The organism is Pontibacter russatus, from assembly GCF_009931655.1.
GTDB lineage: Bacteria > Bacteroidota > Bacteroidia > Cytophagales > Hymenobacteraceae > Pontibacter > Pontibacter russatus.
The window spans coordinates 1,440,340-1,498,010 of record NZ_CP047984.1; the positions used below are offsets into that span (position 1 = coordinate 1,440,340).

Annotated in this window: 33 protein-coding genes and 1 pseudogene (2 of these 34 only partly in view); 1 reads left to right on the forward strand and 33 read right to left on the reverse strand. The window is 56.7% G+C overall.

The features are described 5' to 3' along the window. From GSQ62_RS05870 to GSQ62_RS06015, 30 genes and pseudogenes are all read right to left on the reverse strand, one after another. Positions 1 to 981: the 5' portion of an MFS transporter gene (locus tag GSQ62_RS05870; RefSeq protein WP_161888647.1), read on the reverse strand. 258 nt of this gene lie to the left of the window's left edge; 981 of the gene's 1,239 nt are visible here — the first part of the coding sequence; it begins with the start codon at positions 979 to 981; its stop codon lies off the left edge, out of view. 490 nt (positions 982 to 1,471) lie between these two features. Next, positions 1,472 to 2,275 (reverse strand): alpha/beta fold hydrolase, encoded by an 804-nt coding sequence (locus GSQ62_RS05875; protein ID WP_161888648.1) that lies wholly within the window; start codon positions 2,273 to 2,275, stop codon positions 1,472 to 1,474. 9 nt (positions 2,276 to 2,284) lie between these two features. Further along, on the reverse strand, positions 2,285 to 3,112 hold the full coding sequence (locus GSQ62_RS05880) for a sugar phosphate isomerase/epimerase family protein (protein WP_161888649.1): 828 nt from the start codon (positions 3,110 to 3,112) through the stop codon (positions 2,285 to 2,287). A 32-nt stretch (positions 3,113 to 3,144) separates the two neighbouring features. Beyond that, the gene (locus tag GSQ62_RS05885; RefSeq protein ID WP_161891330.1) at positions 3,145 to 4,026 is read right to left on the reverse strand and encodes a sugar phosphate isomerase/epimerase family protein; all 882 of its coding nucleotides are present in this window, start codon (positions 4,024 to 4,026) and stop codon (positions 3,145 to 3,147) included. Positions 4,027 to 4,078: 52 nt separating this feature from the next. Further along, positions 4,079 to 5,002 carry a ThuA domain-containing protein gene (locus GSQ62_RS05890; RefSeq protein WP_161888650.1) on the reverse strand — a complete coding sequence of 308 codons (924 nt, stop codon included), beginning with the start codon at positions 5,000 to 5,002 and terminating at the stop codon, positions 4,079 to 4,081. Positions 5,003 to 5,055: 53 nt separating this feature from the next. After that, the gene (locus GSQ62_RS05895; protein ID WP_161888651.1) at positions 5,056 to 8,214 is read right to left on the reverse strand and encodes a PVC-type heme-binding CxxCH protein; all 3,159 of its coding nucleotides are present in this window, start codon (positions 8,212 to 8,214) and stop codon (positions 5,056 to 5,058) included. 368 nt (positions 8,215 to 8,582) lie between these two features. Beyond that, positions 8,583 to 10,091 (reverse strand): RagB/SusD family nutrient uptake outer membrane protein, encoded by a 1,509-nt coding sequence (locus tag GSQ62_RS05900; protein WP_161888652.1) that lies wholly within the window; start codon positions 10,089 to 10,091, stop codon positions 8,583 to 8,585. A gap of 27 nt (positions 10,092 to 10,118) precedes the next feature. Next, positions 10,119 to 13,208, reverse strand: coding sequence for a SusC/RagA family TonB-linked outer membrane protein (locus tag GSQ62_RS05905; RefSeq protein ID WP_161888653.1), 3,090 nt, complete (start codon positions 13,206 to 13,208; stop codon positions 10,119 to 10,121). 793 nt (positions 13,209 to 14,001) lie between these two features. After that, the gene (locus tag GSQ62_RS05910) at positions 14,002 to 15,072 is read right to left on the reverse strand and encodes a twin-arginine translocation signal domain-containing protein (RefSeq protein ID WP_161888654.1); all 1,071 of its coding nucleotides are present in this window, start codon (positions 15,070 to 15,072) and stop codon (positions 14,002 to 14,004) included. A gap of 59 nt (positions 15,073 to 15,131) precedes the next feature. Continuing rightward, on the reverse strand, positions 15,132 to 16,598 hold the full coding sequence (locus GSQ62_RS05915; protein ID WP_161888655.1) for a DUF1501 domain-containing protein: 1,467 nt from the start codon (positions 16,596 to 16,598) through the stop codon (positions 15,132 to 15,134). A gap of 29 nt (positions 16,599 to 16,627) precedes the next feature. After that, on the reverse strand, positions 16,628 to 19,132 hold the full coding sequence (locus GSQ62_RS05920; RefSeq protein WP_161888656.1) for a DUF1549 domain-containing protein: 2,505 nt from the start codon (positions 19,130 to 19,132) through the stop codon (positions 16,628 to 16,630). A 284-nt stretch (positions 19,133 to 19,416) separates the two neighbouring features. Continuing rightward, positions 19,417 to 20,907, reverse strand: coding sequence for a RagB/SusD family nutrient uptake outer membrane protein (locus GSQ62_RS05925; RefSeq protein ID WP_161888657.1), 1,491 nt, complete (start codon positions 20,905 to 20,907; stop codon positions 19,417 to 19,419). 11 nt (positions 20,908 to 20,918) lie between these two features. Then, positions 20,919 to 23,978, reverse strand: coding sequence for a SusC/RagA family TonB-linked outer membrane protein (locus GSQ62_RS05930; RefSeq protein WP_237587016.1), 3,060 nt, complete (start codon positions 23,976 to 23,978; stop codon positions 20,919 to 20,921). Positions 23,979 to 24,406: 428 nt separating this feature from the next. Further along, positions 24,407 to 27,841, reverse strand: a complete 3,435-nt coding sequence (locus GSQ62_RS05935) for a PVC-type heme-binding CxxCH protein (RefSeq protein WP_237587017.1) — start codon at positions 27,839 to 27,841, stop codon at positions 24,407 to 24,409. 121 nt (positions 27,842 to 27,962) lie between these two features. After that, the gene (locus GSQ62_RS05940) at positions 27,963 to 29,129 is read right to left on the reverse strand and encodes a GDSL-type esterase/lipase family protein (protein WP_237587018.1); all 1,167 of its coding nucleotides are present in this window, start codon (positions 29,127 to 29,129) and stop codon (positions 27,963 to 27,965) included. Positions 29,130 to 29,418: 289 nt separating this feature from the next. Next, a complete protein-coding gene (locus GSQ62_RS05945; RefSeq protein ID WP_161891332.1) occupies positions 29,419 to 30,618 on the reverse strand; it encodes an alpha/beta hydrolase family protein in 1,200 nt (399 codons plus the stop codon). A 44-nt stretch (positions 30,619 to 30,662) separates the two neighbouring features. After that, positions 30,663 to 31,826, reverse strand: coding sequence for an FG-GAP repeat domain-containing protein (locus GSQ62_RS05950; protein ID WP_161888660.1), 1,164 nt, complete (start codon positions 31,824 to 31,826; stop codon positions 30,663 to 30,665). A 109-nt stretch (positions 31,827 to 31,935) separates the two neighbouring features. After that, positions 31,936 to 33,135 (reverse strand): Gfo/Idh/MocA family protein, encoded by a 1,200-nt coding sequence (locus GSQ62_RS05955; RefSeq protein ID WP_161888661.1) that lies wholly within the window; start codon positions 33,133 to 33,135, stop codon positions 31,936 to 31,938. Between the two features lie 18 nt (positions 33,136 to 33,153). Then, the gene (locus GSQ62_RS05960) at positions 33,154 to 34,218 is read right to left on the reverse strand and encodes a sugar phosphate isomerase/epimerase family protein (RefSeq protein ID WP_161888662.1); all 1,065 of its coding nucleotides are present in this window, start codon (positions 34,216 to 34,218) and stop codon (positions 33,154 to 33,156) included. Positions 34,219 to 34,381: 163 nt separating this feature from the next. Then, positions 34,382 to 35,605 (reverse strand): cupin domain-containing protein, encoded by a 1,224-nt coding sequence (locus tag GSQ62_RS05965; protein ID WP_161888663.1) that lies wholly within the window; start codon positions 35,603 to 35,605, stop codon positions 34,382 to 34,384. A gap of 19 nt (positions 35,606 to 35,624) precedes the next feature. Further along, a complete protein-coding gene (locus GSQ62_RS05970) occupies positions 35,625 to 36,683 on the reverse strand; it encodes an aldose 1-epimerase family protein (protein WP_161888664.1) in 1,059 nt (352 codons plus the stop codon). A gap of 135 nt (positions 36,684 to 36,818) precedes the next feature. Next, a complete protein-coding gene (locus tag GSQ62_RS05975; RefSeq protein ID WP_161888665.1) occupies positions 36,819 to 38,321 on the reverse strand; it encodes a RagB/SusD family nutrient uptake outer membrane protein in 1,503 nt (500 codons plus the stop codon). A 49-nt stretch (positions 38,322 to 38,370) separates the two neighbouring features. Beyond that, positions 38,371 to 41,423, reverse strand: a pseudogene (locus GSQ62_RS05980) (SusC/RagA family TonB-linked outer membrane protein). Between the two features lie 482 nt (positions 41,424 to 41,905). Further along, positions 41,906 to 42,724, reverse strand: a complete 819-nt coding sequence (locus GSQ62_RS05985) for a 3-keto-disaccharide hydrolase (protein WP_161888666.1) — start codon at positions 42,722 to 42,724, stop codon at positions 41,906 to 41,908. A 789-nt stretch (positions 42,725 to 43,513) separates the two neighbouring features. Then, positions 43,514 to 44,524: a GntR family transcriptional regulator gene (locus GSQ62_RS05990; protein ID WP_161888667.1), complete on the reverse strand. Its 1,011-nt coding sequence runs from the start codon at positions 44,522 to 44,524 to the stop codon at positions 43,514 to 43,516. 719 nt (positions 44,525 to 45,243) lie between these two features. Beyond that, positions 45,244 to 45,834: a LutC/YkgG family protein gene (locus GSQ62_RS05995; RefSeq protein WP_161888668.1), complete on the reverse strand. Its 591-nt coding sequence runs from the start codon at positions 45,832 to 45,834 to the stop codon at positions 45,244 to 45,246. Then, on the reverse strand, positions 45,827 to 47,209 hold the full coding sequence (locus GSQ62_RS06000; protein ID WP_161888669.1) for a lactate utilization protein B: 1,383 nt from the start codon (positions 47,207 to 47,209) through the stop codon (positions 45,827 to 45,829). Before GSQ62_RS06000 ends, GSQ62_RS05995 begins: the two co-directional genes overlap by 8 nt. Further along, the gene (locus tag GSQ62_RS06005; protein WP_161888670.1) at positions 47,206 to 47,946 is read right to left on the reverse strand and encodes a (Fe-S)-binding protein; all 741 of its coding nucleotides are present in this window, start codon (positions 47,944 to 47,946) and stop codon (positions 47,206 to 47,208) included. Before GSQ62_RS06005 ends, GSQ62_RS06000 begins: the two co-directional genes overlap by 4 nt. Beyond that, a complete protein-coding gene (locus GSQ62_RS06010) occupies positions 47,943 to 49,337 on the reverse strand; it encodes an FGGY-family carbohydrate kinase (RefSeq protein WP_161888671.1) in 1,395 nt (464 codons plus the stop codon). Before GSQ62_RS06010 ends, GSQ62_RS06005 begins: the two co-directional genes overlap by 4 nt. Before the next feature lie 165 nt (positions 49,338 to 49,502). Next, the gene (locus GSQ62_RS06015; RefSeq protein ID WP_161888672.1) at positions 49,503 to 51,629 is read right to left on the reverse strand and encodes a bifunctional aldolase/short-chain dehydrogenase; all 2,127 of its coding nucleotides are present in this window, start codon (positions 51,627 to 51,629) and stop codon (positions 49,503 to 49,505) included. A gap of 602 nt (positions 51,630 to 52,231) precedes the next feature. On the opposite strand from GSQ62_RS06015, the gene GSQ62_RS06020 reads away from it, so the two are divergent. Continuing rightward, the gene (locus tag GSQ62_RS06020) at positions 52,232 to 53,311 is read left to right on the forward strand and encodes a phosphotransferase enzyme family protein (RefSeq protein WP_161888673.1); all 1,080 of its coding nucleotides are present in this window, start codon (positions 52,232 to 52,234) and stop codon (positions 53,309 to 53,311) included. Between the two features lie 200 nt (positions 53,312 to 53,511). On the opposite strand, the gene cysI is transcribed toward GSQ62_RS06020, so the two are convergent. The 3 genes from cysI to GSQ62_RS06035 form a co-directional block, all read right to left on the reverse strand. After that, positions 53,512 to 55,212: an assimilatory sulfite reductase (NADPH) hemoprotein subunit gene (gene cysI, locus GSQ62_RS06025; protein WP_161888674.1), complete on the reverse strand. Its 1,701-nt coding sequence runs from the start codon at positions 55,210 to 55,212 to the stop codon at positions 53,512 to 53,514. Positions 55,213 to 55,365: 153 nt separating this feature from the next. Then, complete coding sequence (locus GSQ62_RS06030) at positions 55,366 to 57,174, reverse strand: assimilatory sulfite reductase (NADPH) flavoprotein subunit (protein ID WP_161888675.1); 1,809 nt, start codon at positions 57,172 to 57,174, stop codon at positions 55,366 to 55,368. 6 nt (positions 57,175 to 57,180) lie between these two features. After that, on the reverse strand, positions 57,181 to 57,671 hold the 3' portion of the coding sequence (locus GSQ62_RS06035; protein ID WP_161888676.1) for a peroxiredoxin. The gene runs 145 nt beyond the window's last position; the window shows 491 of its 636 coding nt (coding positions 146-636); its start codon lies off the right edge, out of view; it ends in the stop codon at positions 57,181 to 57,183.

A 57,671-nucleotide genomic window follows, 5' to 3' on the forward strand; every position in this document is an offset into this window, starting at 1 on the left:
CCCAAGGGCACTGCTCAACGGAACCCGCTGCGCCACAGAACCTACCATCACAGGCCAGAAATAGGCCACGCCCAGGGCAAAAATGATGGCTGCCACGTACGCCATAGGGCCGGTAACAGTGCTAAACAAATAGATACCTATCGCTGTCAGGACTGCACCTCCGAGTAAAACACCGGTTTGGCCTAATGTGGCAACAACCGGACCTGCAAAAAAGCGGGCCACTGCCATAAGGCCGGAGGTAAGGGCGAGGATGATCATGGCGTCTGCGCCGCTGCTACCCAGGATAATGCTCACCCACTGGTTAGGACCGAATTCTGAGATAGCCGTAAGGGCCATACAAACAATCAGGAATATGTATAGCGGGCTAAACATGGCCTTCAGGTTCTGAAGAATAGAGGTAGCCCCCTCCACTTGTGGTTTCGGGAAGGTTTTTCCGAAGAACAGGAAAGCATAAATAACAGTTGGAACCATAGTAATCCACATTTGCGCTTCCCAAGGCAAGCCCAGGTCTGTCATAAACTTTGAGATGAGGGCACCGAGAAGGATACCGCCGGGAAACCACATATGGAACCTGTTCAGCATCTTGTTCATCGTTACTCCAGAATACATATCCGCAATCATAGGGTTACAGGCAGCCTCTGTACACCCGTTACCGAAACCGATAAACAGGGTGGAAATAAGCAGACTTGTATATCCTCCGGCATAAATGGTCATTATAATCCCTATTGTGTGGGCTACAAAAGCCACTAACATGATGTTTTTGGCACCAAAAGTATGATAAACCAAGCCTCCGATAACCATCGAAATGGGGAAGCCCAGGAACCACATGGCGTTGATGAATCCGAGTTGTTCGGCAGTAAGGCCAAACTCAGCCCCTAACTGCGGAAGGATACCCGCCCTGATAGAGAAAGTAAAGGCGGTGGTGATGAGGGCGAAGCAGCTCCCCAGGAACAAGGCTTTTTTGTTAAGGTTTTGGTCCATTGAATTTGTGTTTAGTTGTTTTAAATGCGGAAGTAAAAAGGTGAATCAAAGTAAAAACGATATATGGCTCAAATTCTCATCACTTTCCCGGCTACCGGGGGCCAGGACGCTTTCCAGGCGGGGCAACGGGCATTTTATCTATATCTGTCAGTACAGATGCCTACTCTATTCTGAGAATTCCTGCTCCGAAGCTTTACCTGCTTCTATTAGCGCTATATCTCCAGCCTGTGTTTTGCCCTGTCCTACGTAGGACTGCCGCTTCCCACGAAATCGCAGCATCAGCAATCAGATATGCCACCAAGCAGGTTACCAAACGACAGAAGCCACTGTGCGCTTTGCCTTTACAGGTGTTATGACATCTTTCCTGGCTTAACCAGGCCTGCTGCAGCGGCGCTCACATTCCCGGCAAAGCGCTTTTCTGATGGTAATATAGCAAATTAGGCAAGAAACACATAAATTTTATCTACATTATATCAAACCTATATACAGGCTAATTAGCCAGCAGCCAGTTTCTGACCCTGGGGTTGAAATCCTCCAGGTTTTCCCAGTGGAAGGCATGCCCGGACTTTTCGTAGAGGTGCAGCGCTGCACCCGGTATGGCCCCGGCCACCTCTTCCGCCATCCAGGGCGGGGTAAACGCATCTTCCTGGCCGCCAATCACCAATGCCGGGGCGCCGATTTCCCTCAGTCCGTTGAGCGCGTTGTGGTCCATGCAGGCGGCTGCCTGCGCTTCCAGGGCATGCAGGGGCTGCGGCTGCGGATCGGTGGCCGCCTGCAGGCGCCCTTCCTCCAGTTCCGCGTTCATCGCCTGATTGTCCCAGGAGGATTTGGCGTAGATGAGCAGCTGTATATATAAACTGAACTCCTCGGGACGGAGCCGGGCCTTGCAGTGCATCATATGCTGGAACACGGTTCTGGCCATATTATCGCAGCGGGCCCAGGTACACATCAGCACCAGCGATTTCACTTTCTCAGGGTACCGAATCGCCAGTTGCTGGGCAATGGTGCTGCCCATGGAGCAGCCCACCACCCGTGCCTGCGGTATCTGGAGCGCCTCCAGCAGACCGGCGTAGTCGTCGGCCATCTGCGCGGTGGTATAGGGTCCGGCAGGCTTGTCTGAAAAGCCTACTCCCCGGTTATCGGCAATGATGCACCTGAAGTCCTTTTCCCAGTACGCCGCATGCTTCTCCCATACTGATCCGGGGGCCGTAATTCCCATTATCAGCAGGAGCGGTTCTCCGGCGCCGCGCTCCTCGTAGTACAGGTTTATTCCGTTCGTATATATATGGGGCATAGGAAAGAATTATTTTAATTGTGGCACCAACGTTTCCCTGATCCACCGGCCATCGTGCAGCGTTACGGCGTCGGGGTCCTGCAGGGCTTCCTTCCCCTCGTCTTCGCACACAATCCAGCCACTGTAGTTAATGTCTTTCAGCCACTGGGTTATCGAAAGCAGATCTACTTTGCCATTCCCCATCAGGGCAAACTCCGGGTCTCCGTCCCAGTCCTTGTAATGCATGTGGTTGATGAGGGAGGCGTATTCCTTCATCTTTCCGAGCGGGTCCATGCCGCCGTTGATGATATGGCCCACGTCGGGCGTCCAGCCGGTGGCGGCGCTGTCCAGGGCCTCCAGTATCACGCTGTAGTCTTCCTCGGTGCGGGTGATGGACGTGTGGGGCGAATTGGGGTGAAAGCTGCAGGGCACCCCTTTTTCCATTGCCCTGCGCGATATGCTGTTCACGATGTTTACCAGGTTGCGGCGGCGGACCGTTAAATCGTGCCGCCCGCTTGGCTTCTGCACCGTGCAGAGGATGGCGCCCGGAAAGCGCTGCAGCAAACGGATAGCCTGGTCTGCCTCCTCCCGCTCCTTCTCCGACTCTTCCGCTCCGTTCCAGTCCATCGCCAGGGAAAGGGCCGCGAGTTCTACCCCCTGCTCCTTCAGCTTTGCCTCCAGCCGGTCCGCATCCTGTAAATCCCCCATCCAGGAGTATATAGGCTGGATGCCGGTAAATCCGGCTTCGGCTATCACCTCTATCATGTGCCCCAACTGGTTATCGTAGGTTTGCCCGTCGTTGTTCATGAACCAGGTATATACCTCTGACCCAAAACGAAATGGAAGCTGCTGTGCCATATAGGAATGTTTCTATTTATACTATATATACATTAAAGTGCCTGGTTTGCCGTCGTGGGCGTGGCGAGGCCGTGCTGCTGGCACATTCGCCGGATGAGTTTCAGGCCGTTTTCGGCAATGTCCCACGGATTTGAGAACTCGCGCCACACGCCTATGGAGTTGGCAAAGTCCGGATCGTTCCGCGAGAAAGCCTCGATGGTGAGCCAGCCATTATAGCCTATCCCGGCTAACGCCGCGAACACTTCATCGAAGTTTACATGGCCGTCGCCGGGGGTGCCGCGGTCGTTCTCGCTGATGTGGACGTGCGCCAGCACAGGCGCAATGGTCTGGATGGCGGCCGGGAGTTTCTTTTCCTCGATGTTGGCGTGGTGCGTATCAAACATGGCCCGCACGTTCGGGTGGTCTGCCTCCCTCACCAGCCTTGTCAGCTGGACCATGGTGTTGCACAGGTAGCATTCGAAACGGTTCAGTGCCTCCAGTGCCAGCACAATGTCTGCCTGCGCGGCGTACTCCCCGGCCGCATGCAGCACTTCGGCTCCCCAGCCATACTCCCGGTCCTCCGGGGCGCGATGGGCAAACACCGCGTGGGCCGAGTGGAAGGGGCCGCACAGCACCCTGGCCTGCAGGTCGTGGGCGCGGTCTATCGCCCACTTGATGCGCTCCAGCGCTTTCGCCCTCACAGCCGCTACCTCACTGATGGGGCTTTCGTCTTTGCCAACCACAAAAACACTGGTTGCCTCCAGGCCGATATCGCGCACATGGCCGCCGAAGCGTTTGTAGGCCGATGCATCCGGAGAACCGATAAAACACTCCACCCCATCATAGCCGATTGCTTTTAACCTGTCCGCAATTGGCATCAACTCATCCGACACCACAGCCGTCCATGCCAGTACGTTAAACCCAATTTTGTTCATCACGCTATTTATAGTTACAGTTAAACCAACGCATCAATCTTCCACAGCCGGCTTACATGCCTCTGTACGGAACGTTCATCTCTATTTTGCCTGCCCATTCCTTCGGAACGGGCTTTCCTACAGCCCAGTGGATTCCATTGATTACCAGGCGCTGGAAAGGCTCCTCGTCAAAATCGCCCGGGTGCCCCAGTGTGGTCATGAACACCTTGCCGCCGTAAGAGTTTGTGCCCGTCCAGGCCACCGGGTGGTCTATCGCATCTGCCTTGTTGGGGTTGATGGAGTGCCCCATCAGTAAGAGCGTGGAGCCGTCGATCGGGTAATCGGGCAGGGTGGTATAGAGCCAGGATTTGGCATTGAAGTTTTTGTCGACACCGGTCAGGACAGGATTATCGGCGGCCTCCGGGATGACGGACACCTCGGTGGTGGACTCATGCCCGTAGTGGGTATGGTTTGCCTCGCCCCCCCAGCCGGGAGGCGCGTTCAGGGCAAGCTCGCCAAAGGCGTTCCATTTCTCCAGCGGGTGGCCCTTGGGGTAGTTGAAGGCGTGGGTCGAGGTCCGGAAACCGACCACAGGCTTTCCTGTCTTCAGGTAATCCTCAATGTACTTCACCTGGTCTTCGGGCAGGCGCCGCCACCTCAGGAAAAACACCGCCAGGTCTGCCTCTTTCAGCGCCTCCAGCCCCGGAATGTTCTCTTCCGAGGTATGGTCCGGCGACGACTTCAGCACGATGGTGCGCATCCCGTAGTTCTTTTCCAGTTCAGCCGCCAGCAGCGGCATCGTGGACTCGCTGCTGTATTCGTGGTCACCGGTCACAAAGACCACCAGCGGCTTTTCAGTTTCAGTTTCAGTTTCAGTTTCAGCTTCACTCTGAGCTTCAGCCTCCGCTTTCACGTTGGGCTGGGCACAGGAACTGAGCAGGTTTATCAGGAAAAGGGATAATACAAACAGGTAGGATATGCCTTTCAGATTTTTCATTGACTTTATATATAGTTCATGTTTAGCCGCACCGCTTGCAACGGCCTGCAAAATTAATTCTCCATCGGATGCTGCTTCAGCAACTCCTCAGGCGAGTAGAAGCCCGTCTTGCCTTTTGTGGCCTCGCGCACTTCTTTTACTTTGTCCGGAGAGATGGCAGCGGCCTTGTTTCCGAAGGAGTTCCGGACGTAAGTCAGCACGGCGGCCACCTCCTCGTCGTTCAGCATCCCCCCGAAAGGCGTCATGGGCACCTGCCCCGGATAGTCTTTGCCGAGCACTTCGATAGGGCCGTGAAGCCCTTTCAGCACTATTTTTATCAGGCGCTCGTCGCTGCCCTGCACCCACTGGGTGCCGGTGAGCGGCGGGAAACCGGAACTGGTGAGCCCTTTGCCGTCGGGCTGGTGGCAGGTGCCGCAGAAACCTTCCCGGGCATATATGGCCTTGCCCTTCACGAACAGCTCCTGCTCGGCTCCCTTCAAATCAGTCTTGACAACTGCCTCCTCCTTCTCTTTCACGGATTTTCCGTTGAGGTGCGCCAGCGCTGTCTCGTGGGCGTGGACCATCCATTCGTCGAGCGGCATCTTGCCAGCTTCCAGCACGATAGGCAGGCCTTTTTCCTTGTCCAGCCATGAGGCTGCCACTATCGCCTCCAGGCGCACGCGGCCATGTTCATCCCTGGCGGCCTGCATCAGCAAATCTGCCTGGTCCTCCACCTGGTGGCCGGTGTAGCGCAGCACGCGCACGGCGGCGGCGCGGGTATGGTAATCCTTCGCCTGCAGCAACTGCCGGAGCAGGTCCTCGTCCACCTGATTCAGGCCCCAGCTTACCCACAAAGCCTCCAGCATGTTGTGCTCGTACTTGGGGTCGTTCTTGTCCAGGCTGGCAACCCAGGTTTTGAGCTGGGGGAGCACCTCGGACGCCTCGCGGCCACGCAGTTCGCGGCGGGTGCGGTAGCGGGTCCTGAACTCAGGCAGCTTCAGGTTGTCGAGAAGCTGGGGAACAGTGGCCCCGGCCACCTTAGCGGGCTTCACCAGCGGGCGAGAGGGGTAGGTGATGCGGTAGATGCGGCCGTGTACGTGATCGCGGAGCGGGTCGCGGGCGTTGTGCTGCATATGGCCGATCAGCACGTTGTGCCAGTCCACCAGGTAAAGCGAGCCGTCCGGAGCGAACTCCATGTCCACCGGCCGGAAGTTCCGGTCCTCGGACCACACCAGGTCCTGGCGATGCCTGCTTTTGAAGCCCGTGCCGTCGTCGACCATCGTGTGCTGCTTGGTGCCCAGAAAGCCGATGGTGTTGTTGATGAGCATGTCGCCCTGCACCTCATCCGGAAAATGGCGGCTATATATGAACTCCAGGCCAGAGGTGGGGCGCACCCTGTGCTTCTCTTCAATCAGCTGGATAGATTTGTGGGTGGCTTCGCCATACCTCGGCTTCACCGTTCCCGGCATCATCCAGCGAACGTCCGGGCTGGAGGTCTCCGCGAAGAAGTTCTGGCCCCACGCATCGAAGGCAATGCCCCACGGGTTCGGGATGGCCAGTTGGGCGATGCGCTGCAGCTGGCGGCGCTGCGGGTTGTAGCGGTAAAAGCCCCCGTTGGTGCCGCGAACCGGGCCGTAGGACGTCTCGACGTTGGTGTGCAGAAAAGTGCCCTCGCCCATATAGATGGCACCGGACGGGTCGGCGGCGTAGGCACTGTGCGCGTGGTGCGTGTCATGGTCGTCAAACCCGCTCAGGATGATCTCTTTTTTATCCGCCTTATCGTCGCCGTTTGTGTCGGTAAAGAGCACCAGGTTGGTACCCTGCGATACATAAACGCCCTCCGGTGCCAGCTCAAAACCGACCGGGAGGTGCAAATTTTCGGCAAATATCGTCTGCTTGTCGGCCTTGCCATCGTTGTTGGTGTCTTCGAGGATGATGATCTTGTCGTTTGGCCTCGGATCACCCGGTTTCCAGTGGGGGTACGTTGGCATGGTGGCCACCCAGAGGCGCCCTTTGTTATCGAAGGACAGCTGAACGGGGTTCGCCAGGTCGTCAAACTCCCGCTCAGAGGCGAAGAGCTCTATCTTGTAACCGTCGGGTACGTGCAGTTTGTCCAGCGCATCCTGCCCGTAGAGGTACTCGGTGCTGCCGTTTTCTTCCGGATCATAGTTGGTCTTTACCGGCGGCAGCTTGCTGGTTTTCGCATCGGCCGCGGCAATGTCCATCTTCTCCCCTTTCGCCGCGCGCCATATAGCCTCATCCCGTATGGCGGTCATCTCCCGTATCTTCGCGATTTCGGCGGGGTAGTTGTCCGGGCCGAAAGGGTTGTAGCGCCTGCCGTACACATGCACGCCATTGGGGATCTTGTAGTCGTTGTGCCACATCCAGTTCTTCTCCTGCACGGCGTCGTGCACCAGCTCCCGGTGCTTTCCGGCTTTTACCTCGGCCCCGCCGAAAGCCTTATTGGCCAGCAGGACAGAGAACTTTTTGTAGCCTTCCTCATTCAGCTGCGAGCCATCGATTGTCAGCGGCTCGACGTCCACATCAAACCACTCTTTCGTGGGCGTGTACGCGTCTATGAAATGCACGCTGTTTTTGGCGGCAACCTCCCGCATGGCCTCGGTGTACATGGCCAGGTTCACGTTTTCCTTCTTGCCGTCCGGCAGGTCGTGCTGCCCCGAAAGGTCTTCGAAAGCGATGGGCGACACAATCGCGAGCTGGGGAGGCGACTCGCCGTTGTAGTTCTGGCTCAGCGTGTGCTTGATGAAAGCATCCAGCTCGGCCTTGTAGTTCTCAAGGCCTGCCTCTCCCTCAAAAGACTCGTTGTAGCCAAAGAAGGCGATGATGATGTCGGCTTCGAGCTGTGTGAGCCACTCGTCGGGGGTAGGGAAATGGCCCTGGCTGCCTGAGGGCGTGGCAAGCTCGGTCTGGAATTTCTCAGCGCCCGGAAACGCCCAGGGCGAGACACGCGATGCATGCGGCCTGAAGCCGGGGGTGTCTCCGCCGTCGCTCATGTTGCGGATATACAGCAGGCTGTCGGGGTAACGGAGGTGCATCTCGGTCTCGAAGTGGCCGAAGTTCATCATCCTGGAGCCAAGGTTGTTCCCTATCAGCACGATATGGGAGCCCTTCTCAATCTTCAATGCGGCCTCGTCCGGCTCCTTGCTTGTCCCCGGGACGTTGCAGCCCGCCAGGGAGAAGACGCATAAAGTAAAAAATATCAGGTAGCGCATATAGTTGAAAATTAGAAATCAAACGGTTATTATCAATTCGTGGTACTTGCGATATATGGCAATGCCGGTTCAGCGGCGCAAGGCCAACCCAGACGAGCAGGGTGCCGTGCTGCCTGCTACGTGTGTCGTTCTCCCCATTCCGGACCGCTGCAGCTGCTATCAATCCATAATTTACAGAAATAAGCGTTATTACAACAATTCATTTTAACTATTCTCTATATATAGCCCCTATAGGCTCCCCCGGCATTTGGTGCCGGGGCCTGCTATTACAGGCCTGTATACAAAGGTGGCCGCCCCACCAATGGCTGCCGCGCCCACTACCTGCTTGGTAATGAGCGCGCTGCAGCCATCGCTGATGCGGATCGTGTTTAATAGCCGGGATTTTGGGTGAGCTTGTCGTTGTTCCTGATCTCTGCCGTCGGAATCGGGAACAGCAACTCCCGCTCCTTCAGTGTCGGACCGTAGGAGAACTGGTGCCCCACGTAGTCCTCGAACCCGCCGGTGTTCACGTTGAATGCTTTCCGGAGCCGGACCATATCGAACCAGGTCTTGTTCTCATAGCTCAGCTCATGAAACTTCTCTTTCCAGACGGCCTCTCTGAACTCCTGCTGGCTTAAGCCGCTTAGATCGGGAAGCCCGGCCCTTCTCCTGATTTCGTTGACGGCCTCGTAGGCCTCCGGCGTCGGGCCGGACACCTCGTTCATCGCCTCGGCATATATAAGCAGCACCTCGGCGTAGCGTATCAGGGTCCAGTTAAGGCCGCTGCTCGTCGTCTGGAGGTGGGCAATCGGATCGAAAAGCTTGTAGATGTAGTGCCCGCCCAGGTCCACGACAACGGACCTGTCGCTGCTCAGGGAATACTCGGTGTAGTAGAACGCCTTCTCCTCTGTCCGCTTGTCACCGGGCTCGTACGACTCCACAAAATCGGTGTTGGCATAGATGGCCCCGGTCTCGTCCGAGTATTCGGAGATGCCCTTGTTATAGGGGATGATCGAGGTCTGCCAGTTAGAAGGCATGATGAACGGCTCGAACTGCACCATGAAGATGTTCTCGCCCAGGTTCTCCGTCGCCTCGCTGTGCAGATCGTCGTATGAGTCGAACAGCCTGAACTCGCCGGACGCGATCACCTCCCCCGCTTTGTCTGCGGCTTTCTGGTAATACTCGCTGCCTTTCTGCAAGGGATATCCCGCCATGGTCAGGTACACGTCGGACAACAGCGACTTTACCGCGCCCAGCGATACTCTCCCGGTCTCGTCTGTATAGGGAAGCCCGGCGGCCTCCGCCGCAGTCAGGTCCTCCACAATCACCGCATATATGGCATCCACAGAAGCCTCTGCCGGGTAAAGGTCCGGGGAGGTCAGGTCCACCGGCTCCGTAATCAGGGGCACCTCCCCGAAGATCCGCACCAGGTTGTAGTAATAATAGGCGCGCAGGAACCTTGCCTCGCCCAGCAATTGCTGTTTCCGGCTCTCGTCCATGGTAATCTCCGGGATTTTGGCAATCGCGAGGTTCGCGTTCGCGATGCCACGGTAGCTGCTGGTCCAGTACGTGGCGCCATAGGAGTTGTCGGAGTTGTTGACCAGGTTCCGGATGTTGATGCTGTTCTGCGCCTGCCCCAGGTCAGTGTTGGCAAGCCCGGTCGCGAACTCCAGCATCATCCAGGGCGCGCCGCCGAAACCGCCGCCGGTGGTAGACCGCAAACTTTCATATATGGAGTTCACCACACTCTCCGCGTGCTCGGGCTTCGTGAAGTAGTTCTCCAAAGTGAAGTTGGAGCGGTCCGGCTCCACCAGGAAATCTTCGCAGCCCGACCCGAAGAGCACGAGCGCTCCCCAGATCAGTGAATGGCTGAAGGTCTTCTTTATATTGGTTTTCATGATTTCTATCCTTTTAGACTGAGTGAATTAAAAGCCAACATTCAGGCCCACCATAAATACTTTCGGCTTCGGGTAGTCGTACAGCGCCAGCCCCTGGTCGAAAGGCCCGCCGGACGTGGAAACCTCCGGATCGTACCCCTCATACTTCGTGATCAGGAAGAAATTCTGCATGGAGGCATATAGCCTCAGTCTGTTCAAGTGCAGCCTTTCTGTGATTCCGGAGGAGAAGTTGTAGCCCAGCAGCAGGTTTCTGCCCCTGATAAAATCGCCGTCCTGCACCCGGTGGCTGTCGTCGAAAGTGTCGTACCCGGCGGGTATGGGCCTCCACTGCGCAATGGGCGTGTTCTGGTTTTCCGGCGTCCAGGCGTTCAGCACCGTCGCGAAGCTGTTGGCTATGCCCTGGCGGTCTTCGGCGGAGTGCTGGCTGGCGAACGAGACATCGTTGCCGTACATGAACTGCAGGTCGAAGGTCAGGTCGAAGTTTCTGTAGCCAAAGGTGTTGATGAGCGACCCGAACCCGTCCGGGATGCCCTTGCCGATGATCACCCGGTCCCGGTCGTTGATCTGGCCGTCGTTGTTCACATCCTGGTACTTCACGTCGCCAGGCAGCCGCAGGTATTTGGCGGCTTCATCGGCCTCATCGCTTCCCCAGGTGCCCTGCCGCACATAGCCGAAGAACGACCCGACCGGCTCGCCCTCGCGGATCACGCCGCGCCCGGAGAAGATATCGGCGCCGCCTGTCAGGGCGATGACTTCATTTTTATTCACGGAAATGTTGAAAGCGGTGTTCCAGGTGAAGTCGTCCGAAGCGATGTTCACGGTGTTCAGCGCAAACTCAAAGCCCCGGTTCTCCATGCTGCCGACGTTCCGGGTCACGGTGGTGTAGCCGCTGCTTGAGGGCACCGGCGCGCTCAGCAGCATGTCGGTGGTCAGCTTGCGGTAAACATCAAACTCCATGGAAACCCTGTTGTTAAACAGCCCTAATTCAAGGCCGGCGTCTACCTGGTGCGTTTTCTCCCACCGCAGATCCGGGTTGGCCAGCCTGCTGATGCCCACGCCGATGGTTCGGGCGCCGTCAAAAATAACCGAGTAGTTGCCCAATCCTGCCAGGGCCTGGTAGGCGGTGATCTCTGAGTTGCCCGTTACGCCGTAGCTGGTGCGCAGCTTCAGGTTAGATATAGCCGAGATGTTTTTGATGAAGTCCTCTTCCGACGCCCGCCACGCCACGGCCGCGGAGGGGAAGAAGGCATACCTGTTCTCCGAGCCGAACTTGGAGGAGCCGTCGGCGCGGCCGGTGAGCGTGAACAGGTACTTCTCTTTCAGGTTGTAGTTTATCCTGCCGAAGTAAGAGTTCAGGCCATAGGCGCTGGTTCCCGAGCTCGGGGCCACCGGGTTGGCTCCGGCACCCAGGTTGTTGAACTGGAAATAATCGTCCTGGAACCGCTGGGCTCTGGCAACGGCCGAAAAACGGTCTACGTGCTGCCACGAAAGCCCCAGCATACCCGTGAAGGAATGATCGTCGGATATTTCTTTGTTGTAGGTGAGGTAATTCTCGAACTGCCAGGAGTTGTGCCGCTGGTTCTCCACAGAGGCGTCTCCGCCCTGGTTCCGGGATATATAGTTCAGCGTGCGGCCACCGTAATAGTCGATGCGCTGGTTGATGATGTTGGTGCCGAGCGTCGTCCGCAGGTCCAGGCCCTCCATCAGCCGGATGCTGGAGTACAGGTTGCCGAGCATGGTCTGCGTCCTGAGGAAGTAAAGCCGGTCTTCGGCGATGTTCACCGGGTTGCCGCCGCCTTCCATACCAGGGTAGTCCTCGTTTCCAGCCCATCTGCCGTCCGGGTATTTCACCGGTATGATCGGAAGCGCCTCCAGCACCTGCCGCATGGTGGTGATGCCCCCGGCGCCCAGCGGGTCAATCTGCTTCTCGTTCTGGTCGTTGTAGCTGAGTGTGCCCCCCACCTTCAGCCAGCTCTTGATCTCGCTGTCGAAAACGAAGCGGCCGGAGTAGCGCTTCAGCCACGATTCTTTTATCAGGCCTTCTTCGTTCCTGTAGCCCAGGTAGGCCCCGTAGCTGTCCTTTGCGTTTCCGCCGGTAAAAGACAGCTGGTGACTTTGGGTAAGGGCGTCCTGTGTCGCCTCTTCCTGCCAGTCCGTATCATAGAGCGGTCTGCCGTTCGCGTCGAAGAGCAGGGGGTTGGTCCTTTTCGTCTTGGGGTCTACGTACTTGCCGGCGGCCCAGCCCTCCGGATCGTATTTCTCCGCATTCTCGTAGGCTACCTCCTCCACGTGCAGGAACTCCTCGGAATTCAGCAAGTCTAATTTCCGGGTAAGCTTGCCTACGCTGAAGTAGGTGTCGTAATTGACCTGGCCGCCGTCCTGGCTTCCCCGCTTGGTGGTAACCATGATAACGCCGTTGGCGCCCCTCGCCCCATATATGGCCGTGGCAGAAGCGTCTTTCAGCACCTCAATCGAGGCGATGTCGTTGGGGTTCAGGTAATCGATGGGCGTGCTGCCGTTTGCCAGGTCCGTCACGTTCAGGATAACGCCGTCAATGACGTAGAGCGGGTTGTTGGTCACGCTCACAGACGTGTTTCCCCGTATCCGGATATTCGCCCTGCCGCCGGGCCTGCCGGAGTTCACCGACACGTTGGCCCCGGGCACCCTGCCCGCCAACGCCTGTGTGAGCGACGCCGCCGGTCGGTTCTGGAGTTCCTCGGCTTTCACGGAAGTCACGGCCCCGGTCAGGTCCGATTTCTTCTGGGTGCCGTATCCCACCACCACTACTTCCTCCAGCGCCCTGGTGTCGGTTTCCAGTGTTATATTCACCGTGCTTCTGTTGTTGACGGGCACTTCCTGCGTTCTGAAGCCTATATAGGAAACGACGAGGGTGCCGTCGCCGCCCGGCACGTTCAGGGAGAAACTGCCAGTGGCGTCTGTGGCCGTACCGTTGGTGGTGCCCTTCAGCAGCACGGTAACGCCGGGCAGGCCCACTCCTGCCTCATCCGTCACTTTGCCCGACACCGAAGTACTTTGGGCCTGCGCCCCCACCATCGAGATTAGGAGAAGATAAAGTACAAGGCTGTACCTCATCCTGCCATGTAAAAAGTTCTTCATGGTTTTTAGTTTAAGTTTAAAATGAGATTGACGAAAGCTGGTGTGTTTTCACTGGGGCGGTTTATACCGCCAGGTTTCCGGTTGCAGGTGGCAGCTGCCCCCTTGCCAGGCTAAAAGCTGTATGGCATGTACTAATCTACTATGTCCCTCAAGGTAAACTATCCTGAACTGTCCTGAGAATGAGGAAGAAATAACCACCAATCGTCTACCATGAAGCTCCGGCCTTCATACTGCAGCCTGTGCAGCATGGCTGCTTTTTGCATCTTCTAAGGATGCATTTCATATATACACCTGTCATTCAGTTATCTATGGAAAAAAATTAAGTCCTGGGATTAATTATAACATGAGCTTACATTGAGTAACTCCTCACTTAGTGGCACGGCAAATAAACAGAGCCTGCGCTTCTATGCTGCGTTCTTCCCTGTGGTCAGGATATTTCTATCAAGTGGGCAGGACGGTCACAACTCGCTTTGACAAACCCGGGGAAACCGGCCTCTGCATTGTCGGGAATAAGTATATGTAGCGTGCATGTTGGAAAACTGCTGCACAGGGGGCGCAGCATGCACAGAAGAGAAACACGCCAATGAATCCCGGTTCAGGCTGCTGGTCCGGGATTCATTGGCGTCCTCTTTGCTGCTTGATTGGAAATAAGCGCCTGTTTAAGCTTGTGCTTTGAGCTGCAAATGTGTGGCTTCAGAAGCTGAAACCACCTGATTTCACCCTATATAATTGAACTTTTGCGCTGATACCCGCTGAGGGCAGGTTTCTGATGCAGCTTCACGCTGCCGTCCAATCAGACTCTCTCTAATTTTAGCGGGTACGTTTTCTTGGACGCCCACTGGGGCACATATATGTTTTCATCAGCGTCCACGCACACGTCGTGCGGGTGCATGAAGCCCAGGAAAGAGCGGTCTTTCCGCTGCTCCTGCAGCGTTCCTTTTGTATATATGGGCTCCGTTCCGCCCGGCGTGGAAACCACCTTGTCCTTCTCGTCCAGCACCGTGATATAGCCGGAGTTCGGGTAGTCCTGGGAGGTGCTCCGGTAGACAGCCGCGTAGATATGGTTTCCCTTCAGCACGGGGCGGCATATGAAAGAGCCCGGCACCGGGATGGTAGCCAGGTATTTCCCGTCCAGTGTAAAGCGCTTCAGGCGCATATGGGAGCGGTCGGTGATGAGCAGCGTGGGGTTCTTCCTGTCGCGCGTGTCCACCAGCACGCCGTGGCAGCAGTCGAAGGTGCCGTCCGTGTCGCCTTTACCGCCGAAGTGCCGGATGTACTCGCCCTTGTGGTTGTACTGCGTGACGAAGTTCAGGCCATAGCCGTCCGCCACGTAGATGTCTCCGTTCGCCGGGTTCACCGCTGTTTCCGTGGGTTTGAATTCACCGGAATGGCTGTACTCTCCCGTCTCTTTCGGGTAGTCGAACTTATATAGTTCCTTTCCTTTCAGGTCGGTTTTGATCACCTGGTTCCTGTCTGTGTCGGTTATATATAAAAACTCCTCGCCGCCCTCCTGGCTTAACGTCAGGCCGTGGCCGCCGGGGTACGTGGTGCCCCAGGACTCGAGCAGTTTCCCGGACTTGTCATATATAAGCACGTTGTTGCGCGTCTCGTTGGTGAGCAGCAGCAGGCGGCCTTTGGTGTCTTCCACCATTTCGTGGCAATCGTTCACGGGGTTTTTGCCCGCGTCCAGCACGCCCCACCCCTCCACTACCCGGTAGCGGTGCGCGTTATGGCCCAGCACAACGTCCTTCGTGGAAGCGTAACTTTTCTTTACCCAGATGGTGGGGAACAGCGCCCCGACAGCCAGCGTGGCCCCGGATTTTTTCAGAAAGTCGCGCCTGCTGTTGTCTCCTGTCTTTTTCATTGTCTTCTAAAATAAGTGGTTGTGTGCCAGAGGCTGTCTGGGCAAGTTATGCGTTTTCTTTAAGCGAACAATTCCATAACCGGTTTTGCGACGCCGTCCGGGGTGGTGTAGAACGGGCGCTTTTCAACGATGGCGTGCGCGTCTGGGGCAATGCCGAGCGCATGGTAGATGGTCTGGTGTACCTGGTCGATGACGATGGGTTTCTCAATGGTTTTGCAGGGTCTTTCGTCCGCCGTTTTGCCATACACATTTCCCTTTTTTATTCCGCCCCCGAACATCAGAATGGAGCAGCCGTCGGTGAAATGGCGGTGCATGCCGTAGTGTTTGATGTCGTTGATGATATCGGGCTGGTCTACCTGCTCTTTTACTTTCTCGCCGGGGCGGCCCTCCACCATCATGTCCCTGCTGAACTCACTGGCCAGGATAATCAAGGTCCTGTCCAGGTGCCCTGTTCTGTCCAGGTCTTTTACCAGCTGCGCCACCGGGGCGTCTATCTGCTTTTTCATTTCCTTCAGCCGGGTATAGCCGTTCTCGTGCGTGTCCCAGCCCTTAAAGGGCTCATACTCTGTGGTAACGCTGATGAACCGGGCTCCTTTCTCTGTGAGGCGGCGGGCAAGCAGGCAGCCCAGGCCAAACTTGCCGGTGTTATAGATGTCGTAGCTCTCTTTGGGCTCGGTGCTGAGATCGAACGCCTTTGCCTCCGGTGAGTTTAGCAGCATATAGGACTGCTCCATCGACCTCTTCAGGGACTCTTTCTGGTAGCCGCTGCCGAACTCCCCGAACGCACTGTTGCTGATAAGGTCGTTGTAGAGCTGGTTGCGCCTTTCAAACCTTTTGTAGGACATGCCCACCGGAGGCTTCACGCTTTCCAACCCGGTGGTAGGGTCGGGTATCATGAAAGGGCCGAACTCGTTGCCCAGGAAACCGGAGGTGTGGAAGGCTTTCAGCTCTTCCCCCTCGCCCAAGGTGAGCCGCTGGCCTATATCTATGAAAGCGGGAATAACCGGGTTGTTGGGCCCTCGTTCTTTGGCTATCCAGGCGCCTATATGGGGGGCGGCAACAGACTGCGGTGGCTCGTAGCAGGTATGCCAGTGGTACTGGTGCCGCGAATGCAGGATGAAGCCCAGGTCGGCCGCCACGTAAGACCGTATCAGCGTGCCTTTGTCGAGCACCTTGCCGATAGACTCCAGCCCCTCCGACAGGTAGACATCATCCAACACGGTAGGCACCGACTTGAAGGTGCTGAGCACGCGGTTTGCGTCGAGCCCCGTCTCGAAAGGTGTGTAGCGCTTCGGGTCGAAGGTGTCGGTGTGGGCCATGCCGCCGGCCATCCAGAGCAGGATAACCGTATCGGCCCGGGAGTCGGCAATCTGGGATTTGACGGCGTCAGACTCCAGGAGCTGCTTGTTTTTATCGGTACTGCAGGAAGACAAAAGCCCTGCCATGGGGGCGCCGGCTGCGAGGGCCCCCAGCGTGGCCGAACTGGCTGTTTTGAGAAATTCTCTCCTGTTCCATTTTGAATGCATGGCGTTGAATAATCGAAATTAAAAATAGCTCAATAGATTAACTGGAATTCCGGCAGGAGCACTACGGCCCAGAGGAAATCCTGCACTGCGGCCGTGTCCGGCGACGCCCCGAGCGCCTGTCTGGCTACCGCAAGCTCTTCCCGGCCTGGCTCACGGCCCAGCGCCTTCCGGTATACCCTCCTGATAATGGCGTCGTTCTCCCTGACGTTCGTCACCAGGTTTTCGGCCCCTCGCCGCAGCACCTCGTTCAGCTTCTCGCCGTTGGTGAGTTCCAGCGCCTGCAGCAGGTTGGCCTGGGTGTCCCTTCCGGTAATCACGTTCTCCCGGTTGGGCCGACCCAAAGCAGTCAGGAACACGTCGTTCTCCACCAGCGAGGCCCGCACAAAAGGAATGTTCTCCTTATAGTCTGTTATCTCCTCGTAGGGGTTGTAGCGCAGGGCGGTGTCCGGATACACCTGGTATATGGTGCTGCTGACAGCGTCGGCAAACTGCTCGGCCGTCATCCTTCGCCGCAGCATGCCCGTGAACTTGAAGTTTTGGGCGTTGACATCATTTATATCCTCCACTCCCACCGAGGGCAGCTGATATGCTTTGGAAGTGGCAATCAGGTAGATCAGCTCTTTCATGTCATAGCCGTTGGCCACAAAGTCAGAAGCCAGCCAATCCAGCAAATCCTGGCTCCAGGGCACGTTGTCCATGGCATCCACCGGGGCAACGATGCCGCGGCCCATCAGCTGCGCCCAGATCCTGTTCACGAGCGTGCGGTACAGGCGCCCGTCTTCCGGCTTCACCAGGTTATCGGCCAGTTGCTTCAGCTTCTCCTTCACAGAGGCCGCCTCGTCTATGTCGCCAAGCTCCTCCCAAAGGATTCTGGTGTCGGCCATCTCCCCGGTGGGGACATCGCAGCGGTTAATCTCCAGCGTCGAATCGGCGAAAATGTTGGCAAAGGCGTAGGCGTCCGCCAGTTTCCAGTCGCTGATGAAGCTGTCGTGGCAGGAGGCGCATTTGAGGTTCAGCCCCAACAGCACCTGCGAGACATTCTGTGCGGCCTGCATCTCGATTGACTGGCTTGAGTTGACGACGCCGCGCCATTGGATGCCTTTGATAAAGCCCTGGGACTCCTCCGTGGGATTCAGGAGTTCTTTCACAAACTGGTTGTAGGGCTTGTTTTCCTCCAATGAGGTATACAGCCAATTGGATATGTTGTAGCGGCCATTCGTTATATAGCCGGTGCCGGTATAGTCGTTGCGGAGCGCATCGTTCCAGAAGGTGAGCCAGTGCATGGCGTAGGCATCATCTTGGTCAAGCAGTTGCCTTACCCATATGGCCCGTTTGTCGGGCCTTGTATCCTGCGAAAAAGCGGTCAGTTCTTCGGGTGTGGGCAGGAGGCCGGTGATATCGAGGAAGATTCTTCTGAGGTAAGTTCTGTCGTCCACCACTTTGGGCCAGGTGATTTTATTTTCCTTGAAATAGTTGTTCACCCATAAGTCGACCGGGTTCCGGAGCCCGTTGGTGGCGGGGGGCAGGGCGGGCATCCGGGGCTTCATCTCCGCCACCCGGAAGATGGTCTTGGCGGAGTCTGGCCAGGGCGCCCCCTGCTCAATCCAGAAAGTGATGAGTTCTATTTCCTCTTTGCTCAGGGCCTTGCCTTTGCCGGGCATGGATTCTTTGTGGCTGCGCGGCAGGTTAATCCGGCGCACAATCTCGCTGTTGGCTGGGTCTCCGGCGACGAAGATAGGGCCCGACTCACCGCCTTTGAAAACCATCTCTTTGCTGTCGAGGCGCAGCTCTCCCTTTATCTTATCCGAACTGTGGCACTTGTAGCAACTGTGCGCGAAAATGGTCCTGACCTGCACGTTGAGCGCTACCTGCTGCTCGTGGTCCAGTTCGCCGCCGCTTTTCAGGGAGGCCAGGTTGATGTTGCTGCTCATGTCCGGCTCCCCCTCATAATCCGCGCTCCACGGAATGACGCTGGCCAGGTAAACCTCCCCGTGGGTCAGGGAAGCGCCGTAATGGCCCGCCGCCGTAACCCCAATAGCGGAGAATATCAGCACGCTTCGGTAAACCTTTACCAGACTCTGCCTCGATTTCTTCTCTACCGCGTACAGGAACAGCACCGCCACAACGCCCAGCACAGCCGTTGCCACGCCTGTCCAGCGGTGTATAGCCAGTGTGTCGCCCCCGTAATCCTCCTGGCCGGCCAGCATCCAGCCCAGCACAGCAGAAATAACGGCACCGATGGCACCCAGCACCACCAGCAGGTTGATACCCGGACGGAGCTTTGAATTATATCTCCGGAGCGTGACCACCTCTAACAAAGCCGCCAGGCAAAGCAGCGTCACCGGCAAATGGACCGCCAGCGGATGCAGCCGGCCCAAAAGCTTCCACAGCCAGAAGACACCGCCATCCGATGAAGTATCTGATATTAGCGGCTCGGCAAACCCGGAAGACAGCAGGAAGGGGAAAAAGTTACAAGCCAGAATAACTGTAAGAATTGTATATATCTTTTGCTGAGCAGCCTTTTTTCCCTTCATAGATGTAATCATTTATTAAAAAGCTATGACTAGCCAATCGAGTGTATTTCCAATATAGTAAAAAGTGCCATGATAACTGTCATGCACTGTCCTGCAATTCGCCTATTATATCAACCATGCAACAGGATATATAATTCCTTCGCTTAAAATTTGCATTATAACCACAGCTTACTCATTCTCAGAAGAATGCCCTGCTGCAGAGTATCTGTTTTCTGATATATAAACTGGCTGACGCGCAGCCTGACCCGCCGGCGCGTCAGCCAGTTTATATGGTAACTCACCTCCTAATATCCCGGGTTTTGGGTGAGTTTCCCGTTAATCAGTATCTGCCTGTTGGGGATGGGGTACAGGGCTTCATAAGGCTCAAAGATATAGTCGTTGTTCGCATACGGGATGCCGCCCCTGCCCACCGTCGGATCCGCCTTTTCCCTGGCGGTGTAGGCGCTGAGGAACTGTGCCATCTCCTCGGGCGTCATCGTCCGTTTCAGGTCAAACCACCGGTGGTTCTCAAACGCCAGCTCCACCCTCCTCTCGTGGTATATGGCCCCCAGCAGGTCGCTTCCCGAATAGTCGGGCAGGCCGGCGCGGTTGCGCACCATGTTCAGGTAAGTGGCCGCCTCGGCTGTATTACCCTGCTGGGCCTGCGCCTCCGCCAGCATCAGCAGCACATCTGAATACCTTATTACTGGCCAGTTATCATCCGTGCGGCCGGAAATCGTGTGCGGGTGGTTGTACTTGTTGATGTAGGGCACCGGCACCCACTCGCCGCTCTCGTTGGTATAGCCCTCCTGCAGCGACACGTCTTTGCGCAGGTCCCCTTCTTCAAAAGCGGCGATCATATCCTTGGTAGGCGTGTTCCAGCCGCCCGGCCTGCTGTCCGGGAAACCCGTGACGGCTCCGGCGGAAAGCCTCGGGGCGAATTCATATATAAAGTTGCTGTGCTCCTGCAGATCGTTACCGCCCTGGAACTGGATGTCAAAGATGGTCTCAGCGTGGTTCTTGTTCTGAGGGTCAAAGACATCGGCATAAGACGGTAGCAGGGCATACCCCAGCGGGAGAACCTGGTTCAGGGTCGTAACCGCGTCCGCGTACTGTTTCTTGGTGAGGTACACCTTGCCCAACAGAGCCAGCGCGGCGCCTTTCGTGGCCCGCCCCGCATTTGCGGCGTCATAGCGCTCGGGGAGCAGCGTGGCGGCGTCCTTCAGGTCGCTCTCCACTAACTCATATACCTTCGCCTGCGGCTCCCGCAGATACGCCCAGGCTGCCGAAGGCTTGTCCAGCGGCTCCGTGATGATGACGACATCACCGAAATACTGCACCAGGTTAAAGTAGTAGTACGCCCTGATAAACTTCAGCTGCCCTTCAATGGGGCCTATTACCGCCTCGTCGATGGGGGCGTCCTGCAGCCGGGCCAGCGTGTTGTTTATATTGAAGATCGCGTTGTAATAGCTGTTGTACAGCCCCTCAATGTTCCCGGTGCCGGAGTTCACGGTCATAAACTCAAAGGCCTCCCGCGCTGGCCCCTGGCCCCGGTCGTCCGGATTGTAGTGGACGGTGGTGTTGTCGGAAGGCAGCTCGTTGAAAACCCACTGGCCGCTCACAATCCCCTGCAACTGCCCGTAAACGCCGTTCAGCGCCTGCTCTACCTGGGTCCGGTCTTGGTAAAAGCTGCCTGCCCCTATCTGGGTGGGGTCTGTTTTGTGCAGAAATTCCTCCTCGCAGGAGATAAGAAGGAGACAAAGAGCCACATGGCCTATCGTTAGTATACGTTTCATCTTTCCCTGGTTTAAAAGTTTAAGTTGGCACCAAACGAGAATGTCCTGGCGATGGGGTAGGTCACGTCATCATACCCCGGCCGGATGCCTCCCAGCGCGTTGACGTCCGGGTTGTTGCCCGGATAGTTGGAGATCAGGAACAGGTTGTCCGCATTGAAATAAATCCTGGCGCTCTTGACAAAGGTGTTCAGGGTGGGGAGCGTGTAGCCGATGGTGATGTTTTTCACCCACATATGGCTCGCGTCGTACACGTAGCGGGAGTTGCTCTCGCGGGAGTATATCCATGTGTTGGTGGTGCCCAGTTTTCCTGCCCCGGGATTCTGCTCCGATCGCCACCTGTCTTTGCTCTCGGTCAGGATGTTAAACACGCCGTCCAGGTTCATCGTGGATTTCTCGATCTGGGCAAACACGTCGTACCCCTGGGCACCGAGGAACAGCACGTTGAAATCGAAGCGCTTGTAGTCGCCGCCAACGGTCCAGCCCCAGTTGAAATCCGGGTGCGGGTTGCCTATCTCCACCATGTCCTGCTGGTCGTAAGACACTCTGCCGTCTCCGTTGCCATCCCTATACCTGTAAACGCCGGGGATGGCGCCGTCCTGGGCGGGCGCGGCATCAATCTCCGCCTGGTTGTTGAATATGCCCATCACCTCAAAGCCATATATCATCCCGATGGGGTGGCCGACCTTCGAGACGCTCATCATATCGTACATGCCCCCGTTCCAGATCTCGTCGTTCTCCCCGCGCAGCTCCAGCACTTTGTTCCGGTTGAAGGATATGTTGAAGTTGGTGCGGAAGTTAAAGGCATTGATGGCCGTGCGGTAGTCGGCGGCGAACTCAAAGCCTTTGTTGCGGACTTTCCCGATGTTCGACAGGCTGGTGGTGAACCCGGAGATGGAGGGTATCTGGATGGGCAGCAGCATGTCGTTCGTGATCTTTCTGTAGTACTCCACGGTAAAGACCAGCTTGTTGTTGAAGGTCGCCAGGTCCAGCCCGATGTCCAGCTGCTGCGATTTCTCCCAGCCGAGCTCGGCGTTGGCAAACGAGCTGATCACCTTGCCGTTCGCGATGTTGTTGCCCAGTATATAATTGACGGTGTTCATATAGGACAGGCTGGAGTAGTTTCCGATGTTGTTGTTGCCGGTCATGCCCCAGCTTCCCCTCACCTTCAGGTCCTCCAGCCAGGCGTACTTCGGGATGAACGGCTCCTCTGATATGCGCCAGGCAACGGACGCCGCCGGGAAATTCCCCCACTTGTTCTTGACGCCGAACCGGGAGCTGCCTTCGCGGTTGAAAGAGGCCGACAGCAGATATTTGTCTTTGAAGGAATAGTTTACGCGGCTGAGGTAGGCCAGTGTGCTCCAGCCATATTCCGTGGAGCCGGAAGACTTCAGGATGGCCGCATTGAGAAAGGGGACAAAGTCGTCGGGGTAGTTGTTTCCGGAGCCCGAAAGCCCTTTTGTGGTCTCCTCCTGGGCCGTGTACCCGACCATGGCGTCGAGGTGATGCACCCCGAAGTCGTTGTTGTAGGTAAGCAGCTGGTCGGCCGAAACGTTCAGCGTCTGGAAAGCGCTCTCGTACCCGCGCGCCTGCCTCGGCGGTGGGGCGTTGGTTCCCGCAATCGTGGACGGTACGAACTCTTTGTAGTCGTCAAAGACAACCCGCGCGTTGACGGCCGACTTGAATTTAAAATGCTTCAGGAAAGAGACCTCAACGAAGCCGTTGGTCAGCACATCGCCGATGTTCCTGTTCCGGATGATCTCGTTCAGGCTCTGCACCGGGTTAGGCCACCCGAACACACCGTCTTTCCCGCCTATATAGCTGTTATAGGTGCCGTCCTCGTTATATACCGGCTCCCGGGGGTCCATAATCAGCGCCGAGCCGATGAGGGCGTCGCGCCCGTTGGGGTTGGTGAGGTTCTGCCTGGAGTAGGAACCGTTGATGTTCCATCCCATCGTGATGAAGTCGTTCAGCTTTCCTCCCAGGTTGGCCCGAAGCGAGAAGCGGTCATAGTTGGTCTTGATCAGGGCCCCCTCCTGGTTGAAGTAGTCCGCAGAAATCAGGGAGTGGATGGGGCCACTGCCCTCCGAAAGCGTGACGTTGTAGTTCTGGACCGCCGCATTCTGATTGAGGATCTCCTCGAACCAGTTGGTGGAGTATTTGGTCTGCTCCGGATAGCGGAAATCGAGCGGCACCTCCTCTATGCTTGGCTCCCTGTTCTCGAAATAGCGGATCTTGTCCATGAAGACGTCCTTCTTGAACTGGGCAAACTCCACCCCGTTCAGCATGTCCACCTTTCTGGAGTCGGGGATGTTCTGCACGCCGTAATTGGCGGTGACGTTTACATTCACCTCCCCTTCCTTGGCGTGCTTGGTGGTGATGATGATCACCCCGTTTGAGCCCCTCGCGCCATATATGGCCGTGGAGGCCGCGTCTTTCAGCACCGAGATGCTCTCAATGTCGTTCGGGTTCAGGTTCTGCCCCACGGAGGTGCCCACCGGAAAGCCGTCGATCACATAAAGCGGGGAGCTGCCGGCTCCCAACGAACCGATACCCCGAATTTTCACCTCGAACTCACTTCCGGGCGAGCCGTTGTTCTGTTTTACCACGACCCCGGGGGCCTGCCCCTGAATCAGCTGGGTAACGTTTGAGGCGGGCACCTCGCCCACGTCTTCCACGTTGATGTTGGACACGGCAGAAGTGATGTCCCGTTTCCGCTGCGTGCCATACCCCACCACCACCACTTCCTCCAGTGCCTCCGTGTCGGTGGCCAGCGTCACGTTCACGGAGCTTCTGTTGCCGATGGGCACTTCCTGCGTTTGGAAGCCTATATAGGAGACGACCAGCGTGCCGTCGCCGCCCGGCGCATTGAGGGAGAAACTGCCGGTGCCGTCTGTGGCCGCACCGTTCGAAGTCCCCTTCAGCAGCACCGTAACGCCGGGCAGCGGCACTCCTTTCTCATCCGTTACTTTTCCCGTAATTAAAGTGCCCTGCCCCCATGCCCCCACAGCTGACAGCAGGACCAGATGGAGCATGAGAATGCACCTCATCTTTTTCAGTAAATAGTGCTTCATAGTGTATCGTTTAAGTTTAAATCTGAAGGTAAAATCATGCAAGCCATATATGAGTGAGCAATTAATTACTTGTAATCTACTATATATACAATCCCCAACTCTCCTGTACTGTCCTGAAATTCAGGATGAAGCAGCCGTGAAATGGGTAAAAAGGACAAATAAGACAGTAAAAGAAACTGGTGCAGGCGAATCTGAAGATGTGCGAGACTGGACAGCGCTCCGGTGCCGGGCCATCCGCAGTAGTGTTGGTTTCTAGGGTATATGGCCCCTTTCAGGCTGGCTAAATAGCAAGAGAACCAGAGAAACAAATATATGCTGAGAAGCATACATGCTTTAAAAGAAAGCCCCGCACCTTTCAAGAAAAGCGCGGGGCTTTGATATAAATAGCTGCTTTCTGAAGCAGTAAAAACAGGTCTGGAAGCGGCGTGCTACTGCCCCATCACAAGCCTGGTCTGTGCGGGTGAGTTCTTCGCCTCCTGCAGTTGAATGCTGAGCGGCCCGTTGGGATATACGCTCCTGTCGATGGCAAGCGTGATCTGGTGAATGCCCTGGGATAGGTTCACCACCACCCCATTGTCCTCCAGTTTGAGAGGCTTCCGGTCTACCCAGGCGGTGATGCCGGCTGTGGAGTTGAATGCAAAGTCCACATTGCCTTCGCTTAAAACCTCGGTATCAAACCGCACGAAACTGTATCGCTTCTTGGCATTTACCTCGACAACCGGCAGTTCGCCGACGGGCAAATCCCCGGCGACCTTGCTATATGCCGGTTGAAGCGGCAGCCTGGTGCCTGCTTTGACGATATGGCCCAAACCGTCTTTATTGATTTTTTCAGACAGTTCCTTGTTGCCCGGCACGGTCTGCCAGCGCCGCACGAATTGTGTATTCGGAACGCGGAATTTTCCGGATTCGCCCAGTTGCGACAGGAAGCCGACCAGGTTGATGAACTCTTCCTTTTCCAGGCCTGCGGTCAGGCCCGGAGGCATCAGGGAGCCAGTTACTTTCTCGAGCACCTCTATCTGGCTTTTGGCAACCGAAACCTCCCTGCCCGCCACATCCCGCATCACAATCTCCGTTGCCCCATTGCTCACCAGGTACCCCATCAGCTCGCTGCCGTCTTTCTTCACCACACGCTGGAGTTCATACCCCTCTTTGATGGACTGGGAGGGATAGAGAATAGAGTGGATGATGGTTTCAACGGGCGAACTTGTGCCGAGGCTGCTCAGGTCCGGGCCGATCAGGCCTCCGGCTCCCCCGATGGCATGGCACGAAGCGCAGTTACTTTTCCGGAAAACTGCTTCGCCCAAATCGTGATCTGCTTTCCCGTTTATTTCTATCGCGAGGCTGTTGATCTCCCGGCTGCTCAACTGCTGCGGCATCCGCTCGGCGGGCAGAATACCCCCGGAGGCTTCCAGTGCCTGTCGGAGCAGCGTCACATCCTCGTCTTTTTGCCGCCCCCACGGTATCTGCCGCTCAAAGCCCGGCCTGACAGCCTTCGCTACATCTGCCGGTATTTTCCTGGACATCAGCTCTTCGCCGAACACGCGCGCCCCCTGCTTTTGCGACAGAAAAGCCCTGAACAGTTCCGAAGCGTCTTCCTGCGCGGGCAGGCGCTGCAGCAGGCCTACCCCAAGGCGGGCCGCTTCATCCACATTTAAGGAGGCAAGCTGGGCGGTCGCCAGAAGCCGTAGTTCCATGTCATTTTTCCCGCTGGCCATGCCAGTCAGCGCCTTTTCGGCCTTGCCGCTATCCAGAGCAGCCAAAGCGCCCAGCGCCGCCTTTCTGATGTTTTTGTCTTTCTTTTGGGTAAGGCTGATCAACTGCCCGCTCATCTCCTCCATATCCCAGTATCCGATCAGCCGCAGCGCATGGATGACGGTCGCTTCGTCCTTGCTTCCGGTAAAGCCGGCAATGCGGCTCAGGCCCTTGTCCGGCTTTGTCTCTCTTTGGCGCGCCGCCTCCGCCAGCGCCCCGAGTTGTGCCGCTACATTTTTGCTTTGCCCGGCATAACCCTGCACAGCCATGTCAAAAAGGGTGTTGAGGTCAGCAGTCGTTCCCCACCTGGCGATGGAGTTGAGCACATCCTTCTGATACGCCTCCGGCACCTGATCCTTTTGGTAAAGCCCGACAAGCTGCGTGACAGCCTCCGGGCTATGCATCGACTTCAGCGCAAAGGCGGTTTTCATGGGGTCTCCAAAAAAGTCAGGATTCTTCTTCAGGCGTTTCATCAGCACTGGCTCAAGCTCACGCATGGTCTGCCACAGGGCGTAGTCCAGAAACTCGTCCATCGGGTGCTCCAATACAGCCAAAGCAGTGCGCGCCGCCTCAGCCGTCTGTTCGCTCCGGAGGGCAATAACGGCCTCCAGACGCACCTGTGGGTGCTCGTCTTTCACTGCCCTGGCCAGCAAGCCGGGAACATCCGCTACCTTGTCGTGCCAGAACTGGAGCGCCCTCAGACCTGCCGCCCGGGCGTTGTGGCTTTTTGCATCCAGAAGACTCAGCAGCAGTTGCTCGTTTACCACACCTAATGACTGATGCACCCAGAGGGCCTCCAGCAAATGGTGTTCGTAATCCGGTTCATTTTTATCCAGGCCGCCCGCCCACTTTTGCAGTGCCGGTATGACCTCCCCTGCCCCGCGCGCCTTCAGTACCTGCCTGGCCTGCGAGCGGGTCCACTCCTCCGGCAATTTCAGGGCATCTAAAAGCTCACTGGTGGTGGCTGTCTCCAGTTTTGGGGTTTTCACCAGGGGCCGGTCCTTTGCCACGATGCGCCAGATGCGGCCATGCTCCTGGTCCCGGCGCGGGTCATGGAAATCGACTTCGCCGTGCTGGATAATCGGGTTATACCAATCGGCCACATAGATGGCCCCGTCAGGACCCACCGATATGTCTACCGGCCGGAAAGCGACATCATCCGTCCATAGCAAATCCCCAGCCTGCTTCGAGGCATAGCCACTGCCCTGCTCCTCCAGTTCAAACCGGTTGATCCGGTTTGCCCGGAAGTCGTTGGTGATGACGCTCCCCTGCCAGGACTCCGGCAGGTGCCGCCCGGAAATCACTTCCAGCCCGCTGTGTTTGGGCTGGCCCGGATTTAAACCACGTATAATTCTCTCGGCACCCGGAGAGGTCACAAACGTGGCACCCGGAAAAGCATAGTTTATGCCTTCGTTGCCCGCGCCGTCTGTCAGAAACGTCTGTCCCCAGCGGTCGAACTGAAGCCCCCAGGGGTTGATCAGGCCTTTGGCAAATATATCCAGCTCAAGCGTTTCGGGGTTTAATTGCCAGACGCCGCCCCCTTCCAGGCGCTTCACACCCGTCGGGGTTTCGATATGGCTGTAGATGTAAATGGACTGGTTGAAGTAAAGGCGGCCAGCCGGTCCCCAGCGGAAGGTATGAATCAGGTGGTGGGTGTCGCCGGTTCCGAAGCCGGTCAGCACCTGGTGCTTCTTGTCGGCCTTGCCGTCTCCGTCTGTATCCCTGAAATGCAGAATCTCGGTGGAATTGGCCACATATACGCCGCCGTCGCCGGGCAGAATACCAGTGGGCGTCAGCAGCCCCTCCGCGAAAATGGTTGACTTGTCCGCTTTTCCGTCTCCGTCCGTGTCCTCGAGCACCGTTATCTTGTCGTTTGCCTCCTCTCCCGTTTTCAGGTGGGGGTAGGCTGTGCTGCTGACCACCCACAGCCTGCCCTCTGTGTCCCAGTTCATCTGGATGGGCTTCACCACCATCGGCTCGGCGGCAAAAAGCGTTACCTCAAACCCCTCCGCTATATGGAACGCCTCCAGCGCCACCTTCGGGTCTGTCGTGTCAGTTCTACTGCTCTGATTCACCATGGAGGTGACCAGCAGGAAAACAGGGACAAGCATGACCCCATAAAACCCTCTTGGCGACAAACTGAAAATGCGGCTACCCTTCCTATATAGGCTTTTTACGAAACCAGAGAACGCGGACGTATTCATATACTTGTTTTTTTGATCGGCTGTCATGCTATCGTGTGCGGGTAAGTTGATACACTCTTGTTGCTGGCGTGCGGTCCAGCGCAATCTGGCCTTCCAACCAGGTGATGATGATGCCCAGGTCCTCCAGGCCTTTCGCGTGCCTGCCCTGTTCATGCGACCGGAAGCCAAGGATATATGTCCTGTTAAGCGGCCGGTACTGCTGGAAAAACAGCTCGTTCTTCTTTACAATCTCTTCGCGCAGCTTCCCTGCCTGGCTGTAGGATTTCTCCAGCGGGACTTCCACCCCTTCTTTCCATTCCTTAGCCGAAGCGGTAATCGGCCGGGAGCCGTCGGCGGTAAGGGTGTACTTTCCTCTTTTGAGCCCTGCAACCCGGAAAACCCGCGCCTTGTCTGCTGTTGCCCTGTCCTGCTCCGGCAGCGGGAGCGGCAGGCAGACTTCCGCAACCGTGAATTTTATGCTCCCTGTGTCCTTACCGGCGTCCACAACCTTTGCCGGGCCCGTCGCCGCTACCTCGCTTTTGGAAATAGTCAGGCTTATCGGCTCGTTGCTGCGCGGTGCCAGCCCCAGGCCCGCCTCCAGGGCAGAGGCCAGGTGATAGTACCCGTTTTCGTTCAGGTGAAAGCCGTTGTCCGACAGCTTTGCGTTTTTGCCGCGCTCCAGCAGTGGGTTGAACACGTCAATGAATCTTATGTCACGCGCAGAGGCAGTCCTGGCGATGGCAGCAGCATATAGCTCCAGCATCGCATTGCGCTCCTCTACATTCCCGGCGGTTCCGGCGGCCATCAGCGGAACAGGAGACAGCAGGATTGCTTTCGCACCAAGCTGCTCAATCTTGTCAAGCAACTGGTTCAGCCCCTGCTCAAAACGTGGAAGGCCCGCCTCTCCCGCAAGCGCCTCGTTGGCGCCGTAGGCAACGAACACAACCGTGGGTTGGGCTTTCGTCAGTTGCTCCAGCAGCAAATCATAGGCGCTCGGGGCGGATATATAACTGCGCGCCTCCCCCCAAACCGTATCACCCGTCCAGCCTATGTTCCGGTACGTGACATCGCGGCTGGGCCACCTGGTCGTCAGGGCCAGTTCCAGGAAGCCGTAGGGCAGGTCGTTCTCAAACAGCGAGTTTCCCACAAAAACAACCCGGTCGCCGTTCCGAAGTTCAAAGGCTGCGTCAGCCGCCTCGGTAACTACTTGTGGCATATTTTGAGCAACTGCTGTTCCGGCGGTTAAGGTATTGGATAAAAGTAAAGCACAGCCGAGGGCGGCTAGGAGATATCTCTTTCTCATGCATTTTTATTTAATGTAATCTCTCCCGGAGAAATAGTGGGTCCGAACATGCCTCCTGTTATATAGCTTCTATTTCGCTAGTCCTGTTTACAATGGCTTAAGGGGCTATAGGATTGATATATAGGGCTATATAGTGTACGCACCCACCCTATATAGCACTGTAATTTATATATAAGCTGGCATTCTGTGAAGAACAGACTACTTATTGCCTGCCTTTCCTGCTGCCCGCAGCCAGCAGTGTACTTACGGCTTTGTCTCCTGAAACAGCGTAGGCCGGCCGCGGATGCTGTGCGTCAAACACCCGGAGCACCGCAGGAGTTTCGACGGTCACAAAGCTTTCGTCTATCTCTCCTTTTTCGTTCGTAACCGCTTTCAGCGACAGTTTAAGATGCTTCGCTAAAAAAGCATAGGCTCCTTTTCGCTTGTTGATGCCGTAGTCGTGGCCTTCGTCCGGAAGATGCAGATTCTCTACCTGCTCTTCCCGGCCATATAGCCGGTAGATGTCCATTATATAGGGATACTCCACCTCCGGGGTGTTTTTCGTCCAGTCTTTCCCGTCTGAGATCAGCAGCATGGGGCGCGGGGCGGCCAGGGCGGCAATCTCTACGTTGCTGGTCTGGTGGTCTTCGCTTTTATGGACAGGCATGCCGCTCTCGCAGGAGCAGCCGCCAAAAAAATGAGCCGACACCATCACCACCGGCACGGACACCGCAATCCGGTCATCCAGGGCTGTCAGGAAAAAAGCCTGCGTTCCGCCCCCAGACTCCCCCGTTACACCTATCCGCTTCGCATCCACCTCCGGGAAAGAGAGCAGGAAATCCACCGCCCGCCTGCTGTTGTGGGTTTGCAGGGCCAGGGCCTGCGGGTGCTTGTGGGAGCATTGGGTGGCGTCTGCGTAGCCAACCATATCGTAGGCAAAAACGATGGCTCCCATGCGCGCGAGCGTCGCGCAGCGCTTCTGCGTATACTCCTGCACCCTGCCGTCGGGGCCGTGGCCGTGCGTGGCGAGGATACCCGCATAGGAAGGTTGCTTTTGCGTGGGGCGGTACAGGTTGCCTGTCACAAAAAAGCCGGGCAGGCTCTCGAATGCCACGTTCTCCACAGTATAGCCGTCATATATCCTTTTGCTGTGGATGATGGGCTTGAGAGGGGTGTTTTGGGGTATATGAGCCAGGCTCATGCCCTCCACCATGCCTTTGCGAATGCGCGCCGCCCTTTCCTCCCAACCCTGCTGATCGCGGTAGGTGGCGGCAAATTTTTCCAGGGAGGCTTTGCCTTCTGCCTCGGTGTAATAGGCCCCCTGGCAAAGCATCGCGGAATCTATCGCCTGCGCCCTCAGGCTGCTGCTCAGCAGGCCGAGCCCTATATAGCTTAGCAGCGCGAGTACTGTTTTCACCTTCATCATGCCATATGATTGTTAGAATCCGACTGAAGGAAGTTGTGAGGTCAAAGCAAATCCTTCCCCTCGTTGTAGAAGATATATAGCCCCTGTTTTCCGGCAACGATAATATCCGGGCGGCCTGTGCCGCGCAGGTCGGCCACACTGAAGAAAATGCCTGTGCCCACGCCTTCTCCCAAAGGGCCGTAGCTGATGATGTTCTTGGTGAAGCTGTCGCCGTTCCAGCTGTAATAGTACAGGCCAAAGTCATCGTTGGCGCCGGGGTCGTTGCCGTTGTGGGCGCGGTAGCGCTTGCCGGTTACAAGCTCCGGCTGGCTATCCCCGTTCAAATCCACCCAGTGCATCTCATGAAACTGCGAATTGTCTGCGTCGATGACGTGTCTGACCCAGGTGCGCTTTCCCTTCTTGCCTGCCTGTTGCTCGTACCACGACAAGCCATACCCGTGTCCGTTGCCTGCAATCAGGTCCGGCTCGCCGTCCTGGTTCACATCCGCGACGATGATGGGGACGCTGGCAGGCTCTATCTCAAACTCGCTGTGCAGTTTCCAGGAGCCGGTCAGCGGATTCTTCGGTGCCTCCAGCCAGCCCCCGCTGATGATGAAGTCTCCCCGGCCATCGCCGTTCACGTCACCGAAGCCCAGGCCATGCTCATGCGTTTTGGCTACCTCCACGCGCGTAAACGTGGGGCTGCTGTTGGTGCCGGGTTTCACTTTGTAGAATGCCAGCGGCTTGCCGGGCGTGTTCGGAACCAGTTCCAGCGTGCCGTCGCCATCCACATCCCAGGCGCGGATGGTTTCGATGTTGCCGGTTTTGGCGATGGCGTGCTCCGGCCACGGTTTGTCCGCGCCGGGGTTCTCATGCCAGCGCATGGTTTCGGCAAACCAGCCACCGGTCACAAAATCAAGCCGCCCGTCGCCGTTCAGATCCATCGGGATGGTGGCGAAGTCGTCGTAATACTCGCCGTGGCGCTTTACGTCGGTGATGTGGTGGCGCTTCAGGTAGTCCGGGCCTTCGTACCAGAAATTACCCGACACCAGATCCGGCACCTTATCCCCGTTCACATCAAATGCGCCAACCGATTCGAAGCTTTCCGCAGCGACAAACTGCTTCCTGAATTTTACGGGTCCGGAATTTTCGGTCTGCGCCTCGGCTTGTTCCGGAAGAAGGGAGATGGCAAGAAAGAAGACAGCGGTGCGATAAAGAGAGATCATAGGCAGGCAACATATATAGTTTGAGAAAGAAACAGTAAAAAAGAAGCTGTTGAGCCATGATCACTGATTCATATCCCAACAGCTTCATGCCAGCGGCTACAGCGCATTGCTACGCCTCCCTGAGCGCTTGTTTATTTCCGGCCCCCTGCTTCTCCTTCCACTCCACATTCGTATTCTTCCAGCTTCTGGAAGCGGCCGAGTCCAGCACTGCCTCGCAAACCTTCTGTGTCTCAAGCGCCTCCCTGAAGGTTGGGGAGCAGGGTTCGCCTGTTTCTACACTCTTCAGGAATTCGGCCACCTGATGCAGGAAAGTATGCTCGTAGCCGATGCTTGTGCCGGGTATCCACCACCTGTTCATATAGGGTTGGTCGCTGTCGGAGACGTGGATGGAGCGCCAGCCGCGCACAATAGACTCATCCGCATGATCGAAGAACTCAAGGCGGTTCATGTCGTGCAGGTCCCAGCGGATAGAGGCGTGCTCTCCGTTGATCTCCAGAGTATACAGCGCCTTATGGCCGCGCGCATAGCGGGTAGCCTCGAAGAGCCCCAATGACCCGTTCTCGAAGTGGCAGTGAAAAATGCAGGCATCGTCGATGCCCACCTTCTGCACCTGCCCCGTGTCCTGGTGAACGCGCTCCTTGATAAAGGTTTCGGTAACGGCAGACACATCCTTTATGCCTCCGTTCAGCCACATGGCCGTGTCGATGCAATGGGCGAGCAAATCGCCTGTGACGCCGGACCCGGCGGCGGCGGCGTCCAAACGCCAGGTCGCCGCACCGCCCTGCGGCACGTTGGCGTTGATGGTCCAGTCCTGCAGGAAGTTAGCCCGGTAATGGAATATCCGCCCCAGCTTTCCTGAGTCAATGATCTGTTTGGCCAGCGCCACGGCCGGAACGCGGCGGTAGTTGTACCAGACGGTGTTGTTTACCCCGGCCTTTTCAACGGCAGCCACCATGTTTTGCCCTTCAGCCAGTGTGCGGGAGAGGGGCTTTTCGCAGAGAATCATTTTGCCTGCCGCAGCGGCGGCGATGGCAATCTCCGCGTGCATGTCGTTCGGTGTGCAGATATCCACCGCATCCACATCATCCCGCGCGATAACGGCTCTCCAGTCCGTCTCCACCGACTCGTAGCCCCATTGTTCGGCAAATGCCCGTACCTTCTCCTCGTTCCGGGCACAAGCCACCTTCAGCACCGGCCGGTACGCCAGCTCCGGGAAGAAGTCGTTTGCGCGCTTGTAGCCATTGGTATGGATGCGCCCCATCAGGCCGGTTCCAATCAAACCGATTCTTAGTTCTTTCGTTTTTCCCATATCCATCTTTTCAATAAATTATTGAGCAGTATCAACAGCCAGCTTTTTCTCCGGCTCGTACCAGCCATGCATCTGGCGCACTTTTATCATGGTGGCCAGGATGTCGTTCCAGGTCTGCTGCTGCGTCATCACGTCGTTCGAGAACATGCAGCCGTCCCAGCATATATGCCTGAAGGCTTTTGTCAATTCCCCGTTCTCGTCGCGCAGCCAGTAGCCCGCGTCATGGGCGATGTCCAGTTTGCCGTTGGGGTCGAATGCCAGGCAGTGGCGGCCTGTTTTGTCGTGTGAGCCCGTGCCGTGTACGGTGCCGTCGTTCTGGGCCACGTGGAAATCTATCGTCCAGGGGCGAAGCGCGTTGGTGAGCGTAACAAGCCCCTGGCTCAGTGCTTCGCGGTCGCTCCACTCAAAGTCTTTGGGCAGGATGCGGTCCTCCGGCCGGTTATAGCCCAGCAGGTACAGAAAGGTATGGGACATGTCGGCCTGAAAACCGATGTTGGGGCGGTCAACGGCCTCCAGTGTGTCGATCATCGTTCTCCAGCTGTGCATGCCACCCCAGCAGATTTCGCCTTCTGCAGCCAGTTTCTCACCGTAGTCGGCGGCAACGTCGCAGGCCTCCCGGAAAGTCTGGGCGATCAGCTTCGTGTTGTTCACTGGGTCCTTTGCCCATGCCTCCGGGGTGCTGGCAGAGTCGATGCGGATCACGCCGTTGGGGCGGATGCCCATTTCGCGCAGCCTGCTCCCGAAAACGCAGGCCTTCCGCACCTGCTCCACAAACTGGGCCCGCTCCTCTTTGCTGCCCATGGCCGGTCCGCCCCATATAGGCGCCACAAGCGACCCTATCTCCAAATTGTAGGAAGACACCTTATCTGCCAGCCTTTTGATGCCGTCCTCCCCGCTGTCGATGTCGACATGGGGGTCGAGCAGGCCAATGTCCACCCCGTCGAACTTCACCCCGTCCACTTCCGCGGCGGCGGTCATCTGGAGCATGGTGTCGAAAGGAATCACAGGCTCCGAATCAGGCCCTTTCCCCACAATGCCAGGCCAGGTAGCATTGTGCAACTTCGGATAATTGTTCTTGTTCATAAGCCAATCTTTTAATCAGGTTTAAACAACAGGTTATATATAGCTCCATGGTAGTAGCCTTTGCCGGCTTAAACCCCTATATGGCTTCGCTTCCGTCAGCCATATAGGGGTTTAAGCCAGCAGGCAGCTACAGGCAGTATAAAATCGGAAAAATCCCGGACACCTACAACACGAGGTCAGGGTTCCCGGGGCCGAAGTGCTTCAGCATCACAATCGGGTCGGTAGCCGACATGTTGACGATCTTCACACCCTCCATCGCCGCCTTCTCACTCACGAAGAACTCGTCGTTGGTCAGCTGTCCGTAGCGGATCAGGGCCGGCGTCTCCACATCCCATTCGCCCATTTTGCCGTGGCCCTGCATCATGATCATGCCGTAGGCGGCGCTGTCTTTGATGGTGACGGTTGCCCCCGGGAACACGGTGAGTTCCTTGGCGCTGAAAGCATCCGATTTGTAGCACACCCAGTTCTCGATATAGCCTTCGGCCTCCATTTCCTCCACAGCCTTGACAGGCTTGGGGGCCATAAAGCGGTTTTCCATCATGTTGGGGTCAACGTTCAGCTCCCAGTCAAGCACCTCCAGCAGCTCGTCGAAGTCGCCCTTCTTGTCCTCCGGGGTGCCGTTCCAAAGCAGTTCCTCCGGGATGATGGCTTCGTTCACCAGCGACTGGTACATCGCGAAAACGTCGGAGGCTTTCTGCGGCTCGTAGGTACACATGCTTCCGGGGGCATGCAGCAGCCCCGGCGGCACGTCCCAGCCGGTGCCGGGCTCCAGGCGGTATGCCTGCGAGTAGTTCGTTATCTTGTTATCGCCTTTGGTGAAGTTCTCCAGGCACTCCTTTATTTTCTCTTTTGGCGTGCCCGGCGTAATGCCGAAAAAGGTATAGGGGAAATCGCCGCCGTGGTTATTCAGCTGCGGCGGGAAGTAATAGGCCTCCGGCTTTCCCATCTGGCCAATCAGGGCTGCTTTCTCGTCGTTGTGGTGTACGTGGTGCGGCAGGGGGCCCATGTTGTCGAAGAACTTGGAGTACATCGGCCAGCCGCCGTGCTCGTTCCACAGGCGGTCGCCAATCAGTTTGCCCTTCAGCTCATCCACCGCGTCCTTCAGCAGAATCTGCTCTTCTTTGTCGCCATCTTTGACAACTATGGCGCTCAGGCCCTCATTCTCCCCCGTTAAAGGGCCATTTTTGGCTGGCGTAGTGGAAGAAAACCAGCGCTCGTCAATGCCGCCACGCTCCCCTCCCAGCACATAATAATCATCCGGGTGCAGCTTTATTCTTCGCCCCGGCACACAGAACGAGCGCGGCACCCAGGTGGGGGCCAAACGCAGGATGCCTTTTCCCTGCTCCAATGCCTTTTCAGCTAAACTCACTTTTTCTACTGTTTCCATTGTATCCAATTACTTTAGCTTATTTATTATTCAAAAAATCATTTATTCTCCCTTCATCGGTCAGCACTTCCAGCTCCAAATCATATGTCCTGCGCTCTCCCGGAGCCAGGTGTATCAGCTCGTTCTGGGCCCTTGCGTTTGCCTGCCCGATGGGCGGGTTGGTGCCGGGCTCGAGGCCGGTTATATATTCGCCTCTGCCCCAGTGCTGCCAGTTGGTGAGCCAGGGCAGTTGCGCTTTCTGAAAGCGGAGGGCGAGCGCCAGGTTAATCCGCGAATTATACAGCCCGCACGTACACTGCCCCGAGCTGTCGGGCGTCGCGTCAATAAAGGCCGCTTCCTCGCCGCCGCCGCTGTGCTCGTCCAGTGGGGCGGAGGCCTTCCGGAAGTTGTTTCCTTCGCGGAAGATCCTGTTGTTTGGCTCACCTTCCCGCGATGTCCATTTTCCCTGCCATACAATGTCGGTGCCCTCGTCCACCAGCGGCCAGCCGAAGTTGAAATGGTATAAAAGCATATGGGGCGCCGGGGTGTTGCTGCGGTTCACCACTTCATCCTGAATGCGGATGGCTGCCTGGCCGAGCTTCCCGGATATGGTGCGCCGCAGTTCCAGGTTAGGCCCAAACAGCTGGGTTTGCCTGATTATTCCGGTGATGCGCATCTCCATGTTGCCAGCCAGGGGGTCAGGCTGCACGACGGACTCGATTTCGGCGGGAGTGTTGCTGATTTGCCCGTGCAGGCCACGCTCCCCGTAGGCATCGGCCTCGGGCCCTCCCACGTGGTGCAGCCCACAGGTGGTCAGCAGGCCGCCCCCGAAAGTCCGGATCCAGTCTATCCCCTTGTCAGAGAACGGCTGGGGAGGGGTAACGCCCAAATGGCTTAGCCAGGCCAGGCTGTGCTGGTTGTAAAAAGCGTCCGCAATGTCCATCGCCCGGTCCAGCACCACCTTGTAGCGCAGGCCCGTGCCGGTGTTTATCCAGGCAATGCGGGTGCCGCGCCCAGGGCCATTGTCGAGCACGGCCGTTTCTATACCGCCAAGCTGCGCGGGGTTGCAGATCTTGTCTTTCCAGGTTTCGTGGTCCAAATCGTATATGAGGTTTAGGATATCTTGTCTAAATATAGTCATCTCAGGCCAAAAAACACACCAACGGACAGAGCGATTGCCCTTTCCGTTGGTGTGCCTGGTAGGCTTTGAGCGGCTTGCCCACTTCCTTTTAGGTTAAAAGTAGGGGCTCAGCGCTCCTTCATCTGCCGGTAAGGGATAAAGCAGGCTGATGTTGGAGAACGCGTGGCCGCGCGGCTCAAATCCTGCCGGATAATAATAGTCCTGTGGATTCGCCTTTATTCTTGCTCCATATGCCGTAATCACATCCACTGCTCTGCCTGTCCTCACCAAGTCGAACCAGCGTTTGTTCTCGAAAGCCAGCTCCACCCTTCTCTCATGATAAATGGCCTCCAGCAGGTCTCCTCCCGAGTAATCGTCTAGACCGGCGCGGTTGCGCACCATGTTCAGGTACTCTGCGGCCTCCGCCTCTTCGCCCTGCTCGGCAAGCGCCTCGGCCAATAACAGCAGCACTTCAGAGTAGCGGTATATAGGCCAGTTCATCCCGTGGTTGCCGTTAAGAGCATGTGTTTTGGCATACTTCTTAATGTAAGGATACACACCATCCTCCCACGAGCTTCCGCTCGCTGTGATATAACCGATAGAGGCGTCTTTCCTTTCGTCTCCTTCTTCGTAGGCGGCAATAATGTCAGGCGTCGGGATGTTGTTTCCCTCCCCACTGAGCGGCTGCGGATTGGAGGTGCCGGTGATCGTCACGAGTTCCGCCGCTGACATCGGACGTGGCAAGAACGAGTACAGGAAGTTTCCGTTAAGCCCGGCCGACCCTTCCATGAACTGCACCTCAAACACCGACTCGATGTTGTTCTTGTTTCCTGTAGAATTAGAAAACACATCTTCGTAATTTGGAATCAGGGCATACTCCCCGCTGTTGACAACTTCCCGCAGCTGCTCCTCGGCCTCAGCCCACTTCTCCTGCACCATATATACATCGGCCAGCAACGTTCTTGCCGCGCCCGATGTGGCCCTTCCGGGCTCCTGCACCGATTTGACCGGCAACATCCCGATGGCCGCGCTGGCATCTTCTATAATCTGGGCATATATATCTTCTGTAGGTGCCAGTGGCAAGGCTGCCTCCTGCCGGTTGGGCACGGGCACCAGGTGCAGGGGAACGCTTCCGAAGTAGCGCACCAACTCGAAGTAGGCATAGGCTCTGAGGAAGTGCGCCTGCCCGGTGATGTTGTTCTTCAGCGCCTCATCAGTGAACTCCACCTCGTCGATAGTCGCCAGTATCTGGTTCGTACGCGCGATGATCTGATAGTCCAGCCGGTACTGGTTCAGCACGTGTGTGTTGGACGTCACGCCGTTGGCCTCGGGAAGAGCGAAATCAGCCAGGTCCTCCTGCTGCTCCGTGGCCCCGAAGTTGGGGTTCCGGGCGTAGTAGGTGTTGTCGGAGTGCATCTCGGCCAGGAGCCAGGCCCTGTCGTTCGCGATGCTTCGCAGCGGCACATAGGCCGCGTTGATGGCCTGCTGGAAATCGGCCGGCTTGGTGAAGAAGGTCGCCGAACTCAACGATGTCTCCGGCACAATCTCCAGAAAGTCATCCTTGCAGCCTGTCAGCATCGCGCCCACAAGCAAGGTCAATATGATTCCTTTTTTCATTATATATAGAAATAACGATGTCAGAATTAATTTTAATTACTGCTATTAATTAGAAGTTCAGGTTCACGCCAAGGGTGTAGGTGCGTGGCACCGGGTAGTTGGACAGGTCTATGCCCTGGCTCAGGTTGCCGCCGTCGCCGTTACCCCCTCCGTTACCGCTTGTCTCGGGGTTGGGGCCGCCCTCGTAGTTGGTGAAAATATAGGCCTGCTGGATAGAAGCGAACAGGCGGGCCGATTTGATGAACCTGCTGATTTCGCCCAGCGTGTAGCCCAGCGTGATGTTCTTGATGGTGAAGTAAGAGGCGTCTTCTATAAAGTGGCTGCTCATCCAGTCTCTTTCGATGCCCGTCACGTTACCGCCGCCTACCGTTGTGCCAAACATGCCCGCACCCGGGTTCTCCTCAGACCTGAAGCGGTCTTTCACGCCCTCCACCATATTGAACACACCGTCGAGGTTGGCTGTGCTGTACAGGTGGCGCACCAGGAGCTGATTGCCGAACGAGCCGGAGCCCACGATGCTGAGGTCGAAGTCGCCGTACTGGAAGTTGTTGGTGATGCCATATATAAAATCAGGGAAAGGGTTGCCGATGATGGTCCGGTCGTCGTTGTCGCCGCCGTAGGTAATGATGCCGTCACCGTTTACATCCTTCAGTTTGATACTACCCACCGTGGAGCGTCCCGGAACCTGCGGAGAATTGTTGAGGTCTTCTTCATTCATATAGAGACCTTCTTTTATAAGTCCATAAAACTGGCCGAACGGCTGTCCCACCTGTGTGATGTGGAAGGTGCCATATACCCTGTCGATTCCCTCTGCCAGAGCCACCACCTTGTTGCGGTTAAAAGAGATATTGGCATTGGTTGTCCAGTTGAATTTGCCTACGGCGTTCCGGGTGATGAGCGCAAACTCATGGCCCCAGAAGTCAATCTCGCCGATGTTGTCGTTGAAGTTGCTGAACCCCGACTCCTGCGGAACCTGCACGCTGTAGAGCAGGTTAGTGGTTGTCTTCTTGTAGAAATCATATATGAACTGCACCCTGTCGTTGAACAGGCCCAGGTCCAGGCCAATGTCGAACTGCTTGGTGGTCTCCCATCCCAGGTTGGGGTTTGACAGAGAAGTCACGACCGCCCCTGGGGCAACGGTGCCACCGAAGGCCGCATTCACGGTGTTGTTAACCAGGGCATACTGGGTGTAGTTACCGATGTTGTTGTTGCCCGTCACGCCATAGCTGGCCCGCACTTTCGCAAACGAAATCTGGCTCACATCCTGCAGGAAAGGCTCCTCCGACATAATCCAGCCTACGGAAGCCGAGGGGAAAACACCCCAGCGGTTATCCTCCCCGAAGCGGGAGGAACCGTCGCTGCGGACAGCCGCGCTAAACAGGTACTTGCCCTGGTAGTTGTAAGTGAGCCTTGACAGGAAGGAGGTCAGGCTCCACTCTTCCACGCCGCTGTAAGTACCGCCCCGGCTTATATTAAGCCCCGCCTGCACCGTGGGCAGCCGGTCGTCGGCATAGGTGTCGGCCTGGATGCGGGTTCTGTCATAGCGGAAGCGCTGGTTCGTGAAACCTCCCAATAACTCAAAACTGTGCTCGCCGAACTTTTTGGAGTAGGTTGCCAAGTTTTCGTTCAGCCAGGTAATGGCTTTGGAGTTGTCCCGGATGGAAGCCGCTGTGGTTGGGATTGGGGTGTTGATGCTGCTTGTCGCGGTGGAAGGGTTGAAAAAGAAGAACTCGGAATTGTTCGTCTCCACATTGAAAGTGGACTTCAGCACCAGTCCCTCGATGGGCTCATATTGCACATAGGCATTCGAAAGCAGGCTGATGGTTTCGGTCTCGTTCACCAGCTCCTGCGCCGACCTTACCCAGTTCGGGTAAGCATATATGTTTCCAGTTTCCGGCGGCAGGTTGTTGTAATACGTCAGCTCGCCGTTTTCGTCATATATAGGCATGATGGGCCAGGTGTGCAGCGCATTGAAAAGAATGCCTGTTCCCCTGTCTCCGTCCGTTCTGGGCGTGTTGTCAAACACATAAGAGGGCGCAATATTCAACCCGATGCTTACTTTGTCAGACACCTTGTAGTCTGTGTTCAACCGGCCTGAGTACCTTTTGTATTCGTTGTTCAGCACGACCCCTCCTGGTCGAAGACGCCGAGAACCAAGGCGGTGTTCAGCTTGTCTTTGTTGGAGGTGATGGACAAATCATAGCTCTGGATAGGGGCCGTCCGAAGCAGCGCGCCGTACCAGTCGTTGTTCTTTCCCTCATATATAGACGGGTCCTGGAAAATCTCCGGCACCGGCTGGCCTGCGTCCTCGTAGTACTCCTTCTTGAACTGGGCGAACTCCACGGCCTCCAGCATGTCTATCCGGCCGCGCTCAGGCACTTTCTGTATGCCGTAATAGGTGCTGAAACTAACGTTTGTCTGACCTGCCGCTCCTTTTTTGGTGGTTACCAAAACCACGCCGTTGGCTGCTCTCGAGCCATACAGCGAGGTGGAGGCCGCGTCTTTCAGAATGGTGATGTCCTGTATCTCGTTAGGGTTGATGGCCCCGATGCCGCCCGTGATGGGGAATCCGTCCACCACGTACAAGGGGTCGCTTCCGCCGGTAACAGACAACTGCCCGCGAATCCTGACGGACATGCCCTGACCGGGCTTGCCGGTGGCCTGGTTTATCTGAACGCCCGCCAGCTTGCCCTGCAGCTTCTGCGTTACCTGCGATACCGGGATGTCCTTTATATCCTTGGTGCTGATGGTCTGTACGGACCCTGTTACCTCCTCTTTCAACTGGCTGCCGTATCCCACGACCACTACTTCCTCCAGGGCCTCCGCATCGGCGCCCAGCTGCACATTTACGGTGGACCGGCCCTCTATCGGCACCTCCTTGCTTTCAAAGCCTATATAGGAGAAAACAAGCGTTCCGTCGCCGTTGGGCACGGTAATGGTGTAAGTGCCGTCTGCACTTGTGGGGGCAGCATTGGAAGTCCCCTTCAAAACGACCGTCACCCCAGGCAAAGCAGCGCCGTTTGCGTCTGTCACTTTACCCTGCACCGTAAGGCCCTGCGCCAGCACGGCAGAGACCGAAAAAAATACCAGATGCAGCAGCATCAGATACCGCACTTTCTTAAGTAAGAAATTCTTCATTGGTTTGTTAGTTTATTGTTAGACCTTAATTAATACAGCATGCAGTTCACCCAGGCTGTGAGCCGCCCGGATACACGGCACCAAATAATTATATTATATATAATTATTAATATATAACCTTATACTGCTGAAATGAATGAACCAAACCTGAAGCAGGGAACGATACAGACTGCCAAGTTGCCGCCTCGGAACGCAGGTTTATCGCCGGTATGCGCACTGGCCTGCAGCAGTCCGTGTAGCCGCTAGAGGGCTTTCGGCCGGAAATTTCTCCTCAAAGCCCGATAGCCTGCCAAAAGAAGTTTCCCTGCATTATTTTCTAAAACCAATGTTAATTTAGAGTTAAAACTTAGGCAATCTGTCCTGAACTGTCCTGATATCGGTTAGATTATATAGGATTCGCCTCTAAAGTAGGACAGATTGCCGCCCGCGGCGGACGGTTGAAGCGGCTATAGCTCCTTTAGCCGCATGTTCCGGTACTCCACTTTCATGGGTGGGCCCACATGCACCTGCACGCCAAGCGCGCCTTCCATCTTCCTGTTTATGGTGTCATTGTCTGTCACGTCGCTCATCAACACCCCGTTCACGTAGTGCTGCAGCCTGTTGCCTTTCACCACCAGGTGAAAATCGTTCCAGTCCTCGCTCTTAATGAGGGTTTTGAGGGAGTCGGGTTCTCCCAGGGAGCCGGTTACGGTCCGGCCAAGCCAGGCGTTGTTTTTAATATTGTCACTCAGTGGTCCCTCCGGGTTGTCCTGCGGATTTACCGTTACCTGCTCGCCACGGTAGGCCAGGGTCGTCCTTCCGCGCTCTTCGTAGTTCTGCCCGGTATACCGGATTTTCCCGTCTATGTCTGCCTGGTAACCTCTCAGGGCAAAGGGGATCGTGTCTAGCTCTGTGCTCCGGTAGTTAATGCCGGTGTTTCCGTCCTCTGTTATCCGGAACTCCCCCTTCAGCTCAAAGTCAGCTGGCTGGCCGCCCTCCCATATAAGAAAGGTGTTGCGCTTCAGGAGTTTGTCGGGGGTAACCTGCCCCACCAGGTGGCCGTCCTCTATTCTCCAGTAGGCTGTGTCCCCCTTCCAGCCATCCAGTGTTTCGCCGTCGAACAATTGCACAAAGCCTTCTTCTTCTGCAGGAACGCTTTCTTCTGCCTGAGCTGTCGTGCCTTCGTCGGGGCTGTTGCTGCCAGATGAATTACAGCTGCTGATAGATAAGGCGGCCAGCATCATTCCTGCCTGAATAAGTTTAAAATCATGTACAATCTTTCTCATGCGATGACAGTTAGTTTATATGTGTTATTTGTGGTAAGCTGCCAGCTTGCGTGCCAGGCATATATGCTCTCATTAAGTTAAATCTACTATGTTTCTGAGAGACAACTGTCATGTACTGTGCTGAAGGCGGCCACATCTGCCGATGTTTTTAAGCCAGGGAGGCCGGGGCTCCCTTTTCCATGATGGCGTTGGAGGTTATATAAGAAGATGCCCTGAAGCGTTGGAAGCGGCGGGCTCATTGTTCTGCAGGGGCCCAGGTGCTGCCTACGGGATAGCGGGTGTTCCCGGAGCGGGGGGCGGAGAGGGACTTACTACCAATTTTAACTGAAGACTTCGCACGAAGTTCTTTTATAGAACCCACCCCTGCCCCTCCGAGGGGGGAATCTGCAGACAGGTAAAACGCAATACGCACGAACCAACTGATAGTGGTATAAGAGGCTCCTTTGCGGACAGGCAGCTCCATATATAATGGAACACGATCTGCCATACACCCGTTGTTATGTGTTTTATCCAGCTATATATAGCCACCCCATATATAGGATGTTTCTTCAAGCGGCGCAGTTACTCAAAGGATGCAACCCAAGAAGCGGCGCAGCTCAAAAGTACCTTTTGAAGGCAGGGCCTACAGGGCGCAGGCGTAACAGCGGTTATATATAGGGAAGCGATTGGACGCTGACAGCGCGGCGGCGCTTTGCTGCACCAACAGGACACGGGCATCCTATATAATCCCAGGCATATGCTGTGCCCGTAGGAAATCGGTTGCCGAAAGCTATATGGCTGGCGCGGGTGTTAAAGAGAGCCGCGCCGGATCACCTGGAACGGGTTTTTCACCTTGGCCTGCTTTTTCTCCAGCAGCAAAGTGGCCGCCATATAGCCCATCACCTCAAAATCGGTCGTCACCACCGTGATGTCCAGCAGTTCTTTTGAGGTGGTCTCGTTAAACGAGATGATGCCCACATCCTCGCCCAGCTTCAGGTTCATGCCCCTGCATTTCTTGATGAGGTCGGCCAGGTCTGTTTCTTCCACCACCAGGTAGGCCGTGCCGGGAGACGGCGTTTCGTTGAAGGTGTTTTCCAGGATGGCGAAATCCTTGTTGTAGCAGTTGCAGAACAGGCGGAACCCCTGCATGATCTCCACCGGGTAGTGCTCCCCGAAAGGAAATATCAGCACCAGTTTCCGGTACTTGGCCAGCAGGTCCACCGTCGACTCAAGTGCCTTGAAAATGTCTTTTTTGAACTCCTGGTACACGGCCAGGTACTTGCCCTCCAGCTCAGGCAAATCCTTATCCAGTATAACAAGCTCCTCCTTCGGAATGCGCTTTATGGTCGGCATGTACTCACCTTTGTCAGCGTGCTGGAAGAAGTGCGGCATGATGACGTAGTAGTTGTATTTCCCGAGGCTCTTGTTGATGATCTCCTTGAACAGGTGGGCGTCGTAGTGGTGGATGTGCAGGTCTACGGTGGCCTTGTCGCCCAATCCTTTCAGGAAGGCATAGTAGATGATTTTTTTATAGGAGCTCAGCTTGTTGAAGACCAGCAGTATTTTCAGCTTCTTCTGCTCATTGGCAGCCACGAAATAGCCCTTGCCATGCACCGAAACGATATGTCCCTTCTCTTTGAGCTCCCGGTAAGCCCTTTCCACCGTGTCCCGCGCCAGCAGGTGCTCCTCGCTCAGCTCGTTGATGGAAGGCAGCTGGTCGTCAACTTTAAGTATTCCCCTTTCTATATCATTAATGATAGCCTGTATGATCTGCCTGTATTTCGGCGTTTTGCAGGATAAGCTAAGCTTGGTCTGGTACATTAACTTTTACTTTAAAAAGTGAGATAGAATAACAGTTGGAGCCTCAGCGTAGATTCAGAATCAGGAAAAGCCGCAAGGCGCCGCACGCCCTCCTATGTGCAGGTTGTAGGCAGCCAACTCAGCTACAGGCCGCACCCTCCCCGGCCTAAACCGGGCCTGCTAACCGAAACGGCCCCTGACAGCGCATAAAGTTGCGTCAATAGTATCAGCTGCTTCCATATGAATGTCGCGAACACCTTGAGATTGCCTTCAGAGTTTACAATGTAATTATTTTTCCATGAGTGACCAAACACTCCGCATAAAGTTTCAGAAGAGGTGTTCAACCATCATTATTTTTATATCGGTGGCAGGTAAATGGTTAACGGACCGGCAACTCAGGGTTCCTGTCCCCTGCTTCCCTTAAATGGCATTGGCTATATAGGCTAACCCCAACTTACAGGCGGCTCCGCACAGCTTTTAGTATATGGCTTCTGCGGTGGTTCAGGAAAAGAAGGCGGGGGCCGGAGAAACGGCAGGCTTTGTTGCCTGTGTGCTGCGCACCATCGATGGGTACCCTCCGGCCGGAAAAAACCAGACCAATATGGAATGTTCGAGAAGATGTCTTTTGCGCCGCCACCCTGTAGAGGCACACGCAGGATAGTTTTATGGAAGTGCCTGGCGCATCTATATATCCCGCTGCAGGCAGAGCTTAGTCCGCAGCAACAGGAACAGGCAGTTGGTTATTCCTCCAGGATAAAGACGGACAGCGTTCTGGCTCCGTGCGCCCCCAGCACCAGCGACTGCTCGATGTCGGCTGTTCTGGAGGGCCCCGCGATGAAGGTGCCGAATCCGTAGTCCTGCGCCCCAATCACGTCGTAGGCCTGGTGCATGAGGGGAACAATATTTTGCTGCCGAACCACCAGGGCCAGGCGCTGGCATATAAAGGGCAGCACGCGCAGCGGCAACTGCGCATCCGTCACCCACAGGGCGCTGTTCTCTGCCACGCCCAGTTGCGCGGGAAGTATGGCCAGGTCCATATCCGCCAGGGTGTGCGGGTCTGTGCCCGGCGCAACGGAAGTTTCGGCCATGTCTGAGAACTGGGGAAAACCGGAAACGATTCGCTTCGCGCCAACGTGTTCTTTCAGGATGGCCTGCCTCACTTCCTCCAGGTTTTTCACCCGGAAGACCTTGCTCCCGACACTCACCGCCACGGCCGCGAATTTCTCCACCGGGTCTCCCTCTCCCAAAACGAAGGCGGGCATTTCCGGCAGCGGCAAGCGCGCGGGCTGATTCCGGGCAACGGCGGCCAATATGCTGTCTCTGCTACTCATGTTTCTTTTTCCTGTTTTTGAGGTACCACTCCCCGAACGACTCCTTTGGGGGCGCGGGCATATCCCGCTGCTTGTACCAGGGGTTCAGGCGGTTGTTTACGGCAAAAGGCGCGTGGCGCATGAACCAACGGCCCGCCTTTCCCGCCAGTTTAAAAGTGGCCGGTGAGGCAAAAGTCGCTGTCATGGCCTTCATGCCCATTGTTTTCTTTGTATCCGCATATCCCTCCCGCACAATCACCTGCCGCCACTTATACAACTGGTCGTGGATATCGATTTTCACGGGGCAGACGTTGGTGCAGGAGCCGCAGAGCGTGGAGGCAAAGGGCAGGTCGGCGTTCGCCTTCATGTCGAGGTTGGGGGCCAGGATAGACCCAATCGGGCCAGCCACGGCCGTATGGTAGCTGTGGCCGCCGCTCCTTCTGTATACCGGGCAGGTGTTCATGCAGGCCCCGCAGCGGATGCACTTCAGCGAGTTGCGGAAATCCTCCCGGCCCAACTGAACGCTTCGGCCGTTGTCCACCAGCACCAGGTGCAGTTCGTGCCCCTCCCGCGGCTTTTTAAAATGGCTGGAGTACGTGGTGATGGGCTGTCCGGTGGCGCTTCTGGTCAGCAGCCGCAGAAACACGCCCAGGTGCTTCCGCTCCGGTATCAGCTTTTCGATGCCCATGCAGGCGATGTGTACGTCCGCCAGGTGCGCTCCCATATCGGCGTTCCCTTCGTTGGTGCATATGACGAACTCGCCCGTCTCGGCCACCGCGAAGTTCACGCCCGTCAGCGCGGCGCGGCGCGTCAGGAAGGTCTCGCGCAGGTGCTGCCGGGCCGCCTCGGTGAGCGCCTGCGGATCAGACATTCCGGTCGGGGTGCCCAGGTGCTCGTGGAAGATCATTCCCACCTCCTCTTTCTTCTTGTGGATGCTGGGCAGCACGATATGGCTTGGCGGCTCCTTGGCCAGCTGCACAATGCGTTCCCCCAGGTCAGAGTCAATCACCTCCACGCCGTTCTCCGCCAGGTACTCGTTCAGGTGGCACTCCTCGGTCAGCATCGACTTGCTTTTCACCATGCGGTCCACCTTGTGCTTCTGCAGGATGGCATGCACAATCTGGTTGTGCTCCCTGGCGTCGGCGGCCCAGTGTACGATCACGCCGTTGGCCCTGGCGCTGGCCTCGAACTGCAGCAGGTAGTCGTGCAGGTTCGACAGCACGTTGTGCTTGATCCGGGAGGCCGTCTCGCGCAGCAGTTCCCAGTCGGGAATGGTCTGGGCGGCCCTGTCGCGCTTCTGCCGCACAAACCAGAGCGTTTCGTCGTGCCAGTTTACCCGGGGCTCGTCCGCATTAAAAGCTTCGGAAAGGGCGGCATGGTCCTTCGTCTCCTTCATAGCTCCTGCGCGTTTAGGATTTCGGCGATGTGCAGCACTTTCACGTTGCTTTTCTGCCGGCGCAGGATGCCCTCCATATGCATCAGGCAACTCATGTCGGAGGCTGTGATATAGGCGGCCCCGTGCTGCAGGTGGTCCGCTACGCGGTCCTTGCCCATCTTCACCGACACGGCCTCCTCCGCCACGCAAAAAGTGCCCCCGAAACCACAGCATTCATCCTGACGGGTAAGATCAACAAGCTCCAACCCCTCCACCATGCTTAGCAGCTGCTCCGGCTTGGAGAAAGGGGGCGCGACGAGCTCTGACATCTGGGCAAGCTTCAGGCCCCTCTGTCCGTGGCAACTCTGGTGCAGGCCCACCCGGTGCGGGAAGCGCGCCTTCAGGCTGTCTACTTTCAGCACATCGGTCAGAAACTCCGTCAACTCATATACCTTCTCCCGGATGGCTTTCGCCTCGGCAGGGCGCTTGTCGGAATGCAGGTGGTCCTTGATGTGCAGCACGCAGCTGCCGGAGGGCGCCACGATGTAATCGAACCCGCTGAAGTTCCGGATAAATAGCTCGTCGCTCTCCGCTGCCAGGTGGCCGAAGCCGGAGTTGGCCATGGGCTGGCCGCAACAGGTTTGCTTTAGCGGATAGGCCACCTCCACACCCAGCTTTTCAAGCAGCTCCAGCGTGGCGATGGCGGCATTGGGGTAAAACTGATCTACGTAACAGGGAATAAAAAGACCTACAGTCATAGTTTGGTGTCGTGCGTTACCGCATAGTATTTTAACTCGATGATGTCGTTTGGCAGTGGCTTGGTGTTCCAGTGCCGGTGAATGGCCAGGGCGGTGCCCACGGCGGTTGCCTGCGCCATGGAGGCCGCAAACACCTCCTTGTCCGGGTAGGCCGCGGCCAGCAGGTTCATATAGATGGGGTTCTTGCCGAATCCGCCGTCCACAAAAATCCGCTTCACATCGGCTCCGTCCAGAACAAGCTGCGTGGAGGCCACCTGCTGCTTCACCAGGTCCAGGACAAACTGGTGGTAGGCCTCCGCATAGGAGTCGAAGGAGGAAAGATCGCGCTGCGCGAACACCGACTCCTGCAACTGGTTTATGCCGGGCCGGGCACCCGGCGCCGGCCCTTGCTCCCGCTGCAGCTTGCTGATGATCTCAGCATCGAACGGCACCGTTTTGTAGTGAGCGGTATTCAGGTTGAAGTGCTCTGCGATGCGTTTTGTCTGCTGCTCGTGCTCATACCCCCCAAAGAACCTGGATGCCTTTACGGGCTTTCCCTTGTACTGCATAAAGCGCAAGCAGTCCCTTTGTAGTTCGGCCTCCGTCAGCGGCGTGGTGTTGAAAGGGTTCAGGCTGATGCACCATGTTCCGGTGGAGAGCAACACAAAAGGCTCCTGAAAATTCACCAGGTACGGAATCAGGGCAGCCGAGCTGTCGTGCAGGCCGATGCCCGCCTTGTAAACGTTGCCCATAAAGGCAGCGGGCACCACCTCGTCAGACGGGGCAATGGGAGCCAGCTTGTCCAGCACACCCTCTTTCCTGACCCACTCGTGATAATCGTTTTTCCGGAAGTCCCACAGGTTGGTGTGGCAGCCGATGCTGGTCAGGTCCGAAAAGCACTTCCCTGTCACCAGGTAGCTGATGTACTGGGGCAGGTGCAGGGCGTATGAAATCCGGTCGAACAGTTCCGGCCGCTCGTGCCTGATGCGGTAGATCTGCATGCCCGAGTTCAGGCTGCCCAGCACCGGCGACGCCGTCTGCTTCGAGAACTCCCCCTCGCCCCCGTAAGTGTCGTAGAACTGCTTTCTCAGCGTCTCCGGGTAGGGCTTCAGGTAGCTGTACAGGGGGCAGACCGGCTCTCCCGCCTCATCGATGCAGACAATGCTTGCGCCGTAGGCGGAGAAGTTAATGGCCTGCACCTGGAACTCCGGAAGCCGGAGCACTTCCTGCAGGGAATCGCGCACGGAATTCCTCAGGCTCTCGATATTCTCACAGGCTTCCCCGTCCTCGTCCACTATCTCTGTGAAGCGTGCCGATTTCTCGTACACAATTTTATAGTTCTCGTCGAAGAGGAACAGTTTCTTGTTCGTCTTTCCCACATCGAAAATGGCTGCGACAGGAATCTTCTGCATCTTATAATCCAGTAGCGACAGTCCTCAGACCGCGTTTATCCGTTAGGTTTTTTTCTCCCCTTCTGCATACAAAACAGTTGCTGCACGATGCAGCCAGTCTCCCGCCGCCTATATAGCATTGACAGAAATGGCCTGAACGTCAGTCAGGGGGATATTTCGAACAGGTTATCTGACAAAGGCCATGGCCACACCGCCGTCCACATTCAGCACGTTGCCGGTCGACTTGCGGAGCAGCCCGCCGACAAAGGCGAAGCAGGCGTTGGCGATGTCTTCCGGCAGTATGATTTCGTTCAGCAGCGTGCGCTTGGCGTAGTATGCCGGCAGTTCCTCCACTTTCACACCATAGGCTTTGGCGCGGCCCTCGGCCCAGCCACCGGCCCATATGTTGCTGTCGCTGATAACAGCGTCCGGGTTCACCACATTCACGCGGATGCCATCGCCGCCCAACTCAGCGGCATTCAGCCTGCTCAGGTGCAGCTGTGCCGCCTTGGCGGAGCCGTAGCCTGCGTTGTTCGGGCCGGACACCAATGCGTTCTTGCTCACGATGTTCAGCACGTCGCCGCCGATGCCCTGCTTGCGCATCACCTCCACGCCTGCCTGCGTTACCAGAAACTGGCCTTTCACCAGCACATCATACAGCAGGTCCCAGTCATTATTGGTGTGTTCCTCTATAGGCTTTGAGATGGAAAGCCCGGCGTTGTTCACCACGATGTCCACGCCCCCGAAGGCCAGGGCGGCTGCGTCAAAAGCCGCTTTGATCTGGTCGCTCTTTGTCACGTCCAGCAGGGCTGTGGCATAGGAATCCTTGCCATACTGGGCCTTGAACTCGTCGCCTGCGCCCTGCAGGCGCTCCTCGTTCATATCGTTCAGCACCACTACGGCGCCCTCTTCCACAAACTTCTTCGCGATGGCCTTGCCTATGCCGCCCGCGCTGCCTGTTATCAGGGCTATCCGGCCTGAGAGCGCCTTGGGCTTGGGCATGCGCTGCAGCTTCGCCTCCTCTAGCAGCCAGTACTCAATATCAAACGCCTCCTGACGCGGCAGCGAGGTGTACTCCGATACCGCCTCCGCGCCTTTCATCACGTTGATGGCGTTGATATAGAACTCAGAGGCCACCCGCGTGGTCTGCTTGTCTTTTGAGAAGGTAAACATGCCCACGCCCGGGTACAGAATCACCACCGGGTTTTTGTCGCGCACAGCCGGGCTGTTTGGGTGCTTGTGGTTCTCGTAGTAGGCGGCGTACATCTGGCGGTACTCCTCAAATGCCGGTGCCAGCCTTTCCTTCAGCGCCTTCGCGTCCGACAGGTCCTCGTCAGGCTTCAGGTCCAGTACCAGCGGGCTGATTTTGGTGCGCAGGAAGTGGTCGGGGCAACTGGTGCCCATTGGGGCGAGCCTGTCCAGGTCGTTGGAGTTGATGAACTCCAGCACCCGGGCGTCATCGGTGAAGTGGCCCACCATATGGCGCTCGCTGGAGCAGAAGCCCCGCAGCACCGGCGCCAGCGCGGCGGCCTGCTTTCTGCGGGCACTCTCTTCCAGGCTCTGTATTTTAGCGCCCCCGAACACGGGGCCTTTCTTGCCGATGTTCTGCTCCAGGTACTCGGCGCACTTCTCTATTACCTCCAGTGTGTTCACGTAGCTCTCATAGGCGGTATCGCCCCAGGTGAAGAGGCCGTGGGAGCCGAGCATGATACCCCGGATGCCGGGGTTCTCGTCGAGGCACTGGCGCAGCTGCAAGCCCAGGTCGAAGCCGGGTCGCTGCCAGCCCACCCACCCGATGGTGCCGCCGAACAGCTCCTCGGTTATTTTCTGCCCGTCTTTGGCGGCGGCAATGGCGATGGCCGCATCCGGGTGCAGGTGGTCGATGTGCTTGAAGGGAAGAAAACCGTGCAGCGGCGTGTCGATAGACGGGGCCTTGGAGCTGAGGTCGAAGATGCTGTGGTTGAAAAGCTCCACCATCTCGTCCTCGTGCTCGATGCCGCGGTACACGTTTTTCAGGCTTCGCAGGCGGTCCACATACAGGGCGGCGAGGCCGCTGCGCTTCAGCGTGCCCAGGTCGCCGCCGGATCCTTTCACCCACATCACCTCTGTTTCCTGTCCGGTCAGCGGGTCTTTGGCCATAACTTTGCAGGAGGTGTTGCCGCCCCCGTAATTCGTCAGCCTCAAATCGGCCCCCAGCAGGTTCGACCTGTAAATGAGCAGGCCCACCTCATCGCCCTGGAGCTTGGCGGCCTCCTCCTCATCCCACAGATAACTTACATGCCTGAACCCGGTTTTCGTTGTCAAATCTAACATATGCTTCAATAATTTTATGTTGCGGTTTTAATTTGAATATTACCGTACCCACAAAGGCCACGGAGAGCATGGTGGTGGTTACTCCCGGCACGAAAGCAGCAGCCATACAGCCCAACCTCCTGTGCCGCTGTAGCTGTAGCCAACACGCTGAACGCCCCGGGGCAAGCCCCAAACGACACCCATATTTTTTACTAAAATAAACAGAACAGAAATATTAACTCTCCTGTAGTGTCATGGTTTGGCCCCAGAAAAACATATCCTCATACTGCGGCGAACACCAAAATTGATATGCCCGGATAGGCAACCTGCCGGGTGTGTACGAATACAACCTGTTCTTTCCATTTCGGAGGAGGAACCGGGGGCGGGTTTCCTGCGCGGCTCACTATTTGAAATTTTATGCTGCCAGTGTTTTTTGGATCTGCATCAGGTAGGAAACCCGAAGCGCAGCCAAGGCGGGTTGCTGGTAGTGCGACAGGCATACAAGATAAAATAAGTGTGCCTCTGACCCAACCGATGGAGATTCAAGTTTGCAAAGCCAGGAAAACAATGGAGGGTTTGCGCAGAAATTAAGTATCTTGGCTCAGTAAAAACCTTGATCATCCATGCTTCACGACATACTGGAGGCCTACGGGCTGCCCCCGCAAGACTGCCTGACTGAGAAACTGGACTCGGGCCTGATAAACCGGACCTGGAAAGTAACGGCGGGACAGGAGGAATACGTGCTGCAGCGGGTGAACAACCAGGTGTTCAAGTCTCCGCAGGACATCTCGGACAACATCCAGAAGATAGGCCGCTTCCTGAGCACCCACTCCCCCGGTTACCTGTTCATATCTCCTGTTGCGACTGCTTCCGGTAAGTACCTGGTGCAGGACGGCGCCGGTGACTTTTACCGCCTGATGCCCTTTGTCAGGGGCTCGCGCACGATTGACACCGTCCGAACCAGGGAAGAGGCGTACGAGGCGGCCCGGCAGTTCGGCAGGTTCACCAGCCTGCTGTCGGGTTTCGGCACACAGGCGCTGCACTACACGCTGCCCGACTTCCACAACCTGACCCTGCGCTTCGAACAGTTTGAGGCAGCATATAAGCTGGCGGAACCGGAACGATTGACGGAGGCCAGCGGCCCCATCGAGGCTGCCTTCCGGCACCAGGGCCTCGTCAGCACGTACCAGTCCGTGAAAACAAACAGCGACATTCCGCTTCGCGTGATCCACCACGACACAAAGATCAGCAATGTGCTGTTTGATGAAAACGGCAAAGGCCTGTGCGTGATTGACCTGGACACCGTGATGCCGGGGTATTTCATCAGCGACCTGGGCGACATGATGCGCACCTACCTCTCGCCTGTGAGCGAGGAGGAGCGGGACCTGAGCAAGATCATTATCCGCGAGGATTATTTTGAAGCCGTGATAGAAGGGTACTTCTCTGAGATGGCCAAAGAATTGACGTCCGCCGAAAAGGATCTCTGCCTCTATGCGGGCGAGTTCATGATCTACATGCAGGCCATCCGCTTCCTGACGGATTTCCTGAACGGCGACACCTACTACGCCACTACTTATCCCAAACAGAACCTGGTGCGGGCGCAGAACCAGTTCACGCTGCTGCAGCGCTACCTGGACGCCGAGGAGCGCCTTGACAGGATTGTCCATAATTTTATAGACAAGGAACCGGCAAGGAATTCATAATGCAGGGAAGCCTTCCAGGGAGTTTATATATAGCCGGGCCCCTTTTGCGGCTGTGGAAGCAACCCTTCTCTATCACTTACTAAATATGGCTTCACACTCGTCTCAACAAAAAAGGGGGCACCTGCTGAGGTGCCCCCTTTTAGGGTAAAGTGCCGCCAGGTTATATATGGCGCTATATATGATTCAGGGCCTCTCTCGGCTTAAGCCAGCACCCTGACCGGACGGTCTGTGGGTTCTACTATATTTTTCCGGATAACAAAGTCGCCGAAGTGCTCTCCTGCCTCCCTTTCCTGCGCATAGGCCGCCAGTATAGGCTCCAGCGCCTCCAGGATGGCCTCTTCCGAAAGCATCTCTTTGTAGAGCGTATTCAGCCTGTCTCCATTGTGGCTGGCGCCCAGGTACAGGTTGTACCGCCCCAAGGCCCGGCCCACAAACCCGATTTCACCCAGCGAAGACCGGGCACAGCCGTTCGGGCAGCCCGTCATGCGAATGTTGATGGCATCGGTCTCCAGCCCGTTCTTCCGCATCAGCACATCCAGTTTGTCTACCAGCGAGGGCAGGTAGCGCTCTGACTCGGCGAAGGCAAGGCCGCAGGTGTTCAGGGCCACGCAGGCCATCGAACTGAGCCGCAGGCCTGTCAGCTTGGGATGGTTCAGGACCCCATGCTGCAGCAGAATATTCTCGATAATGTCCTTCTCCCCTTCTTCCACGTTCCCGATAATCAGGTTCTGGTTTCCGGTGAGCCGGAAATCGCCGTTGAGGACAAGGGCTACCTCGCGCAAGGCTTTCTTCAGTACATACCCTTCCTCGTCCTTCACCCGGCCGTGCTCCACAAACAGGGTATAAAACCACTTGCCGTTCGTGCCCTTCAGCCACCCGTACTGGTCTCCGTTGGTCACGAATCGGAACGGGCGCGGGCTCTCCAGTTGCCAGCCCAGGCGCGTGTTCAGTTCGCTCACAAACCACTCCAGGCCGCGCTTGTCGATGGTATATTTCAGCCTCGAGTTCCTTCTGTCGGACCGGTTGCCGTAGTCCCGCTGGATCGCGATAACCGTTTCTGCCGCCTCGATCACCTTTTCTTTCGGCACATAACCGATCACGTCGGCAAGTCGCGCATAAGTCGTTTCCACGCCAAAGGTGCTGCCCAGGCCGCCGCCCACACACACATTGAAGCCCATCAACTGGCCGTTTTCCTCAATCGCGATCAGACCCAGATCGTTGGCGAAAACATCTATGTCATTCCGGGGCGGAATGGTTAGTGCTATTTTGAATTTGCGGGGCAGGTACGTTTCGTGGTACAAAGGCTCCGCATCCGGCGTGCCGCTCACCTTTTCCTTGTCCAGCCATATCTCGTGGTAGGCGGTCGTCTTCGGCTTGAAGTACTCGCTTATCTGTGCGGCCATGTCATATACCTCCTCGTGTATCGGCGACTGGTGCGGATTCGGGCTGCACATCACGTTGCGGTTCACGTCGCCGCAGGTGGCGATGGTGCTCAGCAGCGCGTCGTTCACGGCCTTGATGGTGGGCTTGAGGCCGCGCTTGAGGATGCCGTGGAACTGGAACGACTGCCGCGTGGTCAGTTTCATGGTGCCGTTGCCGTACTTATCAGACAGCTCGTCGAGGATGAGCCACTGGTCCGGCCTCGTGATGCCGCCCGGCACCCGTACCCGCACCATGAACTGGTACAAGGGTTCCAGCTTCTGCCGCTTCCGCTCGCTTTCCAGGTCCCGGTCATATTGCTGGTAAGACCCGTGGTACTTGATCAGCTTCACATCGTCGGGGTGCAGGGCGCCCGTCAGCGGGTTGCTCAGACTCTCCTTGATGGTGCCCCGGAGAAAATCACTCCGCTCCTTTATATATTCGTCGTCAGACAATCTCTGCTTTTCCAGTTGCTCTTCCATCGTTATTCTCTATATAATATAAACACGCCGCCCCTCCCAAACCCGATATGGGTTGGCTCCGCTTTCACTCCGTCCGGCGCTGTATAATCGTACCCAGGGAGCCCAGGTGCAGGGGCAGGGCGCGTTGAATCTGTGTTATCTGATCCGTTGCTGCTAATAAATGTCTGTCTGGTAGCGGTTCGATTTCTGGAGGTATTTCACGTATTCCTCCGCTTTCTCTACCGTCACGCCCCCGTGCTGCTTGATGATTTCGCGCAGGGTGCTGTCTACGTCTTTGGCCATTTGCTTGGCATCGCCGCATATATATAAATGGGCGCCGTTCTCCAGCCAGTCATATAGCTCCCGGCCTTTTTCCATCATCCGGTGCTGCACATACAGCTTCTGCTTCTGGTCGCGCGAGAAAGCCACGTCCGCTTTGGTCAGAATGCCCTCCTTCAGGTACTGCTGCCACTCGGCCTGGTACAGAAAATCCGTGGTGAAGTTTCTGTCGCCGAAGAAGAGCCAGGATTTGCCATTATGTTCCGCTACCTCACGGTGCTGCATAAAAGCCCTGAAAGGCGCCACCCCGGTACCGGGGCCCACCATGATGATGGGCGCTTCCGGGTCAGCAGGAAGCTTGAAGCGGCTGTTCTTGTCCACAAACACCTTCACCTTGTCATCCACATGGAACCGGTCAGACAGCGTGGCGGAGCAGAGGCCTTCCTTGTTCCGGCCATGCGCCTGGTAGCGCACCACCGACACGAGCAGGTGTACCTCGTCCTCCACCGCCGCCTGCGAGGAGGCAATGGAATACATGCGCGGCTGATTTTTGCGCAGCACTGCCAGCAGCTCGTCTGCCTCCAGCGCGTAGGGCACCTCGTGCAGCAGGTCGAGCACATCGCGCCCGTACACAAAATCCGCCACCTTGCGGTTATCCGTCAGGAGGTCTTTCAGCTTCGCGTCTCCGGTCAGGTTGGCATAGTTCGTCAGCGTAACCCCTGACAGCGGGCTCAGCTCATAGTCGTAGGTCAGCGCCTCCACGAGCGGCTTTTCACCATTGTGCCCCTTCACCACCATATCCCCCGAAAGTTTAGTCGCCTCCAGCACCCCTTCTATAAGGGCGGCGGAATTGGTGCCATATACCCCCAGCGCATCACCGGGCTCATAAGTCAGACCAGAACCTTCGAGGCTCAGTTCCAGGTGCATTGTTTCTTTGGATGATCCTCGCCCGTTCAGGTTGATTTTCTCCAGGATGGTTGCCTCAAACGGATGCTTGCGGGAGAATTTCGGTGCGTCAGCCGGTACGGCCGCGCCATTTACGCTCACATCCGGCGCAGCTTTTGTGCCTGATGCCTGGGCGATTGCCTGCAGCAGCGATTGCTGCCATGCCTCCGCCGCCTCCTCATAGTCCACATCGCAGTCTACGCGGGGGCTGATGCGCTGCGCGCCCAGTTTTTCGAGCACGGCGTCAAATTCTTTCCCTGTCTGGCAGAAATCCACATAGCTGCTGTCGCCCAGGGCAAGCACGCCAAACTTGACATGCGAGAGGTCCGGCGCTTTTTTGCCGTGCAGGAACTGGTGCAGATCCTCGGCCTGCACCGGGGGCTCCCCGATGCCGTGGGTGCTCACCAGCACGGCCAGGTTCGTCACTTTCTTCAGGTCCCTGGTTTTAAAGGAAGCCATATCGGTCACTTCGGCCTCCAGGCCCTGCGCCTTGGCCAGGCTGGCCAGATTGTGTGCCAGGGTCTCGCAGTTCCCGGTGTGGCTGCCATATAAAACCGTCAACTTCTGCGCCGTTTCTGCCAAGGCAGGGGCCGCCTCCGTTGGCGCGGCTACTGCGCCAGCGGGCACGGCGGACACGCCTGCAAAATAGCCGGACAGCCACTGCAGCTGCCCGGAATCCAGGCCAGACAATGCTTCGGAGAGCTGTGCCGCCTGCTTGTCAGAGAACGGCCCTCTCTCCAGACCTTTCTTAAAATCCATGTACTGTTACTTGTTAGGTTGCGGTGTGTACCGTAAATAAGGCTTGATAACCTTGTGTCCTTTCGGGAATTTGGCTTCCACGTCCTCTTGCTTGACGGATGGCGAAATAATCACATCCTGCCCCTGCTCCCAGTCTACCGGGGTGGCCACGCTGTAGTTGGCGGTCAGTTGCAGCGAGTCGATTACCCGCAGTATCTCGAAGAAGTTTCTTCCGGTAGAGGCCGGGTAGGTGATGATGGCTTTGATTTTCTTGTCCGGGCCAATAAAATACACGGAACGCACGGTGGCGCTGGTGGAGGCGTTCGGATGGATCATGTTGTACAGACCGGCCACTTTCCTGTCCACGTCCGCTATGATGGGGAAGTCCACGTCGCAGTGCTGCGTCTCGTTGATGTCCTTTATCCACTCGTAGTGCGAATCCAGTTCGTCCACGCTCACGGCGATCACCTTCGTGTCTCTTTTAGCAAACTCATCCTTCAGTTGGGCGGTGCGGCCAA

Bases quoted from the DNA above. Each gene is read 5' to 3' on its own strand.
- GSQ62_RS05915 (WP_161888655.1), bottom strand. From the start codon at position 16,598: ATGCATTCAAAATGGAACAGGAGAGAATTTCTCAAAACAGCCAGTTCG.
- GSQ62_RS05960 (WP_161888662.1), bottom strand. From the start codon at position 34,218: ATGAACAAGAACAATTATCCGAAGTTGCACAATGCTACCTGGCCTGGC.
- GSQ62_RS05875 (WP_161888648.1), bottom strand. From the start codon at position 2,275: ATGCCCCATATATATACGAACGGAATAAACCTGTACTACGAGGAGCGC.
- GSQ62_RS05945 (WP_161891332.1), bottom strand. From the start codon at position 30,618: ATGAAGGTGAAAACAGTACTCGCGCTGCTAAGCTATATAGGGCTCGGC.
- GSQ62_RS06020 (WP_161888673.1), top strand. From the start codon at position 52,232: ATGCTTCACGACATACTGGAGGCCTACGGGCTGCCCCCGCAAGACTGC.
- GSQ62_RS05890 (WP_161888650.1), bottom strand. From the start codon at position 5,002: ATGAAAAATCTGAAAGGCATATCCTACCTGTTTGTATTATCCCTTTTC.
- GSQ62_RS05950 (WP_161888660.1), bottom strand. From the start codon at position 31,826: ATGATCTCTCTTTATCGCACCGCTGTCTTCTTTCTTGCCATCTCCCTT.
- GSQ62_RS06005 (WP_161888670.1), bottom strand. From the start codon at position 47,946: ATGACTGTAGGTCTTTTTATTCCCTGTTACGTAGATCAGTTTTACCCC.
- GSQ62_RS05910 (WP_161888654.1), bottom strand. From the start codon at position 15,072: ATGAAAAAGACAGGAGACAACAGCAGGCGCGACTTTCTGAAAAAATCC.
- GSQ62_RS05920 (WP_161888656.1), bottom strand. From the start codon at position 19,132: ATGAAGGGAAAAAAGGCTGCTCAGCAAAAGATATATACAATTCTTACA.
- GSQ62_RS06030 (WP_161888675.1), bottom strand. From the start codon at position 57,174: ATGGATTTTAAGAAAGGTCTGGAGAGAGGGCCGTTCTCTGACAAGCAG.
- GSQ62_RS05925 (WP_161888657.1), bottom strand. From the start codon at position 20,907: ATGAAACGTATACTAACGATAGGCCATGTGGCTCTTTGTCTCCTTCTT.
- GSQ62_RS05975 (WP_161888665.1), bottom strand. From the start codon at position 38,321: ATGAAAAAAGGAATCATATTGACCTTGCTTGTGGGCGCGATGCTGACA.
- GSQ62_RS05940 (WP_237587018.1), bottom strand. From the start codon at position 29,129: ATGCCACAAGTAGTTACCGAGGCGGCTGACGCAGCCTTTGAACTTCGG.
- GSQ62_RS06000 (WP_161888669.1), bottom strand. From the start codon at position 47,209: ATGAAGGAGACGAAGGACCATGCCGCCCTTTCCGAAGCTTTTAATGCG.
- GSQ62_RS05990 (WP_161888667.1), bottom strand. From the start codon at position 44,524: ATGTACCAGACCAAGCTTAGCTTATCCTGCAAAACGCCGAAATACAGG.
- GSQ62_RS05985 (WP_161888666.1), bottom strand. From the start codon at position 42,724: ATGAGAAAGATTGTACATGATTTTAAACTTATTCAGGCAGGAATGATG.
- GSQ62_RS05930 (WP_237587016.1), bottom strand. From the start codon at position 23,978: ATGAAGCACTATTTACTGAAAAAGATGAGGTGCATTCTCATGCTCCAT.
- GSQ62_RS05900 (WP_161888652.1), bottom strand. From the start codon at position 10,091: ATGAAAACCAATATAAAGAAGACCTTCAGCCATTCACTGATCTGGGGA.
- GSQ62_RS05880 (WP_161888649.1), bottom strand. From the start codon at position 3,112: ATGGCACAGCAGCTTCCATTTCGTTTTGGGTCAGAGGTATATACCTGG.
- cysI (WP_161888674.1), bottom strand. From the start codon at position 55,212: ATGGAAGAGCAACTGGAAAAGCAGAGATTGTCTGACGACGAATATATA.
- GSQ62_RS06015 (WP_161888672.1), bottom strand. From the start codon at position 51,629: ATGTTAGATTTGACAACGAAAACCGGGTTCAGGCATGTAAGTTATCTG.
- GSQ62_RS05895 (WP_161888651.1), bottom strand. From the start codon at position 8,214: ATGCGCTACCTGATATTTTTTACTTTATGCGTCTTCTCCCTGGCGGGC.
- GSQ62_RS05955 (WP_161888661.1), bottom strand. From the start codon at position 33,135: ATGGGAAAAACGAAAGAACTAAGAATCGGTTTGATTGGAACCGGCCTG.
- GSQ62_RS05935 (WP_237587017.1), bottom strand. From the start codon at position 27,841: ATGCTTGTCCCTGTTTTCCTGCTGGTCACCTCCATGGTGAATCAGAGC.
- GSQ62_RS05885 (WP_161891330.1), bottom strand. From the start codon at position 4,026: ATGAACAAAATTGGGTTTAACGTACTGGCATGGACGGCTGTGGTGTCG.
- GSQ62_RS05905 (WP_161888653.1), bottom strand. From the start codon at position 13,208: ATGAAGAACTTTTTACATGGCAGGATGAGGTACAGCCTTGTACTTTAT.
- GSQ62_RS05965 (WP_161888663.1), bottom strand. From the start codon at position 35,605: ATGGAAACAGTAGAAAAAGTGAGTTTAGCTGAAAAGGCATTGGAGCAG.
- GSQ62_RS06010 (WP_161888671.1), bottom strand. From the start codon at position 49,337: ATGCAGAAGATTCCTGTCGCAGCCATTTTCGATGTGGGAAAGACGAAC.
- GSQ62_RS05995 (WP_161888668.1), bottom strand. From the start codon at position 45,834: ATGAGTAGCAGAGACAGCATATTGGCCGCCGTTGCCCGGAATCAGCCC.